Source organism: Salinivirga sp., assembly GCF_035268865.1.
Lineage (GTDB): Bacteria > Bacteroidota > Bacteroidia > Bacteroidales > Salinivirgaceae > Salinivirga.
In genome coordinates this window covers 1-43,919 of record NZ_DATFKB010000082.1, presented here as the reverse complement: position 1 = coordinate 43,919, position 43,919 = coordinate 1, and the positions used below count along the sequence as shown (strand labels likewise).

Here is a 43,919-nt window from a genome sequence, read left to right as displayed (position 1 = left end):
AAATGAGCATAGCTACCATCCAGGCGGCAGCAAAGATTCCAAAATTTCTTAAATAGTGCATAGTCCGGTATTTTTTTAAGGCGTAAAGCTACAAAATTTAAATGAATTGGGTTGCTACTAGCGAAACTCCGCAAGGATTTATTTTTTCGCGATGAAGCTTCTCTGGAAATTGAGGTTAACACCAACTTAGGAAATCACCTGTTTTAATTAGTGCCTGCAAGAAAACTCCAATAACTGCGTTATGACCATTTTGAAAACAGTCACTTACGAAAGTAAACTCCTTGATTTTCAAAATGGTCAAGCCTTGTTCTTGAAGTTTTATTACTAGGCACACCCAAAAACAGGTAGTTTTCTTGCTGAGACTAGTTGGAAATGAAACATAAAAAACCGGCGCTCAACTCTGAGGCCGGTTTTTTTAGTTTTATTTAGCAGTTTGGTGGGCCCTATTATCCAAAATAGTCTCTCATGCGCTCAAATATGCTTTTTTCTTTCTTTTTGGGTTGCGGTTTAAAATTATCAGATTCTTTCAGCTTCTCAATAATTTTGCGCTCTTCGCGGCTGATTTTTTCAGGCATCCAAACGTTAATCTGAACTAACATGTCTCCACGTCCGTAGCCATTAACCTGGGGGATGCCTTTGTTTCGAAGTCTGAGGATTTTGCCAGATTGTGTGCCCGGGTCAATTTTGATTTTAACCTTGCTTTCTACAGTCGGAATTTCGGCGGTAGTGCCCAGTATAGCATCTGGCATGCCAATGTAAAGGTTATAAATCAGGTCGTTGCCATCGCGTATGAAATCTTCGTTTTCTTCTTCTTCAATTACTACCATCAGGTCCCCGGGAATGCCACCTCTGCGTGCTGCATTACCCTTGCCATTGACATTAAGCTGCATGCCTTCGGTTACACCTGCCGGGATTTTTATGCTGATTACCTCTTCATCTTTTACAATGCCTTCACCGTAGCAGGTTGTACATTTATCTTTAATGATTTTTCCTTCGCCACCACAAGTGGGGCATGCTCCCGTGGTTTGCATTTGGCCAAGAAAAGTATTAGAAACTCTTGTAACTCGGCCACTTCCGTTACATGTGTTGCATGTGCTGAAAGCGCCGTTTTTTGCACCAGAGCCGCTACAGGTTTTACATTCGGTGTATTTTTTAACTTTTACCTTTTTCTCAACTCCATTGACCATTTCCTGGAGTGTTAGTTTAACACGAATGCGAATGTTTGAGCCTTTATTTACCCTCTGTCTACTACGTCCACCGCCAAATCCTCCGAATCCGCCAAAATCGCCGAATCCAAAGGCATCTCCAAAGATATCGCCAAATGAACTGAATATATCATCCATACTCATGCCGCCACCGCCGAATCCACCGGATCCTTTGACGCCGTCATGGCCAAATTGATCGTATCGTTGTCGTTTAGTGTCGTCACTTAATACCTCATAAGATTCCGCTGCCTCCTTAAATTTATTTTCGGCTTCTTTGTCATCCGGGTTTTTGTCCGGGTGATACTTAATAGCCATTTTGCGGTAGGCTTTTTTAATTTCTTCTTTTGAGGCATCGCGTGAAACACCTAATACTTCGTAGTAATCTCTTTTACTCATAATCCTTACTTTCTGTAATTGCGCTGCTTATTCTCCAATGACAACTTTAGCAAATCTAATTACCTTATCGTTAAGTTTATATCCTTTCTGAATAACATCTACCACTTTCCCTTTCAGCTCTTCTTTAGGTGCAGGGATTTTTGTCATTGCTTCGTGCACATCTGTGTCGAATTCCTGGTGCATGGCATCAATTTCTGAAACACCTTTTTGCTTAACGAATTCTTTAAATTTTTGGTCAATTAACTGCATCCCAGCCTTAATGGCATCTTTATCTTCGGCAGCTTCAATGGTTTCAATTGCCCGGTCCATATCGTCAATAACCGGAAGCATATCTTTCAATACATCTTCACCTGCTGATTTTAGTAAGTCAGCTTTTTCTTTGATGGTGCGTTTGCGGTAATTGTCGAATTCAGCCTGCAATCTCACGTAGCGATCGTTTAATTTCTCAACTTGCTCGCCAAGCTCCTGTATTTTTTCTTCTTTAGGATCTTTTTTCTTTCCTTTTTTGTTGCCTTTTGCCTTGCTGTCTTTTGTCGATTTTTTATGATCTTTTGTTTCCTCTTCTTTTTCAGAAGATTCTTTATTTTCGTCTTTATTATCTTCTACAGCTTGTTGTTCTTCGTGGGTTTTGGATTGATCCCTGGCAGAAGTTTCTTGTTTACCATTACTGGCTTGTTGCTGCTTTTTTTCTTCTTCTTTTTGCTTCGATTTATCTACCATAATGATATCTTCTTTGTTTTAGTACCATTGCAGGTTATCAAAAGCCCTGCCAAAGCAAAATGCTTTTGTCATCTTGTCAGAAGTGGTAAGAAATGGCTGATTTTAAGAAGTTAGGTGACAAGCTGTCCCGTTTGCAAAACTCGATATTTTTTGGTTATTTCACTTGATTATTTCACAAATTAAAAAGCTATGAGAACTATTATCGCCATCGTTATGATTACTATGGGGTTAGCCGCCTCGGCCCAGACCTTGCCCCACAAAATGACCAAAGCCGAGAAAAAAATAATGCCCGTTTATCTGGAGAATATTCAATCCAGGGGAGAGACCACGCCTCCTGAGTTTCCGGTGAGAGCTGCTGCAGAGTGGGAAGAGATGCAGGGTGTGGTAATATCCTGGCAAAGCTTTCCTGGTATATTAACTGAGATTGTACGCCACAGTGTCGATCAGGGAAAGGTTTATATCGTAACTACTAATTCTTCCTCAGTTTCTTCGACCCTTACAAGTGAGGGAATAGCCCTGGATAGCGTTGATTTTCTTAATGAATATGCCAATAGTATATGGATTCGCGATTATGGACCCAGTAATGTTTACAAAAATAATGTTGACTCATTGATATTTGTAGATTGGATTTACAACCGTCCCCGACCTGATGATGATGCAATTCCGGCTGCCCTTGCCAATGAGATGGGTATTCCTTTGTATGAAAATACCACTGAACCATATGATCTTGTCGGAACTGGTGGTAATTTCATGAGTGATGGTTTTGGACTTGGGTTTTCTTCAGAACTTATTGTTGAAGAGAATCCCGGACATACAGAGCAGGAAGTACGGGATATTGTGCAGGCTTTTATGGGGATTGATGAGTATGTGCTTATGGAAACATTGCCATACGATGGAATACACCACATTGATATGCACATGAAGTTGCTCGATGAGGAGACCCTTCTGGTTGGCCAATACCCCGATGGTGTGGCTGATGGCCCGCAAATAGAGGCAAACCTGCAATATGTATTAAATAATTACCAAACCGTTTTCGGAACACCATTTAATGTTGTACGCATACCGATGCCACCCGATGCGTATGGTAATTATCCCGATGATTGGGGCGATTACAGAACATATACAAACGCCTTAATTTTGAATGAGCTGGTGTTGGTTCCGATATATGGCGCTGATACCGATGAAGAAGCATTGAATATTTATCGTGAGCATATGCCGGGATATGAAGTTGTGGGAATTGACTGCGACGATATTATTGGCCTGAGTGGAGCAATTCATTGTATTACACATGAGCTCGGTGCTCATAATCCGTTGTTGATCTCACACCGAAAGCTGAAAACAGCGGATGCCGTAAGTCGAAACCATGAGGTTACCGGTTATTTTGAACATAAATCAGGTATTGAGAGTGCAACTGTAATGTATCGTACCGATACAACAGCCGCTTTTACCCCTTTAAGCATGGCCCAAAATATAGATTCTACAGAGCTTTGGCATGCACAGATTCCCGTTGAGGCTAAAGCCGACTCTGTAATTGTGCAATATTACCTGAAAGCAACCGCCAACAGTGGAAAAGAACAGGTTAGACCAATGACTGCGCCTGAAGGCTACTGGACTTACAGCCTTGATACTGCTGGCAATATGCTGCCGGTTGCTAATGCCGGTGCTGATCAATCGGTTGATGCCGGGACAGTTGTTCAGCTTGATGGAACTTCATCATACGACCCTGATGGAGATGATATGACCTATAGCTGGTGGACCAATGCTACAATAGATTTAATTGGTGAAACTACAGCAACGCCCACATTCGATGCTCCGGAAGTTACAACTGATACTACATTGCAGGTTTATTTAGAAGTAGCCGATCAGGTTGGTTCATCTGAAACTGATACAGTAAATATTACTGTAAATGCCGGCATATCTGTTAAGGAGTTAAATGCAGCCAAATCATGGAAAGTTTTTCCAAATCCTGCAACATCTGACGTACTTATTGCGTTTGATGAGCAAACTCCAAATATGGTTCGCATAGTAAATGCAAACGGCGGCGTTGTAATGTCTGAGCCATTATCTGGTAGTAGTATTTATAAATTGAAGACTAATAGTTTTACATCGGGCTTGTATTTAGTACAGGCGATATATGAAAACCACGTTTCAACAAAAAGATTAATCATAAAATAAAACAAATAATTTTAAATGACGCTATTTATAATTGTTATCACTGCAGTTGTATCTGTATATGCTTTTCAACGACCCGAGATTATGTACAGATATAACTTTTCACCTTACCAGGTTATAAAAAGAAAAGAGTATTATCGGTTATTTTCACATGCGCTTTTGCATGTAGACTGGATGCATTTAATTATTAACATGCTCGTGCTCTATTCTTTTGCAAATGTGCTTATATTCTTTTTTAATCATTATTTTGCTTTTATGCCCGCCGGCCTGTTATTCCTGATCTTTTATGTGCTGGCCATATTGGCATCGAGTCTGGTGAGTTTGTTCAAGCAAAAAGACAATTATAGCTATAGTGCAGTAGGGGCATCTGGTGCCGTTTCTGCTGTGGTGTTTGCATGTATATTTTTTGCACCGCTGGAAAAAGTACTGTTTTTTGGCGTATTGCCCATACCCGGGATTGTTTTTGGAATTGCTTACCTGGCGTATTCATATTATATGGGGAAAAAGAATGTAGATAATATTGGTCACGATGCACACTTCTGGGGTGCAATATTTGGATTTCTTTTCCCGCTGGTACTTGAACCACGTCTGATAAATGTATTTTTAAATCAATTGCTTAATTGGTAATTTGTTGATTAATGAAAGCAAGAGCCGTTTTTTTCGATCGTGATGGTGTGATCAATAACAATGCAAACCATTACTATGTATTCAGACCAGCTGATTTGGAGCTGAATCCCGATATAGGGCAATGCATCCATAAAATTAATGAGGCCGGTTATAAAGTTATTGTTATTAGCAATCAGGGTGGTATCTCAAAGGGGCTTTATGATTCGGTAGATGTGGAAACTGTACATGCTGAAATACAGCGGCAGTTGCAGCATTATAATGCCAAAATTGACGACTTTTTTTATTGTCCGCATCACGATAAGCTTGAAAAATGCCTGTGTCGAAAACCAGATACACTTTTGATTGAAAAGGCCGCTGCCTTGCATAATATAGATTTTTCCACTTCATTCCTAATTGGTGATAGTCAACGAGACATTGAAGCAGGGGAACGTGCAGGTATTAAAAGTTTTAAATTGGAAGCTAATACTTCAACGATAAAAATTATAAATCAGATTCCTGATGTAAATTAGTTTTTATGGAGCTTAACTATCATTGGTTATGTGTTGATGGTGAGTGGGTTAGGCGAGAAGTTGCTTTACCGGTTCAAAATCGTGCTTTTCTATATGGCGATGGTGTTTTTGAAACCATGCGCACATTAGGAGAAGATATAGTTTTTGCTGAAACTCATTTCGAACGACTGGCTAATAGTCTGGATTTGCTTGACATTCCACTTCATACTGATTTGCAGATTGATGGGTTGCGAAAGCTGGTAGCCCGGTTCATTCATAAAAACAAATGGTACAAAGGTGCAAGGTTAAGACTTACGGTTTATCGGGTAGGAGCGGGCAGATATACTCCTCAAAATAATGAGTCGGGCTTCTTGCTTGATGGTGAGCCTTTTGATAATGAGCCTTTTTATCCCTTTGTGGGAACCGGTAAGTTACTTACTGCATTTTCGGAGATGAAAAAACCTTTGAACAGACTGGCATCTTTAAAGACTACAAGTAGTATTTTTTATGTACTTGCAGGTAAGTTTGCTAAAGCACACGGGTTTGATGATTGCTTTATAATGAATGAACGGGATGACATTATTGAGACAGTGAACTCAAATGTTTTTTTGGTTGCAGGTAACCAGGTTATTGCGCCCGGTGTGTCTAACGGTGCCCTGGATGGCACTATGCGAAAGCAGGTACTAGATTTATTAGCTGATACAAATTATAAAATAACGGAGCGGGGCATTAATGAGGATGATTTACAGAAAGCCGATGAGGTTCTGTTAACCAATGCTGTGCAGGGCATCAACTGGGTAAAAGGATACAAAGAACGACGCTATTATCATCGCTTTGGTGCAGAGCTGTCTGAAAAGTTGAATTTGAAAATTGTAAATCGACAATTTTAGTTCCATGCCGGATTTTCCGGTACGTTCAGCCATGGTTTAAAAGCCTCCCCGAAGTGGGCCACGGTATTGTACCACATTCCGGGGTCGTTATCGAGAATTTCGGTGTTTTGCAGGTTTGTAATTTTCCAGTAATTATTATCAATTTCTGTTTCCAGTTGCTTTGGTTTCCATCCTGCATATCCTATGAAGAATTTCACATGACGCTGATCAACGAGGCCCAAAGAAACCAGTTGCTGGAGTTTTTTGAAGTTACCACCCCAAAATAAACCATCATTTACCTCCTTTGTACCTTCGATTTGTTGCCCCAGGGTGTGTATAAAATGCACCGAGTTGGTCTCCACTGGTCCGCCAATAGATATGTTTGTGTCAATATTCGGGAAGTCTTTCATTAAATCACTCAAAGCCATTTTTACCGGTTTATTTAGAATGAAGCCCACTGTACCCTTATCGTTATGCTCTGTAATGAGCACGACAGATTTACTAAAATGCGGATCTCTGGAAAATGGCTCTGAAACCAATACCGATCCTGCTTTTATCTTTTTGGGGTCTTCTTTGAAACTAAATATGTTGGTTTTAGAGTACATAACTGTCTATTTTTTCCAAAATATTAACAAACTTTATTCCACTTCTGTTTAAATTGATATGTGTAAATTAATGTATATGTTTGTTTTATATTTGATTATACGATATTATGCAGTGTGGGTTGTGTGTGACAGAATGTCACTTTTTAAACTCTCTAACCAAAACAGCCAAAGCAGAAGCACTGTGCCGTAAACAAACCAGATGGTGCCCTGGGCATGAATAATTTCAAAGGATTGTGGGTTATGATAATTACTTATGCCAATAATTGCAGCCCGCAATACGTTGCTGAATTCAATAATGATAATTCCCAGGAGTATGAACCAGGATTTATTTATGGGCTTACCAGGGCTGATTAACAGAAATACAGAAAACCAAATGATTTGGCGATAGCCCAGACAGCCAAATGCAAAATAAATTCCATTCGACTTTGTAAATAAAATGCTTGGTTCCTTCAAAGTAACTTCATAGCCATTGACCTCTATTATCGAGGCAGTGATGGTTGCAAGTAAATTGCTAAATCCTTCGGTAAAAGCTGTGTCTTTTATGGGAGTCGAAAAGAAGGGGAAATCCATTAATAAGGCAGAAGCAATGGCTCCGGCCAAAAAAGCAAATGCTATACGCCAGTTAAAACCTGACCTCAGGTAATTTTTTATTGTTTTTGTTCTATTCAATATAGGTTTTCATTGGTTATTAAAGTGCAGTTAAATATAATGTTAAAATTTGTGCTTGTATAATAAAAAAGACCATTTCGGGAACCTAATGTTCAGATTCGCGAAATGGCCTTCTTGAAATTAAAAGTCCTTTATCGTTCCCTGCTTTTTGATGGTTTTGATTTTGTCCGTTTCGAATTAGACGAGCCACTCCTTCTGGTGCTTCGGCTCTTCGATTGGTTTATTCGTTTCGAATTTATTTTTGCTGGAACTGTTTTATGCTTGAACGTTCGGATACCTGAGTTGTTTGGCTGGCTGTAGTCATATCTCTTTTTTGTGGCTTCTCGTTTCGCTCTCACTTTCCCTTCATTGATGTCATAGTTAAAAGTTCTGACCTTTACTTTGTTTATTGGGTCCTTGAGGTCTTTTTGCAGTTCCTGTACTTGCTTAATGTTGCTTGCATAATGAGCACCTCCTGCTGTCCTGTTGACAGTACTTTTTGACTTACCCGGTTCAAGTTGAATCGTAAGCGCAGAAGGGTAGTATTTACCTAGGTACTGAGTAGCGACAAATCTGGCCATTTCATAATTATCCTCCGTCAGGTAAAAATATTCGTATAATTCAGGGTTTCTGAATTTATACCAGAATTTTTGTGTAAACCAATAGTAGTAATCGGCCCAGGATTCTATCTGGAAATAATCAGTTCCGTTGGCAAAGAATGTTTTGCCATCGTACACATTTGATAGGGAATCGCTATACTCTCCAAAACCTGTAATTACTGGCGTTGGGCTTGTTTGAAATACTGTTGGGTTTGACCACTGTTTGTAATCAATAATTTTTTGTCCAAAAAGGCTCAGTGAAAAGATGATTACAAGGCAGGTAATAAGCAATTTTTTCATATGTTTATAATTTTGATTTTAATTGTCATATGGAGCTCGCCATGATGTTTCAATTACACTTCACATGGTCTGTTAGCTTCCTTATAATCATGTGCGTGTGTGACAAAAATTTGGTCATGGCTCGGTTCATAGTATTTTATTTTTAATTACTAACAATGTAGCAAAATCTATCAGGAAAATCAAATTTTTTTAGTGAAGCAGACCTCTAAACTAGAGGTGTTAGTTTTTTTAGGATGTGTAAAAGTTGCTATTTTTACGCAAGTTTTAAATCTTGCTTTATGCAAAAGTTTCTTTCACTCGTGAAGTTTGCCCATACTGTTTTTGCTATGCCATTTGCATTGGTTGGATATTTTATGGCTGCCGTATATTTTGATGGGGGCTTTAATTGGCTCGACCTGTTGAAAGTATTGCTTGCAATGGTATTTGCACGCAATGCTGCTATGGGTTTCAATCGGTATATAGATCGCAATATTGATGCGCAAAATGTCCGTACAGCTTCCAGAGAAATACCTTCAGGGGCAGTTTCGGTTCAGGCCGCAGGTTGGTTTGTGATTATTAATGTATTGGCATTTATTATTACCACATGGTTTATAAATTTGCTTTGTTTCTATCTGTCATTTGTAGCCATAGCCGTGGTACTGGGATATAGCCTTACCAAAAGATTCACCTGGCTTTGTCATTTTATCCTCGGATTAGGTTTGTCGTTGGCGCCCATTGGTGCCTTTTTAGCGGTTACAGGCACTTTTCATCTGGTACCGGTTATGCTGTCAGTAGCTGTGCTATTGTGGGTAACCGGCTTCGATATTATTTATGCCCTGCAAGATGATAATTTTGATAAAGCGCAGGGATTGTTCTCAATACCCTCATATTTTGGTAGAAAAAACGCCTTGTGGATTTCCAGGGCGATACATCTATTTTCTGGGGTAATTATTATACTGATTGGAACCTGGCTTAACCTTACCTATATTTATTTCATTGGTGCCGGTATTTTTGTTTTGTTGCTACTATACCAACATTTGATAGTCAAGGTTTCAGATTTGTCCAAAGTTAATTTAGCTTTTTTTACCACAAATGGCATTGCAAGCATACTTTACGCTGCCATTACAATATTCTCATTTTTTATTATTTGATGCTGTAGGCTATACCAATACCAAGGGTCTCTTTTACCTGCCAGTATTGGGAAACATTTTGGTCATATACAAAATGTGTGAACAGTACAGTTTTGATAAAATCATTGGCCTTAAAGGTTATTGTTGATTGCCAGTCAATATCAATGTTTTCAGGGTGGTCAAAATAATTGTTAAATAGTTCGAGTGATGTGTTAATACTGACATTTTTAATCAGTTCCTTTTTGAATTTTATTCGAATGTATGCACCCATCTCTGCTCTAAAGTTTTTATCGCCATCTATACCAAAAGTTTCGGGATTGTATTTTACAGTATCTGTCATAAAAGTTGCTTTCCCTGAAAGCGGCGATATCATGGCACTTAATATTTTATCGTATTTGTATTCAAAACCTGTTGCAACAACCAGATGGCCAGGGTTAAGGAATCGACTTATTGCTATACTATCGTTCCCGCTACCGTAGTCGAAACCCTTAAGAAATTGTGTTTTGAAGTTAATGATGTTTGAAAAAAAGATGTTGCGATTCGATATATCATATCCAAATTTACTATTGAATTCAAATATATCTTCTGTTTTTCTCATGTCCTGATCTCCCTGCTGAGTGCCACCTAGTTTATAATTAAAACTGTTTTCCCATGACGCACGTTTTTTATCGTAAGATATGGTGTAATCGTTTAAAAGCAATGTACTTAAGAAATTTTCACCACCTTGTGACCAGTTTTCCAGAAATCCTTGTGTGAAATTTAGGCTCGATTGACCTTCGAATGTCCATACAGTGTCTTTTTTTTGCTCAACTGTTTTTGCTGTGTCTTGCTGGCCATATGAAATAATTACTGCCATTGTGAGCATAATAGTTGTAAGTAGCTTCATGATAATTCTTTTTCTAATTCTCGGGTTTTAAAAGCATTACCAACAAAAATATGGATTTTAAGTTTAATATCTTTGAAAAAAAGTAACAAATCAATAATTTTGCTTTCAAATATGGATGTGAAAAATGACATAACCGTTCTGGCTGCCACGCGCTATTTGAATATTAAGCGCCGCGATGTTTTTCACTATTAGTAGTTTTTCTCCCTCCGATTATTTTCTTATCAAAAAATTATAAACTTATAAAATATCATAATTATGGATATTCCATTTGCTGAATCCTATAAAATAAAAATGGTGGAGTCGATCCGTAAAAGCACACGCGAAGAGCGTGAAAATTGGATAAAAGACGCACGATATAATTTATTTAATCTTAAAAGTGAGCAGGTTTATATCGATTTACTTACCGATTCCGGAACCGGTGCCATGAGCGACCAACAATGGGCTGCTATGATGACTGGCGACGAGTCGTATGCCGGAGCAAGGAGTTATTACAACATGAAAAAGGCGCTCAAAGATATTCTGGGTTTTGATCATTTCCTACCAACTCATCAGGGACGCGCTGCTGAAAATGTGCTTTTCTCTGTTTTGGTTAAATCCGGAGATATTGTTCCGGGCAACAGCCATTTCGATACAACCAAAGGACATATTGAGTTTCGGAGTGCACATGCCATAGACTGCACCATTGACGAAGCTTTTGATCCTGAAAATGAGCATCCTTTTAAAGGTAATATTGACTTAACCAAGCTGGAGGATGTACTGAAAGATACCCCCCGGGAAAAAATACCATTTATTGTGGTTACACTGACCAACAATACTGCTGGCGGGCAGCCTGTTTCAATGGCCAACATTAAGGGAGTGGCTGAAATGGCTGATAAATATGGAGTGAAACTGCTGTTTGATTCTGCACGTTTTGCAGAAAATGCCTACTTTATTAAAACTCGCGAGCAGGGATATGCAGACAAGTCCATTAAAGAAATTGTTTTGGAAATGTACCAGTATGCCCACTATGCCACAATGTCGTCAAAAAAAGATGCCATAGTTAATATGGGTGGTTTTGTCTGTTTCAGAGATGAAGAAGTTTTTAAAAAGGCTTCGACTTATAATATTATGTTCGAAGGCTTTATAACATATGGAGGTATGAGTGGCCGCGATATGAATGCGCTTGCTGTTGGGCTCGACGAAGGAACCGAATTTGAATACCTCGAAACCCGTATCAGGCAGGTAGCTTATTTGGGGCAAAAGCTTGATGAGTATAACGTTCCATATCAGCGTCCGGCTGGCGGACATGCTATATTTATTGATGCCAGAAAGGTTTTGCCAAATGTGCCAAAAGAGGAATATATAGCGCAAACCCTGGGAATTGAATTATATCTTGAGGCTGGAATAAGAGGTGTAGAAATTGGAACTCTGTTGGCTGACCGTGATCCCGATACGCGCGAAAACCGTTACCCCAAAATGGAATTACTGCGTTTGGCCATCCCCAGAAGGGTGTATACCAATAACCATATAGATGTAATTGCTGCTGCTGCTAAAAATGTTTATGACAGGCGGCATACAATTGCCAAAGGCTACAAAATAAAGAATGAAGCCCCAATAATGCGCCACTTTACAGTTGAGCTGGAGAAGGCATAAGATTATTATTAAAAAAATTGAACGGCCACTATGGACTTTCCATGGTGGCCTTTTTATTCCCGGGTGAGCTATGTATTTAATTTAATATTTTTATATTTATAGTTTAGGTTCAGCTGAAAATAACTCCGGTAGTTATGATGGAAAAGTTAAATGAAATACTGAAACAGTTTAGCGAGGAACGTAATAGTGCGCTTTATAAAACTGTTGAGGAGTTTGCCCGAACAGCATCAGGTAATGGCGATTCAATAACGCAAATTGATTACAAGCGTGTTTTTAGCGAAAGTAAAACAATAGGTTTACTTATTGACTCTGCAACTGGAAATATCCTTGATGCCAATGACGGAGCTCTAAATTATTACGGTTATAGTGCGCGGGAAATGCTGAGTATGAAAATATCAGAAATTAATATTTTAAGTGAAGATGAAATAGCAGCTGAAATCCAGAAAGCTAAAACTCAGAAAAGAAATTACTTTTTATTCAGACACAGGTTGAAAAATGGGGAAGTAAGGAATGTGGAAGTCTACAGTCATCCTGTTAATACAAAAACAGGAATAATTTTGCATTCAGTAATATTTGATATTGAAGAAAAGGTAAAAGCAAGATACGAAGCAAATCGCTTTCAGACAGCTGTAGAACAAAGTCCTACATCTGTAGTAATTACTGATTTGGATGGCACAATTGAATATGTAAATCCGAAATTTGCTGAATTAACAGGTTACACAGTTGAAGAAGCAATAGGAGAGAATCCCAGGATATTGAAATCAGAAAAAACATCACCGGAAGTCTATAAAGAAATGTGGGAAACTATTGCCAGCGGCAATGTATGGACCGGTGAGTTTATCAATAAACACAAAAACGGCACACATTTCTGGGAACGAGCTACAATGGCACCTTTGTTTCAGGAAGGTAAACACATAGGTTATATTGCTATAAAGGAAAATATTACAAGCAGAAAAGAAGATGAGTTCAGGGTTGCTGAATTAAATCATGAACTGGAAGTTAATTTGGAAGAACTAAATTCTGCTTATGAAGAATTAAACGTAATAAACGAAAAACTTAATGAGAGTAATGAGATACTGAAGACAGAGCGGGAACAGTTTCTCTCACTCTTGAACAGCATTACAGAGCCTATCTATGTGGCAGATAAGCATACCTATGAAATATTATTTGCTAATCAGGCTGTTAATGAGGTTGTAGGACACAATATTTCGGGTGAAAAATGCTTCAGGGCTTTGCAAAACAACGATGAACCCTGTTCTTTTTGCAAACATGATGAAATTTTCACAAAAAATAAGTCATGTTATTGGGAGCACTTTAACGAATCGCTAAAAAAAGACTTTTATATAATTGATCGCCCAATAAGATGGGTTGATGGCAGGCAGGCCCATTTTCAATTGGCGATTGATGTTAGTAAATTAAAGGAAGTCGAAAAAGAATTGAGGCAGGCAAAGCAGGATCTTACCAATCGAAGCAAAGAACTCGAAGAATTAAATGCCACAAAAGATAAATTCTTTTCAATAATATCGCATGATTTGAAAAATCCTTTCAATGCGATTATGGGTTTCTCTAATTTTTTATACACCAAAATTGATAAATACGATAAAGAAACGATAAAGCAATATGCTGGTAATATTTATAAATCAAGTAGAAACTCATATAAATTGCTTCAGAATTTGCTAGAATGGGCTGGTTCGCAGATGAACCGCACAAAATTTGATCCTGGTCTATTTAAACTATCCCATTTAGTTGATGAATGTATAACCGGACTCTACAGTCAGATATTAGAGAAAAACATACGCACTGATGTGCAGATCCCGCCTGAACTTGAAGCATATGGAGATGTCAATATGATTAATACCATCTTGAGAAATTTAATATCAAATGCAATTAAGTTTAGCCATAAAGGTGGTAAAATAGAGATAGGCGCTTTGGAAAAAAATAAAAACATAATTATATCGGTGAAGGATTTTGGGGTAGGAATGCCAAATGAAACCCAGAAAAAACTTTTTAAAATTTCTGAAAAGGTTACAACACCTGGCACAAACCAGGAAAAAGGAACCGGATTAGGCTTGCTTTTGAGCAAAGAATTTATAACTAAGCACGGTGGCAAAATTAAAGTACAAAGTCAAGAGGGTAAGGGATCTGAATTTTTTGTGTATCTGCCCAGACCCTGAATTTTTTCGGATAGCTTTTTTTTCTTTGGGCTTAGATATGGCGATTGTTAAGGCATAATTTTAGAATATGCCAATTCAGATACCTTCAACGCAATTACTTTGCTTACTTCATGTAAATGGTTGCGTCGCGGTCTGGTCCAACAGAGACAATGCTTACAGGCACATTAATGTAGTCTTCAATAAATTTTAAATAATCATTGAATGCCCCGGGCAATTCCTCTGGTTTGCGCATTTCTTTAATCTGTGTATTCCAGCCTTTTAGTTCTGTGTAAACGGGTTCTATTGGGGTGTTGATGTCAAAAGGTAGTTCTGTAGTCTCTTTACCATTTATTTTGTAGGCTGTACAAATTTGAATTGTCTCAAATTCATCCAGCACGTCTGCTTTGGTCAGAATAATTTCAGTTACGCCATTTAGCATAACCACATACTTTAGCGCTACCAAATCGAGCCAGCCACATCGGCGCGGGCGACCAGTTGTTGAACCGTATTCGGCACCTTTGTCTCTAAGTTGCTGCCCGTCATTATCATGTAGTTCTGAAGGGAATGGACCCGATCCCACTCGTGTGCAGTAAGCCTTAACAATACCAATTACATTTCCAATTGTTTGTGGCGCAATACCCATCCCTGTGCATGCTCCACCTATGGTTGTGTTGGAGGAAGTAACGAAAGGATAGGAGCCAAAGTCTACATCGAGCAGTGTGCCCTGAGCACCTTCTGCCAGTATTTTTTTGTCCTGTTCAATATATTGGTTGATACGATATTCGGAATTTACCAACTCAAAATTTTTCATGGTTTCAATGGCTTCAAACCATGCTTTTTCATCTTCCTTAAGGTCATATTCAAAATCATACTGGCCCAGCAACAGCTCATGCTTGGCTTTAAGCCTTTCATATTTTTGCTTAAAGTCGGCTGTTTCTATGTCACCAACGCGTAGCCCGTCACGACCAATTTTATCGCGATACGTTGGCCCGATGCCGCGTAAAGTCGATCCAATTTTTTCTTTGCCTTTTGCAGCCTCAATGGCGGCATCCAGTATGCGATGCGTTGGTAAAATTAAGTGCGCTTTGCGCGATATGAGCAGTTTGCTTTCGGGATCAATACCAAGTTTTTTTAGATTGTAAATCTCATCCATGAATTTTACGGGATCAATGACTACTCCATTACCAATAAGGTTAATGCTATCATGAAAAATGCCTGAAGGTATGAGATGTAAAATGTGCTTTTTACCATGGAATTCCAACGAGTGACCTGCATTTGGTCCTCCCTGAAAACGGGTTATTACATCATACCTGGGTGTGAGCAAATCCACACCTTTTCCTTTTCCTTCATCGCCCCATTGCAGGCCAAGTAGCACATCAATTTTCATGTCAAAAGATTTTACAATTTCTTACAAATGCTGGTTGCGCCGGATGTCCGGCCAAAAAATATGCACAAATCCCGCCTTAATCCGGATTTTGTGCAATGCTGTGCTAAGATACGGTTTTTTTCAAAATATTAAACAGGAATATCTCGCTATTTTTTTTAAGAAAAATGAATTCCCTGCTTTTTTTTGGGCTGCTGCTGATTATGCTTACTATTGAAAATATTTGTTGAATGTGCGTGAGGTTATTTTGTAGGGTAGAAATTTTATGTCCATATCTGCACACTTATCTTCTGAGATAAGGTATTGATAATATTTTTTCTATTTTTGTTGCTATTGACATTATAAACAATTAAATATAGACCAATGAGAAGAACAATTATTGCATCGATTCTGGCCCTTTTTGTTACGGCCTTTGCCTTTTTGCCGGCTGATGCCTGTACCAATTTCCTGGTAACCAAAGGTGCTTCTACCGATGGTTCTAACATTATTAGTTATGCCGCAGATTCCCATGTACTTTATGGTGAATTGTATTTCAGACCAGCTGCCGATTATCCAAAGGGCAGTAAAGTAAAAGTTTATGAATGGGATACCGGGAAATATCTTGGAGAAATTGACCAGGTTGAACATACTTATGCTGTGGTCGGAAATATGAATGAACATCAATTGGCAATTGGCGAAACAACTTATGGTGGAAGGAGCGAACTTCGCGATACAACCGGGATCATTGATTATGGCAGCTTAATTTACCTAACGCTTCAACGTGCCAAAACGGCTCGCGAAGCCATCAAAACAATGGTTGAACTAACCTCAGAATATGGATATTATAGTTCCGGTGAATCATTATCTATTGCTGATAAGAATGAAGTATGGATCATGGAAATCATTGGAAAAGGACCGGGAAACAAGGGTATTGTTTATGTAGCCCGCCAAATCCCTGATGGTTATGTGTCGGCTCATGCCAACCAGGCGCGTATTACCACTTTTCCCATTCAGGAAAAAAATGATTGGTTCAATAAAGAACAAACTACTTTTCATTCACCTGACGTAATTTCTTTTGCTAAAGAAAAAGGTTACTATGAAGGTGAAGATAAGGATTTTAGTTTCTCAGATGTTTATGCTCCCCTGACTTTCGGCGGAGCCCGTTTTTGCGAAATGCGTGTTTGGTCATTTTTCAAAGATATCAATCCCGACATGGAACAATACTTTGATTATGCCAGTGGTAAAATAGAGAAAAACGAGCAAGGTATTGCAACCAACCGCATGCCACTGTGGATTAAACCAGAGAATAAATTGTCTGCGCACGATGTACAGGATTTTATGCGCGACCACCTCGAAGGTACACCACTGGATATGCGCAAAGATATTGGAGCAGGTCCATTTGAGCGTCCATATCGCTGGCGTCCGTTAACCTGGGAAGTAGATTCAGTTGAGTATTGCAATGAAAGGGCCACTGCTACGCAGCAAACCGGGTTTTCTTTTGTAACACAGTCACGTAGCTGGTTGCCCGATCCAATTGGTGGAATTAACTGGTTTAGCGTTGATGATGCTGCTACATCAGTATATGTGCCTTTTTATGCCGGAATGAAAAAAGCTCCTGAGGCTTTTCGCGAAGGCAACGGAAGTATGTATGAATGGTCAGAAACATCCGCGTTCTGGATTTTTAACATGGTGTCGAACTTTGCATATTTGCGTTACAATATGATTGAACCTGATATTCGCGAAGCTATGAACGAATTAGATGAGAAGTTCAAAAAAGAAGTGGCTGAAATCGATCAAAAAGCCAAAGCGCTTTACCAAAGCTCGCCATACAGAGCTACAAAAATGGTTTCTGATTATTCTATCAATGCCGGTCAATACACATTTGAGCGTTGGAAAGAGCTATTTCAATTCATAATGATGAAATATGTTGATGGAAACGTTAAGAAAGAGGAAAATGGTGAATTCCTGACTAACGGCACCGGAGTTATTGATCTAGAACAACCAGGATACCCGGAGTGGTGGTACCGTACAGTGGTTGAAAAAACAGATGATCAATTCCTTGTATTGGGTCAGGATAATGTACCTGAGAAAAAAGAAAAAGCTGCTATGGTAAACATTAGCAAAACCAATATGAATATTATGATTGGTGCCATTATTATTTTGGCCCTGATTGTATTGGTTATGCTATTCCGCAGGAAACGATAAATCATACTTTAAGAATGTAGAAAGAGGCTGCTCTAAAAAGGCAGCCTTTTTTATTGATGCATTGCTTTTACTTATGCAGACTTGTAATTCTGCCGATTAATTTTCTATTTTTGTGCAAAAACTACTGAATATGGAAAAATCCGCACTTATGGCCGTTTCGCCTATTGATGGACGCTATCATGTTAAAACTAAGGGTTTACAGGAGTACCTGTCGGAATATGCTATTATAAAATATCGTGTATGGGTAGAAATTGAATATTTCATTGCCTTGTGCGAATTGCCTTTGCCCCAGTTAAAAGATTTTGATCATAATTTGTTCGATAATTTGCGGATGCTATATCAAAGCTTTACACCGGAAGAAGCTGCACGCGTTAAAGAGATTGAGCGTACTACAAATCACGATGTGAAAGCCGTCGAGTATTACATTAAGGAACGCCTTCAGGGGCAAAATATCGATCAATACCTGGAATTTATTCATTTCGGACTTACTTCGCAGGATATCAATAATACAGCTTTTCCGGCAGCTATGAGAGATGCTGTAAATAAACTCTATTATCCGCTGCTCGAAGGTTTAATGGAAGAACTTGAAGACAAGGCAATTCTTTGGAAAGACCGTACTATGCTGGCCCGTACACATGGTCAACCTGCCTCACCAACAGCACTGGGAAAAGAGATCAGGGTGTTTATAGAAAGGGTATTTAAACAATACAATTTATTGAAAGAGATACCTGCCAATGCAAAATTTGGCGGGGCGACGGGTAATTTTAATGCACATTACGTGGCTTATCCTCATATCGATTGGGTGGAGTTTGCCAATGCCTTTGTAAGTAAACACCTTGAGCTGGAACGGTTGCAGACTACCACACAGATATCTCATTATGATGATATGGGTGCCATATTCGATATTCTAAAACGGATAAATACCATATTAATTGATTTTAGCCGTGATATGTGGCAATATATTTCTATGGATTATTTTAAGCAGAAAATAAAAGCAGGTGAAGTAGGATCTTCTGCAATGCCACATAAAGTTAATCCCATTGATTTTGAAAACGCAGAGGGAAATCTTGGTGTAGCTAATGCATTGTTCGAGCATCTCTCTGCCAAATTGCCCATTTCAAGGTTGCAGCGCGATTTGACAGATTCTACCGTAATTCGGAATATTGGTGTTCCTATTGCACATACTATTATTGCTTTACACTCGCTGCTTAAAGGAGTCGATAAACTCATACTTAACGAGCAGAAACTTGATTACGACCTTGAAGAAAATTGGGCTGTAGTGGCAGAAGCCATTCAAACCATTCTCCGTCGCGAAGGAGTTGAGAAACCATATGAAAAATTAAAAGATCTTACACGTAAAAATGAAAAAATAACCCAGGAATCGATTCATGCTTTTATCGATCAGTTGGGGGTGAACGATCAGGTGAAAAATGAACTGAAAAAAATTACACCCTTTAACTATGTGGGTAATATTCAACCATCCAAAGCATAACCCAAAAGTCTATGAGAAGTTTTACCAGCATATGGTCACGTAAGCCGCTAAGGGTAATTATATTAATAGCCCTGGCTTTCAGGTTGTTGGCTGTAATATTTTCTCAGGGATATGCTGTGCACGATGACCATTTTATGGTTATAGAGACTGCTCAGGCCTGGATTGATGGTACAACCTACCAAAATTGGCTGCCATCGCATGATGATGAGTTTACAACCGGACCAATTGGTAATAGTTTTACTTATGTGGGGCTGCATTATCTTCTTTTCAGCGGCTTTGAAGCCATTGGAATTATGAATGCAAACTCAAAAATGCTTATTATCAGGCTGCTGCATGCCTTGTTTTCGCTTCTGGTGGTGAATTATGCTTACCGAATTACCCACCTGGTAAGCAATAAAGATATGGCGCGTTATGTGGGATTGCTTATCGCAACTTTTTGGATTTTACCATTTGTAAGTGTGCATAATCTGGCAGAATTTTTCGCTGTCCCCTTTCTAATGCTGGCAATATGGTTTATGCTTAGGCCGCAATATCGCGACAAACCATTAAAATGGGCCTTCCTTTCCGGATTAGTGCTTGGAATTGCATTTTCCATATGGTTTTTCATTTTTATATTTATTGGGGGTTACTTTATTGTGTTGGCTACCAGGAAGCGCTGGAGGGTAATGCTTGTCGCATTTTTGGGTTTGATGATATCTGCAGGAATTTTACAGGGCGTAGTCGATTATTATATTTGGCAGCAACCTTTTGCTGAATTTACTACCTTTTTGAGCAAACTCGAGATTCCATTTACCAAACCCAATCGAACAATATTTTCCATGTATGTGGTTATGCTGCTGGTCGTAATGATCCCACCTATCAGTGTTTTTTGGTTAATGGGATGGTTCAGAAGTGCAAAGTTGAATTTAATGTTGTTCTTACCTGCATTCCTCATGTTCCTCTATTTCTCATTCTCAATACAACAACATGAGCGTAATATAATGGCAGTATTCCCATTTATTGTCATAGCAGGTGTAATTGGATGGAATCAGATTTTGCAAAAGTCAGTTTTCTGGAATAATCATCCGGGTTTATACCGTAGTATGGTCATATTTTTTTGGGTAATAAATTTTGCAATGATATTGCCGGTATCAACAATGTATTCTAAGCGCTCTCCTGTTGAAAGTATGCTCTTTCTGCAAAAACATAAAAACGAGATTTCTGATATTCTGATAGAAGACTCAAACCGGGAGTCTGTAAAATCCATGCCGCTATTTTACATGGAGAAATGGATTAATATGTACAAACTGCCCGATTATAAGGAATATGCTGAAGATATTGAACTTGAGCAACGGTCAAATTATGAGTTTGTTTTATCTACACCGCGCTATTTCATGAACGATACAGCTAAGATCCCTGATTATGTTTTGTTTGTAGGACAAAAGCGACTCGATGAAAGGATTCAACGGTTAAAACCATATATTCCTGACCTTATTTATCAAAAAACAATTAAGCCTGGTCTGCTGGACCAATTGCTTTATAAATTGAATCCAAAACATAATGTCAATCAAAGTATCTATATTTACGAAGTTCAGCAGGGTTAGTGCTTTACTTTTAGTTTTCTGGGCGTTGTCATCATGTGATTTGATTTATGATGAGGGAGACTGGACCGGCGAACAAAGAAATATCGGCGATTATCAGAAGGTTGTTCTAAATAGTATTGCAAACGTATATTACCATTACAGCGATACGCCTGCAATAAAAGTATATTATTACGCCAAACACCTGTCAGACATAACTACTAATCTTGAAAACCAAAGAATAACCATCGATAATAAATTTGGGGGGCAGTGGTACACCGACTTGCGACTACCCGAAATACATTTATATAATAATTCTGTAAACTATGTAGATATTAAAGAGGCAGGGGCCTTTTTTTGTAAAGATACCATTCAGGTCAATAATTTTAACTTTTATATGCATGGCGATGTTTTCGAGGCTAAAATGATGCTGGATGTCAATAAGGCCAAGGTTGATGTGTATAATTCAGTTGGACTGATGGAGATATCTGGGGTTTGTAATAAGCTGGAAATGTACAACAAGGGAGAAACACAGATAGACGCTATTGATTTTAAAGTAAAAAATGCATACATTATTCAGCAGTCTGTCATGGATGTGTCTTCCTGGGTTTCTGATAGTTTATATTATCGCATTATCAGAAATGGTAATATTACAGTAAAGGGTAATCCGGTTCATGAAGGTGAAATATTGGGAAATGGCGAACTTATACTAATTGAGGATGAGTAATAAATTATATATAATTCTCATTTTATTTTTTATCATTGTTCAAGGCAAAGCTCAACAAGCTATAAGCCTTTCAGACAGGTTTTTTATTGATGCTGAACTTTTAACCGGAAATACCTGGGCACATCATAAAGCCATTAATTATTTATTGGAATATCCCCCGGCTGGAACCAATTTCAAGATTGGCCTGAATAGTGATGGTTCACGCGACTGGCACATTGACCTTAATTATCCGAGATATGGAGTGGGATATCAATATGCCAGACTTGGTAGCGATATTCTGGGCAATTCTCATGCGCTGTATCTATTTATTGGATCTGATTTTTTGAACGGTAAACGTTGGAGTTGGCATTATGATTTAGGTGCAGGAGTTGGATTTATTGACAATCCTTATGATGAAGAAAAAAATCCCCTGAATATTGTCAACGGGTCGGTTACGAATGCTTTTTTAAGAGTAGCCACAGGAGTTGGCTATAAAATTTCTGCCAGACATAATGTGGGTATTAACGGTGGGCTTTTTCATTTATCAAATGGGAATAGCTCTCTGCCCAATTGGGGAATCAATACTTTATATCTGTCGTTAAATTGGGAGTACCTTTTTTCTGATTCTTTGCAACTTAACCATAAGACAAAAAGCCCAACTAAACAATTAAGAATAACAGCATATGGCAGTGGCGGTTACAAAGAAGAGCGTCCGGTTGATCGCATAAAGTATATTGTAAGCGACTGGCACATTAACGTGTGGCGGAAATATCGGCCAGGGTTTTCTTATGGCGCAGGCCTTTCTCTGTTTTACGATGGTGCATCAAAGAAAATGCTTTGGCGGTCAGATTATGAAGGAAAAATTCCGCTAAGTGAGTTTGATGTCAAAGCTTATGAATACTGGTCGCTTGGGGCGCAGGCCGGCTATATGCTCAATATGCATCCGGTATATTTTTCTTTTGAGTTTGGTGTGTATTTATATTCAGCCGTAAATCGCGACATTTATAACCGCTGGCTGCTCGAAGTGCTCGTAACAGATAATCTGAGGGTTTATGGGGGTCTGAAATCCCGATTTGGAAAAGCAGACTTCGTTGAATATGGAGTAGCCTACGATATTCTGAAAATTAATCGTTAAAAAAAACGGATCAACGGTAATTTTTTGTTGGATGAATTGAAAAATTTGTATTTTTACAAATATTCATAATAATAAGCGTAATGATACTATGAGTACAAAATTCAATTTCATTAAAACAGTACTTTCCCTACATGATGAAATGATTTCAAACGGATTCTCTCTTGTTTACGAAGGTGAATTCAGCCATGATATAATGAAAATGTTTACCTCTATGGCTGACCAAAATATGGAAAAAGCCAATGAAGACAGGGCAATTCGTCGTAAAGTATTTCATGTAATGGTTGAAACTCTTCAGAATATGACCAAACATTCTGATGAACACGATCCTGATGATAGAATTGGTAATGGTATGTTCATTGTTGGGAAAACCGACGAGCATTGGAATATTATTACTGCCAATAAAATCTATAAAGAACGTATAGACGAACTGAAGCAATCTATTGATGAGATCAACAACATGACCAAAGAGGAGCTAAAAGCGCTGTACAAAAAACAGATCCGCGAAGGGGCTCTGTCAGATAAAGGTGGCGCCGGCTTAGGGTTAATTGATATTGCAAGGAAAACAGGTGAGCGCCTTGATTATCAGTTCCTTCCTTTAGATGATAACGAGAGCTACTTTTTCTTGTTAAAAGTGAAAATTAGAACCAAATAAATCGTAATTCTGAGCTTTAACTGATACTCCAAAATCAGGAGTGTGTTTCTATTAATGTTGCGCTTATTGAATATTTTAGCTCAGTTTTTTTGTCCTCGTTTATCTGTCATTCGTCTATTTCTTAAAGCTACTTGTCAAAAAACCGATTGTCATCTCCTGGGGTAATCTTTTAGTTGTCTGATTATTCTTAAATTTATAGACTTACGAAGTGTTTATATGACAAGGTCTTTAGCTTTTATAGCACTTATTTTTGTATTCCTTAACCATGGTTTTGGGCAAGTCCTCAATTTCCGGACTTTTTTCGTCGACGATGGCCTGGCTCAATCACAGGTTACCGCCATTGATGACGATCATTGCGGAAATATATGGCTGGCTACCTATGGTGGAGGAATAGATTGCTTTGATGGACGGGAATTTAAAAACTACGGATTGGCGCAGGGCATGTCCCACCATCAGGTTTTAGATCTCTATGTAGATCAGAATGATGCGGTATGGTGTGCTTTGCAAAGAGGAGGCGTTAATGTTATCAGTAATAATAAAGTAAAACGACTTATGTTGCCCGAGCTTACCAAAACTGCAATGGTGCAAATTACCGGCAATCAAAATAGTGTTTTTACAGCCGCTGAAAATGGGAGTATTTATAAAGCAACAGGCGATTCAGCACTGTCACCCATTCATAACTTTGGAAATGCTACAATTACAGATTTGTGCTTTTTTGAAACCCAATTATTGGTGGCAACTATAGAAAAAGGCATTTGGGTTTATAAAAATAATCAAATGGAGTTGCTCTCAGATATCAATAATGTTACAGCAATCTCTTGTAAAAACGATACTTTGTGGGTTGGGTCGGGACAGATGCTTTATAGCTTAAATATGAACAATAAGGCGAAGCATTTTGAAGTCAGAACAGATAATTTAATTAACGATATCTTCATTGATGAAAATAATGATGTTGTTTGGTTAAGTATTTATGGTAAAGGATTGGGCCAATATGCCGATAAGCAAATAAAATATCTGACAGAAGAAAATGGTTTATCAAGTAACTATACAACCGCCCTATTAAAGGATCAATATGGTTTATTGTGGGTGGGTACCGATGGCTCCGGATTAAACCGTTTTTCAGGCTTTCAGTTTGTCCATTATACTTTTAATCAACGAAAATCTGGAAGTGCAATCATGGATATTATGCGCTACAATAATGCGCTTTGGTTTGCATCTTATGGGAATGGGGTTATTAAAAAAACTGAAAAAAAAGTACAGGTGTTCGATATGCGTGACGGACTTCCATCAAACACCTATTATGCGATTGAAATAACTGAACCCAAAACTTTGTGGATGGCATCACGCACCAATGGACTTGTAAAGATGAATCTCGCTTCAGGTAAAATATCCAACTACAATTCGTCAAACTCTCCGTTGAGCAATAATTTATTATACCTCACTAAAGATGCAAACAATAATCTTTTAATCTCCAGTCGCGACAAGGGGCTGTTTGTGTACCATAAGCATGAGTGGCTGCAAATATCAGTGAAAAATGGCCTTCCCGACAATCACATTAACTATATGTTTTTCGACCATTCAGGCAATTTGTGGCTGGCTACTGCTTCTTCCGGAATTGTTAAAATTCATAAGAAGGACCTGGAAGCCTTCCTGACTGAAACTTCGTCAAATATTAAATACGAGCTGTTTAATCTCCAGGAACAGGCTGAATATCAGCAAGTATTTACCCTTACAGAGGATGCGAATGGTATAATTTGGTATGGCTTATTTGGCGGGGGCATAGGGTGTATTAAAAATGGCGAAGTAAAGCCGATGTCATTGAATCATCAGTTAAATTCTCAAAATGTGTATGGCCTGATTTATGACAAGGAAACCAATAATTTGTGGCTCGGTACAGATAAAGGTATAGCCTCTGTGCAGCTAACAAACCAGTCTGTTGCTGAACAGGTACAGGTGTTGTCTTCAGGTGATGGTTTTATAGGAGTAGAATGTAATCGTAATGCCATGTTTTTGGATACATTGCAACATGGTTTGTGGGTTGGAACTGTTAAAGGGGTTACCCGATTTGTGCCAGAGGAGTACAGCCCACCCAATATTGCCCCACGATTGATGATTACAGGTTTTTCATACCAGGAGCAAAAACTACCTGTTGTCACCTATAAAAATTCTGACCGTATTGACTGGAACAGGGCTCCTGTTATACCCTATGACAGTAATAACGTTGCTATTCATTTTAAGGGCATTGATCAGTGGCAACCCGATGAGGTCAGATACCAGTGGATTTTGGAAGGATTAAAAGATGATTGGCACGATTTAAGAAAACAACAAGTTACAGAGTATACCTATCTTCCACCGGGTAAATATGTCTTTAAACTCAAGGCTGTGAGTGGCCGTGGAATATGGTCGGAATATGCGCTGCATTTACCATTTGTTGTAAATACCCCGTTTTACAAGACAAATACATTTTATATTTTACTTATTGTGTTCTTGTTAAGCGCAATCGCTTTATACGTGTATATGCGGCAGCTTAGTTTGCAAAAACGAAACAGGAAACTGCGCGAAGCTGTAATGGAGCGCACAGAGGCTTTAAATAATGAAAAACTGATTGTAGAGCAGCAAAAGGAAGAGTTGCGGGCGCAAACAGAGCATCTTGAACGGGCAAATCATGAGCTTGAAAAGCTTTCGTTAGTTGCCAGCAAAACAGATAATGCGGTACTTATTGCCGATAAAGATGGCCGATGGGAGTGGATAAATGAAGGGTTTACAAAAATGTATGGTTATTCACTACAGGAATTTATGGCAGAACGTGGCGAAACGATTTTAACATCAAGTACCAGCAATAAAATTAGTCATATTCTCGATGAGGCCGTGCATCTCAAAAAATCTGTGACATATACTGCCAAGGGTTACAGGCGCGATGGCAGTGAAATGTGGGTGCAATCTACATTAACTCCTGTTTTTGATGAAGATGGACAGTTGAAAAGATATGTGGTCATAGATACAGATATAACACACATTAAGCGCATTAATAATGAGCTCAGAAAGTTGTCGCTTGTGGCAAGCAAAACCGATAACTCCGTTATCATGATGGATGGTAAAGGAAAAATTGAGTGGGTTAATGATGCTTTTCACCGTTTTTATGACCTTTCACTTGAAGAATTTAAAACTTTATATCAGAAGACAATATTTGACTTGCACGAAGGCGTTGAACAATTTTTTAATGTAGAAGAGATTGTACAATCACGAAAATCAAAAACTTTTGTTTCATCTTTTGTAACCCGAAAGGGCGTTCACAAATGGATTCAATCTGTTGTGACACCCGTATTTGGAGTAGGTTATGGTAGCGAACAGTTAATTGCTATTGAAACCGATATTACGCGCATCAAAGAGGTGGAAGAGGAAGTCAAGGAACAACGTAAGAAATCGGATGAATTATTACTCAATATTTTACCTGCTGAAACCGCAGAGGAACTAAAATCGCAGGGTATAGCACAGCCAAGGTTTTATAGTTCTGCTTCGGTTTTGTTTGCTGATTTCAAGGATTTCACGGCTTATTGCGAAGAGTTGTCTCCAAAGCAGTTGGTGTCGGAATTGCGCGAATACTTCAACGCTTTTGACGATATCCTGGAAAAATTCTACATCGAAAAAATTAAAACCATTGGCGATGCCTACATGTGTGCTGGCGGCTTGCCCATAAGGAACAGAAGCCATCCCTTTGATATTGTGCTTACAGCGCTGGAAATACAACGTATTACCAGTAGAATTAACGATAATAAAATTGCCGAAGGAAGACATCCGTGGGAGTTGCGTATAGGTGTGCATACAGGTGATCTCGTAGCTGGTGTTGTAGGTAAAAAGAAATTTGCTTACGATATTTGGGGCGAAACGGTTAATATTGCAAGTCGCATGGAAAGTGCCTGCGAAGTCGGACGTATAAATATTTCGGGCGATACCTATGAAATTATTAAAGACTTTTTTACCTGTAAATACAGGGGTAAAATTGAAGCCCGTAATATCGGAAAATACGATATGTATTTTGTAGAAGGTATAAAGCCTGAGTATGCAAAAGATACGGAGGGTTTTGTTCCCAATGCTATATTCCGGGAATATCTTGCTAAACTATAGATAGTTCTAATAATTAGTAGCTTTTGATTTTATGAGCCTGACCCGCCATATCAATAGATATCAGGGGATTTTTATAGGTTTTTTTAAAAATGCATAGTGTGACTGTTTCGAATAATTAAAAATGCTCATTTAAAAACCATTAAATTTTTAGAGCCCTTTTATAAAAAAAACCGGTCTGAGAGACCGGTTTCGTTGTGCTGATTGGTCAGAGAGAGCTATGAGAAAAATTGTCTGACCTATAATGTCCAATTAAGATGCCATATTCTTTTATTGCTTGACGCGTAGTGAAATAGCTTTGAATGCATTGTTAAATATTTGTTCGCTAACGAACGCCTGTTGCTTCAATAGCGAACAGGTGCCAGTTTTATTCAATCAATGCAGCCTTGTCTTTTTTGTAACCAAATATCCAGTTTACACCCATTCTTATGTTAACGTCGCGGGCAGTTTGCGGGAATACCTCTTCCAGTACATGGTCACTCATGATGTACATTTGCACCGGGCCAAAGCGGCCTGCAAAGCCAATTCCGATATTGTCGAAATTGTCTTCCATAACGGTGTATGTTATAGTTGCCGATATGTGATTGGTGTTGGCATTGGCAGATATTGAAACGGCTGAATTAAGCTCGCCATCATGAATCACGCCCCGGTAAAGTCCGCCGAATCCAATCGCATCTGTAATATTATATGTACCTCCCACGTATACTCTGGTTGGTAGCCAGGTTTTGTAGCTGCTTACACCAGTTTTTTTAATGTCAAGCACTCTGAGCAGGCTGTCCTCATAAGTTTCACCAATGTCAGGCTCAGTGGTGGTAGTATCATTGTCATCAATGTAATTAACTCCATCAATACCCTCAAAAAAGAATTTTCCACCTCCGCTAACTTCTGCTACATTGGTGTTCCATTGTATGAATCCAATATCGGTGACACTGGCAAACGCTTTTAATTCGGGCATAATTTCATATTCGGCACCCAGGTCAATGGCAAATCCCGGGTTGCTGAAATCATAACCTAAATTATTAATGATTTCGTTTGTTTCCAGTTCTGTGGTTTCAGAAACAAGTGAATCGCCCTGAAAATCGTAATAAAGGTCTTCAAGGATAAATGCAGGTTGGGAGGCGCGCATTTGTATATCGCTTTGCAATATTAATGAGTCATTATATGAATCCAGGTAGAGATCGGTTTTTACTGTTTCAACATTGGCAAGTCCGGCAAGGGCCTTTGCTTTTATGCCTACTTTAAGCTCAGGCATTATTTCCATTGAAGCACCAAGGCCTACTTCCAGATAACTCATAAAATCCACACCAAATCCGGAAAGGTCCATGTTGGGCGAAATGTCAGGATGCGCATTTCCTTTTACCATTAATTCGACTAGACCTCCTGGGAAACTTAAACCCACATTTGTGCGTGTTGTGGCATTGAATGACCAGTAAAGTTTTTTTGTTCTGAAACCAAAATTCAGAATGTTGTTGTTTATTCCAATAGTAAGGTGGTTAACCTTGTCAAGTTTATCCACAAAATTCAGTGCATCATTATGTGAGTTAAATGCCCATATCAGAGAATCGGAATAAATCCCGTCCCCGCCATAAATAAAATCGTTGTACGCAAATGAACTGCTGTGGAAATTTATATCGAGGTCGGGTAGGAGCTGACCTGAAAAGGGAGAAATGAGGCCTCCCATGTGTCCGTTATAATCTGTTTGAAATGCCGGGTTCAATCTGCTTGTTTGCGGCAGGGTTCTCATATTATACATCGATATGCTTTCCTGTGCCCAGGCATTGCTGCTAAGCAATACAGCTGCTATTACAATAAAAATTTGATATATATATTTTTTCAGCATGGCCTATTATTTACAAGTTTTCGTTTACATCAAGTTTGAAGTCCACATTTACATCGAAATCCATTTCATAAAAATCATAGAACTTTACATATGGCGCATCTGGTGCATCTCCATCTGTGGTCATGAATTTTACTTTTAGTAGCATGTATTTTACGTTGTCTATCACATCTACACTTTCATTTTCATATGTAATGGTGGAACTTACAACAGTTTTACCTGTTTCCTGATTGATGAGTGAGTCAGCTCCGATAATGCCCGATTCTACTATTATAAGTGTATCATTTGGGTTGTCGTTGCTGTTTGGTATGCTATCTACAATATTGTATGTGGAATCCATCAGGTAACCTTTTACCCCGATATTGTGCGGGAATCCATTTCCAATTGTGAGCTTCAGGTTTAAATAATCCAAATAATCGTTCTCATCTCCAATATCGCCCAGGTCCATGTCAATGGTATCGGAATAGGTAATGCCTGAGGTTCTTCCCCAAATTGGTATTTCAAAGTCCACTATTGCTTCAACGCGGCTTTCAGCAGCCATAAAGTTGTTTCGCATACCGGTTTCATCGGGGTTGATCTCTACAGTTTCGGCAAATTTCAGGTTGTTGGGTAGTCTGGAGACTAGCGAATCAATATTTGATCCCTGTCCTGTAATCATAATAGTTGTATCGGCTACAGGAATTTCAGGGTAGTTGGATTCCGGTATTGGTATGTGCCAGGGGTTTGCTTCGGTTGGGATGTCTGAACCGGTAACATCTTCCCAAGTGTCATCAACTTTTAGTTGTAATGTATTCATAAAAACTCCAACCGGGATACCGAAAGAGTTAAAAATATTAATTTTTAATCTTGGGTCATACAGTTGAAATTCCCCGTATTCAAATTCATTGAAAAGATCAATGTAAATATTGTTTTCCGGGATGTTGATTAATTGATTACCAATATAGCCCCATACATAATCGTATTCAATATCTCTGAATGTTACATCGATATCGCAAATATCGTCTGCATTTACATTGCCGCTTCCGGTGCTTTCATAATACTCAAGTTCATAGGTGATAAAGAATACGTTGGAGTCTGGGATTGCAAATTCTGTAAAATCCAACATGTAGCCGTCGAGATCGTCGAATGTTTCAGAATAACTAAAGTTCCCCGATGCATTGTTTATATCGATTACTTTTTGGTATAGCTGGCCATCTTTTCTGAGTGTGGGGAAGGTTAATGTTAAATCGCCTTCAAATTCAAAGCTTGAATTTACATCTATATCAAGTAACGAGGATTTTACTTTTACGCTGTCGAGCAGTTGGTTCTCGGCTGATGCTACAAAAAGGTAATTTACATCAGCTTTCACCATTTTTACAGTATCGTTATTGAATCCGCCTGCATCCTGGTAATCTTGTTCGTTAAAGATGGTATCATAATTCTGATCGGGGAAAACTATTTCCTCTTCGGCAATTGCCGTGTAGGCTGTATCGGAATAAACCAGGTATACAAGACCTTCATCATCGGTATAAATGAGCCCGCTGCTATCGACCAGGTTAAGGATATCTTCCATCGCAAATGTGGTAGATACAACTGGGAAATTCCATTGCGACTCATTCTCCATGTGCATACTAAGCTTATCAAGATCGAAGTTGTCATCAACACAACTACTTGTAACCCACAGCATCAAAAATGTTGCTGCCAGTATTTGAATTAGATATTTGATTTTTTTTCCAAGCATGTTCCCGGTATTTTGGATTGTTATTTATGACTTATAATTTTAAACTCAACGCGACGGTTTCTTTGTCTGCCTTCCTCTGTATCGTTGCTTGCAACGGGCTGCAGATAGGCATAACCTTTATAAGTTAGTCTGTTTTGCTCAACCCCTTGTGCTACAAGGTAATCGACAACTGATTTTGCGCGTTTTTCTGATATTTTTTTATTTACAGCCAGCGAACCTTTGTTGTCCGTATGGCCGGAGATTTCGATTTTAAGTTTTGGGTAAGCTTCCAGGAGTTTTACTACTCTGTTTAGCTCTGGATAGGAAGTTGTGCGTAATACTGCTTTCCCAAATTCGAAGAAAATGTTGTTCAGGATTACTTTTGTTCCTGCTGCCAGTTTATTCATTTCAATATCCTTCACAATTTCCTGGTATTTGGTGGCAGGTGGTATATTAAAGTTTTCTGAATGGAACAGATAATCTTTGGCTTTAATAGTCATGGCATAGTTTTTACCAGAAGGTAACGAAACCAAATATTCTCCGCCTTCACTTGATTCACTTGTCATAATTACAGAATCGGCCTCATTGTCGGTAATTTCAATCTCTGCCTGAATCGGGTCGTTGGTAATTGCATCGTAAATTTTACCTTTTACAATGGTAAGCCTTATGGTTTTAATATCAACAGTTTTTTCAATTACTGTCTCTGTAATGGGTTTGGCCATGCTGGCGATGAGCATATCTTCCGAGCTTTGGATGAGTGGCTTTTCTGGTCCGAGGAATATGATTTCGTATATATCAAAATCATCACCATCGCGGCCTCTTGAGCTGTAATAACCATAACGGCCGTTGGCTGTTACGCCAAAAAATAAATCGTCGCCAGGTGTATTAATCGGGTATCCGAGGTTCTCTGGTGAGCTCCATGTACCATCCGATTGTTTTTCGGATTTGAATAGGTCGTATCCGCCCATGCTGGTGTGTCCCTTGGAACTAAAATAAATGGTTTGTCCGCTCGGATGCAGGAAGACCCCCTCTTCATCATATATAGAATTTAGTGTCCCACCTACATTAACCGGTTTACCCCATTTTTTATTACTTTTTCTGCGCATTGACCTGTAAATATCCTGCCCGCCAATTTTCTGATCATCATCGCGGTCGCTGGTAAAATACATTGTGCGGTTGTCATAGGCTATTGTCACTGAGCTTTCGCGGGCGCTTGAGTTAACTTTGCTAAATTCTTTATCTTTAGGCGACCGCCATTTGCTTTTTTTGTATTCAGCTTTGTATAAATCGCCATTGTTTTTTTGTCCGTCAAATAATAAGAGTTGCATGCCGTTAGGAGAGAGTCCTATTACAGCGTTGTTGTGTTTTTCGTTTATTTTTTTCGATAAATTGCCTTTAAAAAGCCAGTCGCGCTCGCGTTTGCCGGCCCAGAATATGTTTTCGGTATATTGGCCTGTGTTTTCGTAAATGTCGTCGTGCTTGTCGTATGGACGCTTCGATGAAAAATACATTTTTGTGCCATCGGGTGGAATCACCGGAGCGAAATCGTCGTATTTTGAGTTAATAGCGGCAATGGATGTCGTAAAAACCCTGGCTGTGTCAGCCATGTAGTCTATTCCGTACCTGCATTCGCTAATGCGTTTTTTGAGCATTTTATCTTTATACCCCAGTTGTTCTGCTGTAAGGGTGTTTTTGTATTCATTGTATTTTGAGATGGCCTCCTCAAATTTGTAATTGAGGTGTAATGCCCTGGCGTAATAAAAAACCAGGTCAGGATGTGCTGTTTTATTTTGGTTGTAAGCTTTTTCAAGGTAATATAAGGCTTTGTCGGCAGGTACCGATTTCAAATATGACATACCGAGCATATAAGTCAATGCAGCATTATCGCTGATTTTATCGTAGGCGTTTTGAAAGTGCACAGCTGCCTGTTTGTACGATGCAAAAGTACCATCTTTAAAAGCCCTCTTGCCTTTTCTTACTTGTTTCTTGGTGTTCCAGCGCTCCTTGAATTCAGTGAATTTGTCGTTGTCGAGTTTTACTTTAACCCGCTGGCTAAATCCCGTATTGCTGATAAAAGCAAAGATAAGTATGAGAAATATATATCGCATGATGGTCATGTTTTCAGGTTTTATTTTTCGTTGCAATAAATCAAAAAGTCATTTGCTCTCTCAACTCCCAGCTCAACTGCTTTGCTCCAATCGGCACAGGCTCCATCGAAATCTTTGAGCATTTCTTTGGCGTTTCCACGGTTCATGTATGCTATGCCGTAATCAGGATTCATTTCAATTGCTTTTGTAAGGTTTTCGATGGCTTCTTCATATTTGTGCAGTTTGATTAATGCCGTGCCAAGGTTATTGTAAGCGTAAAGATAATCGGGCTTTATCTCAATCGCTTTTTTGTAATCTTTTACGGCACCTTCGAAGTCTTTGTCCTGATAGCGGGCAAAACCACGGTTGTTGAATGCCAGATGCATGGTCGAATCCATCTTGATGGCAAGGCTGTACTCTTCAATGGCTTCTTTGTAATCGCCTTTGGCCCGTTTTACTGAGCCCAGGTTGTTGTAAGCCATTGACATTTGCGGGTCAAGGTGTATGGCTTTGTTGTAGTCTTCAATCGCACCTTTATAATTTTCAACCTTTCTTCTTGCACTACCACGGTCATGATAGGCATAAGTAAAATCAGGATTTAGATTAATGGCAATTGTGAAATCGCTAATGGCACCATCATATTCATTATTCCTGAAATCAATTACACCACGGTAATAATAAAGGTTGGCGTTTTTTAGTTTAAGTTCTATGGCTTTTGAATAATCGGCATGTGCATTTTGCAAATCTTCCATTAAATCATAAGCCCTTCCCCGGTTGTAATAAGCATATGCCAGATTGCTGTCTATTTTTACGGCCATGGAGAGGTTTTCAATGGCTTCATTATATTTTTCCAGCCTGATTTGTGTACTCCCCAGGTTTAAATATGCTTTGGCAAATTTATCATCATGTTTCAGTGCCTGCTTAAAGCTGGCTACTGCCTGTTCAAATTTACCGCCGTTAAAATGGCGTATTCCCTTGTTGTAGGCTAATTCTGCTTCCTGGTTTTTAGCAGCCACCAGTGTAGGGTCATCAAATAGCTGCGGCTCCTTAACCTGCCCTATAGAAAGTAGCGGGAACAAGAGCATAATCCATAGCACTATGCTTTTTTTCATTTTATTTATTTTTGAAATGTATTGATTGCTAATAACTGAATGTCTCTATTAATCAAAAATAGTATTTTTATAACTTATTGCAAAGTTAGTAAAACTTTGTGCTAATTAGGAACTTGTACGATAGTGTTACGATTCTGTTACCTCTAATTTGAGGTAACTGGTATTTTTTTAGATGAAATAATGCTTTTAGCTTGTTAACAGTATATAAGAACCTGTGTTTTATTTAAAACATATTTGCTTTTTATGTTTTTACAAACCATTGGCTTGTTATTTGATATGTGTTTTTGCAAATCTGTAGATATTGATATTGACTTATGAAGACTTTGGATAAATTACTAAATATTAAATATCCCTTATTGCTTTCGCCTATGTTTATGGTAACCAATGAGAATATGGTTGCTGCAGCTATTGATGCAGGAGCTACCGGGGCTTTGGTTGCTCATAATTACAGAAGTTCGGAAGCTTTGAGGAATGGTATACGTAATTTGAAATCGAAAAACAGAACTCCTTTTGGGGTGAATCTGACATTGGATTTTGGTAATGAATTATTTCATGAAAACCTGCAGGTTTGTGCTGAGGAGCAAGTTGATTTTATCATCACTTCCCTTGGAGATCCTAAAGAAGTAATAGATAAAGTAAAACCGCTAGGTGTAAGGGTTTTTTGTGATGTTATACATGAGCGTCATGCTGCAAAAGCTGTGGAGAGAGGTGCCGATGCGCTCATTGCTGTGAATAAAGATGCCGGGGGACATGCCGGAATCTATACTGCCGAAGAGCTTATTTCAGATTTAAAGGCCAGGTTTGATATTCCTGTAATTTCTGCAGGAGGAGTTTCGTCCAGTGAGGAGATGAAAAAAGTGATGGATATGGGCGCAGCCGGGGTTTCTGTTGGATCGGTCTTTATCGCTACGCATGAAAGCAATGTAAGTGATGAGTATAAACAGGCTATTATTGAGGGCGGTGCATCAGATATTATTCTTACAAAACGAATTTCAGGTGTCCCAATGACAGTTATAAAAACCAGCTACATTAAGTCAATAGGCGATGAAAGATCGTGGCTTGAGCGTAAACTGAAAAAGCGTAAACGTACCCGACGCGTATTACGCAAGGCGCTTGCCGGTGCAGGTTTAAATCGTTATCAACACTACGTGGTGGGTCCTGATTATCAAAAGGTGTTTTGCGCAGGTCCTTCAATTGCCAGGGTTAATAAAGTACATTCTGTAAAGGACGTTGTGCAGCGTATTGCTGGTGCTAATGCCCAATAATTTAATCGGCTCGCAGAGGCTTTTTGCCTTCGTTTCTGTTGTCGTAATACCGTATAGATGGATAAGCAAAGTCTATATCGTCGTTTTGCTTGAATCTTCTTAAAATATCTTCCCAAATCTGCTCTGCCATATATCTTCTTTCTTTTGAAATTACAAGGTATCTCGTTGAAAGTAGTACACCACTTTCTTCTACACTTGTATACACCTTAGGAGAGAGGTTTTTATAAAATATAAGATATTTTTTTGCAGCATGTTTTATTTCACGCTGGGCATGCTCCACATCTTTAGCTGTATGATGTGTCGTAATTTCCTGAATAATTGCTTTTGCTTTTTCCCAATCGCTTTCGAATGTTACCAAAACACTTATTTCATCCCAAATGTACTGAAAACCTGTGGTGTAATTTGCCAGTTTATGGCTAAAAACCGATGCATTGGGGATGTGAATTACCCGTCCGGTGCTTTGGTCGGCACCTACCCAGTTGCCTATTTCAATGAGTGTAAATTGAAACAAGCGAATATCAATTACATCGCCTTTGTGCTCACCTACCTCCACCCTGTCTGATAGTTCAAATGGCTTTCGCCAAATAATAAACAGCCAGCCTGCCAAATCAGTGATTGGGTCTTTAAGGGCAATTGCTAAACCTGCCGAAACCAGACCAAAAAATGTGGCCAGTGAATCGAACTTTACCAGCCATAAATCTGCTACCAATAAAATGAAAATGATAAAAGATACCCGTTTAATGATCTTTCTCAAGCGGTACTGTTTCTTCAGGTCTTCAACCCACTTATGAACAAGCCCGATGCTAATGCGCGAAAGAATCCAGATTACCAATGCCGTTATGATCGTTTTATAAAACTTTATTTGTAGCGAAATTGATATTCCGGTATAAGATTTGACGAATTCAAATAGCTCTTCCATGTTATAGACACTTTGTATCCAAAGTAACTATTTTTTATGTGATGAGCAAAAAACAATTCATAGGTAGCTTCGTTTCCTGGGTGTGAAATTTTATGTTCTATAAAATTCCGTATCTTTATTAATTCAATGAGACAAGCATGATTAAAATAATTCTTAAACACACAAGCAGGAATGATTATTTTACATCATGCGGTTCCATCCCGATTAGTCATCGGGACAGGTTATGACCACTAAAATCAAAATTATAAACGGATGAAAAGCGTTAAGCACATATTGTTGATTTACAGTCTGCTTTTTTTGGCTTTGCCAGGAGCACTTGCCAATAGCTATGGTGTGCTTGACCTTTTTGAGTGGAACCCCGATACTTTTCGTAAACTTACATGTAAATGGTATTTTGTACCGGGAAAACATGTTTTTTCTGCCGATACCCTATCTAACCATTATTTTATTAAAACAGGCAAATCGTGGAATAATGAGGAGGTAGGTGACTCAGTTATGGGTAAAAACGGGTACGGCACCTATGAGCTTGATTTAATTTTACCCGACACGACTTTGGAATATGGCCTGGATCTAGGTTCTGTAGCCAGTTCGTATGCGCTGTACGTCGATGGACAATTAATAAAAAAAGTTGGAGAACCTTATGGTACAGCAAAAACATATAGACCTGAATTTAATACACAAATAGCCACATTTAAATCTGAATCAAAGCGGGTTAAAATTACTATTCATGTAACCAATTTTGATTACAGTAAAGGAGGGGTCTGGCGCGAAATCAGGATCTCAAAGGCCAGTAAGCTGGAACTAAGGCGGCAAAATCGAATCAATTTTATTTTTTTGCTGTTTGGAGGTATTTTGGTGATGAGTTTATATCATGCCGGCCTTTATTTGTTGAGGCGTAAAGAAAAATCATCACTTTATTTTTTCTTTTGGACATTTGCTGCTGCCTTCAGGCTTCTGTTTTCAGGTCGTTATTTTCCAGCCCTGGATATGTTTTATGTAGACTGGTTCTGGACTGTGAAGATTGAATACCTTACATTTTATCTCTCTATTCCACTGTTTTTGAAATTTGTAGCAGAGCTTTTCCCCAGAAGCGTCGATAAATATATATTGAGGACAGTATTAATTTTTGGAGCTTTAGGTTCTTTAGTTGTACTGGTTACACCTGTAAGTTTTTTTACGTATTCAGTTGTTGTTTATCAGTTGTTTACATTTGTGTGTATCGGATATGTTTTCATAGTGCTTTACCGTATTCTTGGCAGTAACGAACCCGGCAGTAAAACCTTTTTATTGGGCTTTTTGGTATTAGCTGTTACAGTTGTGCATGATATTTTATCAGCCCATTACTTGTTTTCCAATGGTTCATGGTTCAGCACGGGCCTGGTTTTTTTCGTTGTATCACAGGCCTATTTGCTTGCCTCCCGTTTTACAAGTACCTTCTCGCGTGCTGAAGTGCTAAGTAATCAGCTGAATTATATGAATGTGCATCTGGAGAAAATTGTGGATGAGCGTACTCAGAAGCTACAGGATGCCAATGAAGAATTGAAAGAGAAAAACGAAGAGGTCTCAAGGCAATCAGACCAGATGGCCATAATGAATAAAGAACTTAGAAAGTTGAGTGTTGCAGCCAGTGAAACTGACAACGCCATTATCATTACTAATAAAGATGGAGAAATTGAATGGGTAAACAGGGGATTTGAACGTTTGTATGGTTATTCTTTGGGCGAAATGCAGCAGCGGTTTGGCAATAATCTGAAGACAGCCGGACGCAGTAAGTACATCGAGACATTGATAAAGCAGGTAATCGACACACGGAAATCTGTAAATTATGAATCGACTGTTGAGGCACACGATGGAAGTAAAATTCAGGTTCAAACAACGCTTTCTCCCATTATGGATGCCAATAATGAGCTCATTTACCTTGTGGCAATCGACACCGATATACGAAAGCTTAAAAAAGTAGAGCGAGAGCTTAAAAAGTCCAATAGTGCCAAAAATAAACTATTTTCCATTATTGCACATGACCTCCGCAGTCCTTTTAACTCTCTTTTGGGGCTTACAGAGCTGATGTTGGCCCGCTATAAAGAATTGTCTTCTGAAGAACTCTTGCAATTTCTTAAAGATTTAAACGAAGTATCACAAAAAACCTATTACCTGTTGCTCAATTTGCTCGAATGGTCAAGAACTCAAAGAGATAAGATTGAAATAAACCCACAGAAACATAACCTGGCAGCACTTTTGGATGAAACATTGGGCCTGTTTACAACTTCGTTTGAAAATAAGAATCTGAAATTGGAAAAAGATGTTCCTGAAGACTTACATGTTTTTTCCGATTATCAATCATTTAGCACTGTGATGCGCAACCTGATTTCGAATGCAATAAAATTTACACCTCGTAATAAGCACATACATATTTCAGCAAAAGAATCGGGTGCTTTTATTGAAATTGCTGTGCGTGATGAGGGTATTGGTATTTCTCCTGACAATGTTAAACGTTTGTTTAGTGCAGAAGAGAGTTACTCTACCGAAGGTACGGAGCAGGAAAAAGGCACAGGCCTCGGGTTAATGCTTTGTAAAAGCTTTGTGGAGAAGAACGAAGGAACCATCGATGTGGAGAGTAAAGTGGGATATGGTACAACCTTCCGCGTTCGGATTCCTGCTGCTCCATGGGCATGATTTTATTTTGAGTTAAGCCGAAAAATTGGCATCTTTAGCGGATTTTTAATGATAATTCGCTATGGAAAATGCCCGTAAAACGTCTGCAAACCGCCTGGCGCTTATTGTAGTGACTACACTTTTTTTTATGTGGGGATTTATTACCTGCATGAATGATATTCTGATCCCATACCTCAAAAAGGTTTTTGAATTGAATTACTTCAGAGCTATGCTCGTTCAGTTTGCCTTTTTTGGTGCTTATTTTATCGGATCATTAACCTATTTTATTGTATCGGCTACCAAAGGAGATCCAGTTTTGAGGCTTGGTTACAAAAAGGGTATAATAGCAGGTTTGCTTGTCAGTGGTTCGGCGCTGATTATTTTTTGGCCGGCTGCGGCGCTGCACAGTTACGAGCTGTTTCTGAGTGCACTTTTTATTTTAGGTTTGGGATTTACCCTATTGCAAATCACAGCAAATCCATATGTGGCTATTCTCGGACCCGACGAGACTGCCTCTTCGCGCTTAAACCTGGCACAAGGTTACAACAGCCTCGGTACTACCATTGCCCCGATCATTGGAGGCTACCTTATTTTTCATTATTTTGCTAAGTATGGGCAACCATTGCTAAATAGTGCAGGTAATCAAATATTTACTGATGATGGTGCACAAATGACTGCCTTTGCCGTACAGGCTCCGTATATGATTTTTGCAGCCATGTTCTTTGTTTTGGCCTTAATCGTGTATAAAACCAATTTGCCCCGGGTAACCGAGGGCGAAGAGGTCGAATTCTCTGCAGGCGCTTTGCGTTACAGGAACCTGGTTTTTGGTATGATAGCTATCTTTATGTATGTAGGCGCCGAAGTGAGTATTGGCAGTATCATGATCAATTATATTAAGCAGCAACTCAATACAGGCGAAATGCTGGCTAAGTCATACCTTGCCTTTTACTGGGGCGGAGCAATGATTGGTCGCTTTTTGGGAGCAATTAGCATGGGAAGCACCAGCCAATCGATGCAAAAAACACTGAAAATGATCGGTACGGCTTTTGGTGTTTTTATGCTGATTTACCTGATTGTATACATCGAAAGCGGATTTACATTTGCTTTAAGCCAGGTATATCCGTTTGCCGGTTTCCTTATATTGAACCTGATTGCATTCCGCATTGGCCGAAGCCTGCCTCATCGTACCCTGTTCCTTTTTGCATTAATGAATATTGTATTGCTAACAACAGCTTTGTATACCGGAGGTCTTGTTTCTATGTGGTGCATTGTGGCAATAGGTTTGTTTAACTCTATCATGTGGTCCAATATTTTTACACTGGCCATTCGCGATTTGGGTAAACACACAAGTCAGGGATCTTCCTTACTGGTAATGATGATACTGGGGGGCGCAATTATTCCGCTGATACAGGGAGCGGTAGCAGATGCTGTTTCGGTGCACATGTCGTTTTTTGTGCCCATATTTTCTTATATTTATTTGGCCTTTTATGGCAAAGAGGGTTACAAACCCCGGAAATGGAATTTAAAAAAATTGTAAAATGAAGGATATAGTTGCAGGTATTGATATCGGAGGTACCAACTCAGAAGTTGGATTGGTTGATAATGAGGGAAATGTGCTTGATAGAGCATCAATGAAAACCCGGGCCCACGGAAAGGATTTTTCTGCTTATCTAGAAGATTTGTCCCGGCTAATAAATGATTTGGTGAAAACAAATGCAGTTTCATTGGTTGGCATTGGCATTGGTGCCCCGAACGGAAATATTAATAATGGAAGTATAGAACATGCTCCAAACCTCGATTGGAAAGGAATTGTACCTTTTTGCGAGAAGCTGCAGGTTCATTTCCCTGAAATTCCAATAAGGCTTACGAACGATGCCAATGCGGCAGCTTTGGGCGAAAAGCTTTTTGGCAACGGTAAAATGATCGATAATTTTCTTACCATCACCCTCGGTACTGGTGTTGGAAGTGGTTTTATTGTAAACGGACAATTAATGTACGGGCACGATGGTATGGCCGGAGAAGCCGGACACACTGTGGTCGATCCCAACGGGCGCGTATGTGGATGTGGTCGGAGAGGTTGCCTGGAAACTTATGTTTCTGCTTCAGGTATTGTGCGCACAGCTGCAGAACAGTTATCTATTCATCACTTTCAAAGTAAACTGGCAGATATACCCTTTAGTGAGTTGGAGTCGAAAACAATTGCCGATTTGGCCGCCAAAGGAGATGTGGTAGCGCAAAAGGTGTTTGAAATTACGGGTCGCACACTGGGGATGAAACTGGCCGATTTTGTGGCCATTACCAGCCCGAAGGCTATTTTTATTGCCGGCGGGGTGGTCAATGCCGGAGAACTGTTGCTTAAACCCGTGCGCGAACATATGGAAGCCAATCTCTTGAGCATCTACAAGGGAAAGGTGCGCATCGAAAAATCAGGACTGCCCGGTATCGATTCTGCCATACTAGGCGCAGCGGCACTCATCTGGAGTCAAAATAAGTAGCATTGCTACTGCTAAATATACTGCAATATGAAGTTTTTGGGTCTTGCAACAGCATTGATGCTGCTTTTTACATCATGCAGCAACAACAATAGCCTAATTGAAAAAGTTAACCCCTTCATTGGTACCGGAGGCCACGGACATACATACCCCGGCGCCACTTATCCTTTCGGGTTTGTACAATTAAGTCCCGATACCCGGCTCACGGGCTGGGATGGTTGTTCTGGCTATCATTACAGCGACGAGCGCATTTATGGTTTTAGTCATACCCACCTGAGTGGCACGGGTGTGAGCGATTACGCCGATGTGTTGCTGATGCCACGCACAGGACCGGTTGTATGGCAAAATGGGTATCCCGATACTACAGGTTATTTTAGTCATTTTTCGCATGAAAAAGAGTATGCTGAACCCGGTTATTATAGTGTTTCACTCGATGATTACGATGTGGATGTGGAGCTCACGGCAACTGCTCATTGTGGATTTCATAAATATCAGTTTCACAATGCCGAAGAAGCACACGTTATACTAGACCTTAATCACCGTGATCAGGTCATAGATGCATGGTTTGAGCAGATCTCAGATAGCGAAATTGCCGGTTTGCGCAGAAGCAAAGCATGGGCACGCGATCAATACATCTATTTTGTTATGCGTTTCAGTGAACCTGTAATGGATTTAAAAGTAAGGAATAAAGGAAAAGAATTACAAACTCAAAAACGCTATTCGGGTAAAAAACTTAAAGCAGCATTGTTTTTTGAAGAGCCAGATGAGGTAAAGGTAAAAGTGGGACTTTCGGCTGTTGATGTTGAAGGGGCAAGAAAAAATCTGGAGGCAGAAATTGAAGCATGGGATTTCGATCAGGTAAGAAAAGCGACTCAGGCTGCCTGGGAGAACGAATTGGGTAAATTTGTTGTTAAGGGTGGAACTCACGATCAACAGGTGAGTTTCTATACTGCTTTGTATCACAATATGATTGTGCCCAATATTTTTACTGATGTGGATGGACGTTACCGCGGTCATGATTCTGCTATTCATCATGCAGGTGCACATCCCCAATATACCGTTTTTTCTTTATGGGATACTTACAGAGCCACACATCCGCTTTATACGCTGATGGATACGGCCAGAACCAATGATTTTATTCATTCGTTTCTACGCATTTATGAGCAGGGTGGGCGGCTACCAGTTTGGGAACTGGCCGGAAATGAAACCGATTGCATGATTGGCTACCATTCCGTTCCTGTAATCGCCGATGCCATACAAAAGGGAATTGGCGACTTTAATCAACGGCTTGCACTTGAGGCCATGCAGCATAGTGCAATGCAAGACCATTTTGGGCTTGATGCTTATCGGGAAATGGGCGTAATTCCGCTGGACCGTGAGCATGAATCAGTTTCCAAGACATTAGAATATGCCTTTGACGATTGGTGTATAGCCCAGTCAGCGCAGATGTTGAATAATGAAACCGTAACTGAACAATTTCTTAACAGGGCACAGTTTTATAAAAATTTGTACGATCCTTCAACAAACTTTTTTAGAGCCCGTGAAAATGGCGGCTGGTTAACCCCGTTTGATCCGCGTGAGGTGAATTTTCATCATACCGAGGCCAATGCCTGGCAATATACTTTTTATGTACCGCAGGATGTGCAGGGTATGATTCAATTGATGGGAGGTGATGATGCCTTTACAGCCAAACTCGACAGTCTGTTTACGGTAGAAAATAAAACCACGGGCAGGCACCAGGTTGATATTACAGGACTCATTGGCCAGTATGCGCATGGTAATGAACCCTCACACCATACAGCTTATTTGTACAACTATGCCGGTAAACCCTGGAAGACCCAACAGATGGTACGCCGCATTATGACTGATTTTTATGAAAATGCACCCGATGGTCTGGCAGGGAATGAAGACTGCGGCCAAATGTCGGCGTGGTATGTTTTAAGTGCCATGGGCATGTACCCGGTAAATCCCGCTGATGGTATTTTTGTACTGGGCTCGCCCATTTTCGATGAGGTTACCCTTAACCTTGAAAATGGGCTCCAATTTACCATAAAAGCTGAAAATAATGGCGCTGAGCAAATTTATGTGCAGCGCATGATGCTTAATGACAAGCCATACCATAAAAGTTTTATCGATTATGAGACGATAATGAAAGGCGGATCGTTTGTGTTTTTCATGGGCGAAAAGCCCAATAAGGAGTTGGGAGCTGATCC

General features: G+C 39.3%; 31 protein-coding genes. 19 read left to right on the top strand and 12 right to left on the bottom strand.

The genetic code is table 11. The annotated features are described in order from the left end of the window. Positions 1 to 446: 446 nt before the first annotated feature. Together dnaJ and VJ937_RS05175 are read right to left on the bottom strand one after the other, a co-directional pair. Positions 447 to 1,601 carry a molecular chaperone DnaJ gene (dnaJ, locus tag VJ937_RS05180; RefSeq protein WP_324065830.1) on the bottom strand — a complete coding sequence of 385 codons (1,155 nt, stop codon included), beginning with the start codon at positions 1,599 to 1,601 and terminating at the stop codon, positions 447 to 449. A gap of 27 nt (positions 1,602 to 1,628) precedes the next feature. Further along, positions 1,629 to 2,321, bottom strand: a complete 693-nt coding sequence (locus VJ937_RS05175) for a nucleotide exchange factor GrpE (protein WP_324065829.1) — start codon at positions 2,319 to 2,321, stop codon at positions 1,629 to 1,631. Positions 2,322 to 2,510: 189 nt separating this feature from the next. Here VJ937_RS05175 and VJ937_RS05170 point away from each other — a divergent pair, with 189 nt between their 5' ends. Genes VJ937_RS05170 through VJ937_RS05155 form a run of 4 tightly spaced genes read left to right on the top strand, consistent with a single transcriptional unit; the run spans position 2,511 to position 6,498 of the window. After that, positions 2,511 to 4,496 (top strand): agmatine deiminase family protein, encoded by a 1,986-nt coding sequence (locus VJ937_RS05170; protein ID WP_324065828.1) that lies wholly within the window; start codon positions 2,511 to 2,513, stop codon positions 4,494 to 4,496. 15 nt (positions 4,497 to 4,511) lie between these two features. Next, a complete protein-coding gene (locus VJ937_RS05165) occupies positions 4,512 to 5,120 on the top strand; it encodes a rhomboid family intramembrane serine protease (RefSeq protein ID WP_324065827.1) in 609 nt (202 codons plus the stop codon). An 11-nt stretch (positions 5,121 to 5,131) separates the two neighbouring features. After that, positions 5,132 to 5,629 (top strand): HAD-IIIA family hydrolase, encoded by a 498-nt coding sequence (locus VJ937_RS05160; protein ID WP_324065826.1) that lies wholly within the window; start codon positions 5,132 to 5,134, stop codon positions 5,627 to 5,629. Between the two features lie 5 nt (positions 5,630 to 5,634). Further along, entirely contained in the window at positions 5,635 to 6,498 is an 864-nt protein-coding gene (locus VJ937_RS05155; protein WP_324065825.1) for an aminotransferase class IV, read from the top strand. On the opposite strand, the gene VJ937_RS05150 is transcribed toward VJ937_RS05155, so the two are convergent. From VJ937_RS05150 to VJ937_RS05140, 3 genes are all read right to left on the bottom strand, one after another. After that, complete coding sequence (locus VJ937_RS05150) at positions 6,495 to 7,082, bottom strand: YqgE/AlgH family protein (protein ID WP_324065824.1); 588 nt, start codon at positions 7,080 to 7,082, stop codon at positions 6,495 to 6,497. The genes VJ937_RS05155 and VJ937_RS05150 overlap by 4 nt on opposite strands. Positions 7,083 to 7,187: 105 nt before the next feature. Further along, positions 7,188 to 7,751: an archaeosortase/exosortase family protein gene (locus tag VJ937_RS05145; protein ID WP_324065823.1), complete on the bottom strand. Its 564-nt coding sequence runs from the start codon at positions 7,749 to 7,751 to the stop codon at positions 7,188 to 7,190. Positions 7,752 to 7,882: 131 nt separating this feature from the next. Then, the gene (locus VJ937_RS05140) at positions 7,883 to 8,629 is read right to left on the bottom strand and encodes a hypothetical protein (protein WP_324065822.1); all 747 of its coding nucleotides are present in this window, start codon (positions 8,627 to 8,629) and stop codon (positions 7,883 to 7,885) included. Positions 8,630 to 8,907: 278 nt separating this feature from the next. Here VJ937_RS05140 and VJ937_RS05135 point away from each other — a divergent pair, with 278 nt between their 5' ends. Then, a complete protein-coding gene (locus VJ937_RS05135; RefSeq protein WP_324065821.1) occupies positions 8,908 to 9,759 on the top strand; it encodes a UbiA-like polyprenyltransferase in 852 nt (283 codons plus the stop codon). Here the strand turns inward: VJ937_RS05135 and VJ937_RS05130 are convergent. Further along, a complete protein-coding gene (locus tag VJ937_RS05130) occupies positions 9,752 to 10,624 on the bottom strand; it encodes a DUF3078 domain-containing protein (RefSeq protein WP_324065820.1) in 873 nt (290 codons plus the stop codon). The two genes, VJ937_RS05135 and VJ937_RS05130, sit on opposite strands and share 8 nt — an antisense overlap. Positions 10,625 to 10,879: 255 nt before the next feature. On the opposite strand from VJ937_RS05130, the gene VJ937_RS05125 reads away from it, so the two are divergent. Then, positions 10,880 to 12,256 (top strand): tryptophanase, encoded by a 1,377-nt coding sequence (locus VJ937_RS05125; RefSeq protein WP_324065819.1) that lies wholly within the window; start codon positions 10,880 to 10,882, stop codon positions 12,254 to 12,256. A 134-nt stretch (positions 12,257 to 12,390) separates the two neighbouring features. Beyond that, positions 12,391 to 14,430 (top strand): PAS domain S-box protein, encoded by a 2,040-nt coding sequence (locus VJ937_RS05120; RefSeq protein WP_324065818.1) that lies wholly within the window; start codon positions 12,391 to 12,393, stop codon positions 14,428 to 14,430. Between the two features lie 103 nt (positions 14,431 to 14,533). On the opposite strand, the gene VJ937_RS05115 is transcribed toward VJ937_RS05120, so the two are convergent. Further along, a complete protein-coding gene (locus VJ937_RS05115; protein WP_324065817.1) occupies positions 14,534 to 15,796 on the bottom strand; it encodes an adenylosuccinate synthase in 1,263 nt (420 codons plus the stop codon). 360 nt (positions 15,797 to 16,156) lie between these two features. On the opposite strand from VJ937_RS05115, the gene VJ937_RS05110 reads away from it, so the two are divergent. The 7 genes from VJ937_RS05110 to VJ937_RS05080 all read left to right on the top strand — a co-directional run bounded on the left by VJ937_RS05110 (position 16,157) and on the right by VJ937_RS05080 (position 27,646). Continuing rightward, entirely contained in the window at positions 16,157 to 17,977 is a 1,821-nt protein-coding gene (locus VJ937_RS05110) for a dipeptidase (protein WP_324065816.1), read from the top strand. Positions 17,978 to 18,107: 130 nt separating this feature from the next. Beyond that, positions 18,108 to 19,469, top strand: a complete 1,362-nt coding sequence (gene purB / locus VJ937_RS05105; RefSeq protein ID WP_324065815.1) for an adenylosuccinate lyase — start codon at positions 18,108 to 18,110, stop codon at positions 19,467 to 19,469. Between the two features lie 11 nt (positions 19,470 to 19,480). Next, positions 19,481 to 21,052, top strand: coding sequence for a glycosyltransferase family 39 protein (locus tag VJ937_RS05100; RefSeq protein WP_324065814.1), 1,572 nt, complete (start codon positions 19,481 to 19,483; stop codon positions 21,050 to 21,052). Then, positions 21,009 to 21,755 (top strand): GIN domain-containing protein, encoded by a 747-nt coding sequence (locus tag VJ937_RS05095; protein WP_324065813.1) that lies wholly within the window; start codon positions 21,009 to 21,011, stop codon positions 21,753 to 21,755. The genes VJ937_RS05100 and VJ937_RS05095 overlap by 44 nt, the downstream gene beginning before the upstream one ends. After that, the gene (locus VJ937_RS05090; RefSeq protein WP_324065812.1) at positions 21,748 to 22,869 is read left to right on the top strand and encodes an acyloxyacyl hydrolase; all 1,122 of its coding nucleotides are present in this window, start codon (positions 21,748 to 21,750) and stop codon (positions 22,867 to 22,869) included. Before VJ937_RS05095 ends, VJ937_RS05090 begins: the two co-directional genes overlap by 8 nt. Positions 22,870 to 22,957: 88 nt before the next feature. Then, a complete protein-coding gene (locus tag VJ937_RS05085; protein ID WP_057952200.1) occupies positions 22,958 to 23,521 on the top strand; it encodes a SiaB family protein kinase in 564 nt (187 codons plus the stop codon). Positions 23,522 to 23,737: 216 nt separating this feature from the next. Then, positions 23,738 to 27,646 (top strand): adenylate/guanylate cyclase domain-containing protein, encoded by a 3,909-nt coding sequence (locus VJ937_RS05080; protein WP_324065811.1) that lies wholly within the window; start codon positions 23,738 to 23,740, stop codon positions 27,644 to 27,646. Positions 27,647 to 28,010: 364 nt separating this feature from the next. Here the strand turns inward: VJ937_RS05080 and VJ937_RS05075 are convergent, their stop codons facing one another. Genes VJ937_RS05075 through VJ937_RS05060 form a run of 4 tightly spaced genes read right to left on the bottom strand, consistent with a single transcriptional unit; the run spans position 28,011 to position 34,378 of the window. Beyond that, entirely contained in the window at positions 28,011 to 29,483 is a 1,473-nt protein-coding gene (locus VJ937_RS05075) for a DUF5723 family protein (RefSeq protein WP_324065810.1), read from the bottom strand. Positions 29,484 to 29,493: 10 nt separating this feature from the next. After that, positions 29,494 to 31,200, bottom strand: a complete 1,707-nt coding sequence (locus VJ937_RS05070; protein WP_324065809.1) for a hypothetical protein — start codon at positions 31,198 to 31,200, stop codon at positions 29,494 to 29,496. A gap of 20 nt (positions 31,201 to 31,220) precedes the next feature. Further along, the gene (locus tag VJ937_RS05065; RefSeq protein ID WP_324065808.1) at positions 31,221 to 33,287 is read right to left on the bottom strand and encodes an OmpA family protein; all 2,067 of its coding nucleotides are present in this window, start codon (positions 33,285 to 33,287) and stop codon (positions 31,221 to 31,223) included. Between the two features lie 20 nt (positions 33,288 to 33,307). Next, complete coding sequence (locus tag VJ937_RS05060) at positions 33,308 to 34,378, bottom strand: tetratricopeptide repeat protein (RefSeq protein WP_324065807.1); 1,071 nt, start codon at positions 34,376 to 34,378, stop codon at positions 33,308 to 33,310. Between the two features lie 314 nt (positions 34,379 to 34,692). Here VJ937_RS05060 and VJ937_RS05055 point away from each other — a divergent pair, with 314 nt between their 5' ends. Next, on the top strand, positions 34,693 to 35,643 hold the full coding sequence (locus VJ937_RS05055) for a nitronate monooxygenase (protein ID WP_324065806.1): 951 nt from the start codon (positions 34,693 to 34,695) through the stop codon (positions 35,641 to 35,643). 1 nt (position 35,644) lies between these two features. Here VJ937_RS05055 and VJ937_RS05050 read toward each other — a convergent pair whose 3' ends face one another. After that, entirely contained in the window at positions 35,645 to 36,562 is a 918-nt protein-coding gene (locus VJ937_RS05050; RefSeq protein WP_324065805.1) for a mechanosensitive ion channel family protein, read from the bottom strand. Between the two features lie 252 nt (positions 36,563 to 36,814). Here VJ937_RS05050 and VJ937_RS05045 point away from each other — a divergent pair, with 252 nt between their 5' ends. The 4 genes from VJ937_RS05045 to VJ937_RS05030 all read left to right on the top strand — a co-directional run. Next, positions 36,815 to 39,235 (top strand): ATP-binding protein, encoded by a 2,421-nt coding sequence (locus VJ937_RS05045; protein ID WP_324065804.1) that lies wholly within the window; start codon positions 36,815 to 36,817, stop codon positions 39,233 to 39,235. A 61-nt stretch (positions 39,236 to 39,296) separates the two neighbouring features. Then, positions 39,297 to 40,751, top strand: coding sequence for a sugar MFS transporter (locus VJ937_RS05040; protein WP_324065803.1), 1,455 nt, complete (start codon positions 39,297 to 39,299; stop codon positions 40,749 to 40,751). Position 40,752: 1 nt separating this feature from the next. Next, entirely contained in the window at positions 40,753 to 41,709 is a 957-nt protein-coding gene (locus VJ937_RS05035) for an ROK family protein (RefSeq protein WP_057952190.1), read from the top strand. A gap of 27 nt (positions 41,710 to 41,736) precedes the next feature. After that, the coding region (locus VJ937_RS05030) for a GH92 family glycosyl hydrolase (RefSeq protein WP_324065802.1) at positions 41,737 to 43,919 on the top strand (2,183 nt) is incomplete at its 3' end.

What these genes read in the sequence shown, in the direction of transcription:
- VJ937_RS05040 (WP_324065803.1), top strand. Translation starts at nt 39,297, where the DNA reads ATGGAAAATGCCCGTAAAACGTCTGCAAACCGCCTGGCGCTTATTGTA.
- VJ937_RS05150 (WP_324065824.1), bottom strand. Translation starts at nt 7,082, where the DNA reads ATGTACTCTAAAACCAACATATTTAGTTTCAAAGAAGACCCCAAAAAG.
- VJ937_RS05125 (WP_324065819.1), top strand. Translation starts at nt 10,880, where the DNA reads ATGGATATTCCATTTGCTGAATCCTATAAAATAAAAATGGTGGAGTCG.
- VJ937_RS05045 (WP_324065804.1), top strand. Translation starts at nt 36,815, where the DNA reads ATGAAAAGCGTTAAGCACATATTGTTGATTTACAGTCTGCTTTTTTTG.
- VJ937_RS05110 (WP_324065816.1), top strand. Translation starts at nt 16,157, where the DNA reads ATGAGAAGAACAATTATTGCATCGATTCTGGCCCTTTTTGTTACGGCC.
- VJ937_RS05155 (WP_324065825.1), top strand. Translation starts at nt 5,635, where the DNA reads ATGGAGCTTAACTATCATTGGTTATGTGTTGATGGTGAGTGGGTTAGG.
- VJ937_RS05130 (WP_324065820.1), bottom strand. Translation starts at nt 10,624, where the DNA reads ATGAAGCTACTTACAACTATTATGCTCACAATGGCAGTAATTATTTCA.
- VJ937_RS05175 (WP_324065829.1), bottom strand. Translation starts at nt 2,321, where the DNA reads ATGGTAGATAAATCGAAGCAAAAAGAAGAAGAAAAAAAGCAGCAACAA.
- VJ937_RS05075 (WP_324065810.1), bottom strand. Translation starts at nt 29,483, where the DNA reads ATGCTGAAAAAATATATATATCAAATTTTTATTGTAATAGCAGCTGTA.
- VJ937_RS05090 (WP_324065812.1), top strand. Translation starts at nt 21,748, where the DNA reads ATGAGTAATAAATTATATATAATTCTCATTTTATTTTTTATCATTGTT.
- VJ937_RS05160 (WP_324065826.1), top strand. Translation starts at nt 5,132, where the DNA reads ATGAAAGCAAGAGCCGTTTTTTTCGATCGTGATGGTGTGATCAATAAC.
- VJ937_RS05070 (WP_324065809.1), bottom strand. Translation starts at nt 31,200, where the DNA reads ATGCTTGGAAAAAAAATCAAATATCTAATTCAAATACTGGCAGCAACA.
- VJ937_RS05080 (WP_324065811.1), top strand. Translation starts at nt 23,738, where the DNA reads ATGACAAGGTCTTTAGCTTTTATAGCACTTATTTTTGTATTCCTTAAC.
- VJ937_RS05140 (WP_324065822.1), bottom strand. Translation starts at nt 8,629, where the DNA reads ATGAAAAAATTGCTTATTACCTGCCTTGTAATCATCTTTTCACTGAGC.
- VJ937_RS05135 (WP_324065821.1), top strand. Translation starts at nt 8,908, where the DNA reads ATGCAAAAGTTTCTTTCACTCGTGAAGTTTGCCCATACTGTTTTTGCT.
- VJ937_RS05170 (WP_324065828.1), top strand. Translation starts at nt 2,511, where the DNA reads ATGAGAACTATTATCGCCATCGTTATGATTACTATGGGGTTAGCCGCC.
- VJ937_RS05060 (WP_324065807.1), bottom strand. Translation starts at nt 34,378, where the DNA reads ATGAAAAAAAGCATAGTGCTATGGATTATGCTCTTGTTCCCGCTACTT.
- VJ937_RS05115 (WP_324065817.1), bottom strand. Translation starts at nt 15,796, where the DNA reads ATGAAAATTGATGTGCTACTTGGCCTGCAATGGGGCGATGAAGGAAAA.
- purB (WP_324065815.1), top strand. Translation starts at nt 18,108, where the DNA reads ATGGAAAAATCCGCACTTATGGCCGTTTCGCCTATTGATGGACGCTAT.
- VJ937_RS05120 (WP_324065818.1), top strand. Translation starts at nt 12,391, where the DNA reads ATGATGGAAAAGTTAAATGAAATACTGAAACAGTTTAGCGAGGAACGT.
- dnaJ (WP_324065830.1), bottom strand. Translation starts at nt 1,601, where the DNA reads ATGAGTAAAAGAGATTACTACGAAGTATTAGGTGTTTCACGCGATGCC.
- VJ937_RS05065 (WP_324065808.1), bottom strand. Translation starts at nt 33,287, where the DNA reads ATGCGATATATATTTCTCATACTTATCTTTGCTTTTATCAGCAATACG.
- VJ937_RS05055 (WP_324065806.1), top strand. Translation starts at nt 34,693, where the DNA reads ATGAAGACTTTGGATAAATTACTAAATATTAAATATCCCTTATTGCTT.
- VJ937_RS05165 (WP_324065827.1), top strand. Translation starts at nt 4,512, where the DNA reads ATGACGCTATTTATAATTGTTATCACTGCAGTTGTATCTGTATATGCT.
- VJ937_RS05095 (WP_324065813.1), top strand. Translation starts at nt 21,009, where the DNA reads ATGTCAATCAAAGTATCTATATTTACGAAGTTCAGCAGGGTTAGTGCT.
- VJ937_RS05085 (WP_057952200.1), top strand. Translation starts at nt 22,958, where the DNA reads ATGAGTACAAAATTCAATTTCATTAAAACAGTACTTTCCCTACATGAT.
- VJ937_RS05050 (WP_324065805.1), bottom strand. Translation starts at nt 36,562, where the DNA reads ATGGAAGAGCTATTTGAATTCGTCAAATCTTATACCGGAATATCAATT.
- VJ937_RS05035 (WP_057952190.1), top strand. Translation starts at nt 40,753, where the DNA reads ATGAAGGATATAGTTGCAGGTATTGATATCGGAGGTACCAACTCAGAA.
- VJ937_RS05100 (WP_324065814.1), top strand. Translation starts at nt 19,481, where the DNA reads ATGAGAAGTTTTACCAGCATATGGTCACGTAAGCCGCTAAGGGTAATT.